Source organism: Arthrobacter sp. 210 2 (assembly GCF_059093025.1).
Genome location: NZ_JBNHIE010000003.1, coordinates 279,853 through 337,523, shown reverse-complemented (window position 1 = coordinate 337,523; position 57,671 = coordinate 279,853). Strand labels below are relative to the sequence as shown.

The window sequence follows — 57,671 nt, the reverse complement described above, 5'->3', positions numbered from 1 at the left end:
ATCGTGTCCGCTGTTCAGCCCGACCACACCGACCTTCTTGCCGGCAAGATCTTCAATACCCTTAATTCCCGAGTTCGGGAGTGCCTCGACAGTCAGAGAATCCGTCACTTCGCGGTAATCCTCGCCCACAATCCGGATGTCCATACCTTGCTGGATTGCGTTGACGACCCCCCAGAGACTCGATGTACCAACCTGCGCATTGCCCGAGACCACTTGAGTAAGCATCGCCGGGCTGCTTTCTGCCCACTCGTACTTCAATGTCAGCCCGTGCTCGGCAGCAACCCCACTGTCCATCGCGGCAAGAAATGGTGACGCGGAAGTCTGCCTGTATTGAGCTCCCGTTATCGTAGCCACTTCCGGCGAAAAGGGGTCCCCTGTCTGGGCAGGCTTGGCCTGACTTTCCGTTGCCGCTCCAGGTGCCCCGCATCCGGCGAGACCCAGGGCGGCGACGGCGGTGAGGGATAGGAGCGTCCTGCCCAATCGGCTATCACCGCGGTTATTACTGGACTTAATCGTCATAGCGCTTCCTTAACTCGGGTATGCGGCACCAATGATCGCACCATCAGGAGAGTCCGCTGGGGCTGGGTGCACTGTAGACAGCACGTGCATCAGCAGTGACAAAAGGTGGATTCCACGGCCGCCCCACGCCCCACAGATTGTCGGACATTCCACCGAGTATCACACCCCGTGTCGCCCTTGTAAACCCCCATCAAGGGTCGAGTGTGATGGCTTTCAAGGGCTACTGCGGCCGACTTCCCTTCGTTCATACCCGGAAAACTCGTCGGCAGTAAAAACATTGACCTGCTCATGCTCGCCGCGATACGCTTCCTCAGACGCGTATGACTGTCGTACAAAACTTTCAACGGTGAGAGAAGTGAGAATGACGTCCTTGCAAAAGGCCCCGGCGGCGCCGCCGCAGAGTGGCGACCAACGAACTGCCAGCCGCGGGCGGGAAGCGCTTCGGGCAACCACAGGTTCCTCAAGGGGGTTGTGGCGAGGTGTGGCCGGAGTTGCCGTTCTGGTGCTGATTTTCGAAGTCGTGTCGCGCCTTGGCCTGGTCAGCCCCGAATTTTTGCCGCCGTTCCTCCAAGTGCTGGCTGAATCTTTCCTGATCTTCGGCGATCCCCAATTCCTCGCCGATCTCCTGTCCACCGCATTGACATGGGCCTTCGCCCTCGTGCTGTCCGTCGCGGTCGCGGTGCCCTTGGGGGTGGTGCTTGGGCTTTCCGAGGTGTCGTACCGGGCATCCCGAACGGTAATTGAGCTGGTGCGTCCGATGCCGGCCGTGGCCCTAATCCCGCTGGTGATGCTGGTTGTCGGGCAAGGGCTGGAGATGAAGATCATCGTCGGTGTATATGCGGCAATGTGGCCAATCCTGTTCAACACAATTTACGGAGTACACGGCGATGACCCCAATGCCAAGGAGATGGCCAGGAGCTTCGGCCTGTCCCGGCCAGCGGTTACATGGAGAGTGGTAATTCCTGGCGCAGCACCATTCGTTGCAACTGGCATCCGCCTCTCATCCTCGATCGTTTTGATCGTCGTGATCACTGTGGAACTGATAGCTGGCGGTGCCGATGGCTTGGGGTCCTACATCGCGGAGAACCGGGCTATGGGCAACCAAGTAACACGCGTCTACGCGGGCACCCTCGTAGCAGGGTTCCTTGGTTTGGCAATCAACTTGTTGATGGGTGCCTTTGAGCGGCGATGGTTTAGCTGGAATGCAACGAAGGGCTAGGAATCGATGAGCGCAGTAGTACCATCCCGGAATACGACTGATACGAGCACTGTTCGCGCCTTTGGCAGCCGCGCACGGGCTCTTGGCCTGAAGGTTCTTAACTTAAGCGGTGCGCTTGTGGTGCTGGTGGGCCTCTGGCAGTGGGCCGCGTCAGGCGCAAGCTCGGTGTTCTTCCCCACCCCCCTGGACATCGCCAAACAGGCGCACCGGATGTTTCTGACGGGTCCGGCCTCGGAGCTGTACATGACCAGCGCCGTGACCCTTGACATATCGCAAACCCTCTGGCGCCTAATGCTGGGATTCGCCATCGGCTCACTCGTGGGTGTCGTTATTGGTATTGCTGTTGGCCGCTCCCGGTCAACGCGTGAATTTGCTGACCCCATCATCGAGTTCCTACGTTCGGTTCCCGCCACGGCAACGTTGCCCTTGTTCATCATTCTGCTCGGAGGAGATGACGCAATGCGAGTAGCGTTCATCGCCTACGGCGTCTCCTGGTTTGTGCTTATCAATACGGCAGCTGGCGTATCAGCAATTCACGCAACCCCATTGGCCTTGGGGCAGGTTTTCAGAATGCCCGCATGGAAAGTCCTTTACCGGATTATTCTGCCCGCGGCATCACCAAAAATATTTGCCGGGCTAAGGATCTCGTTGACTGGCGCGCTGCTACTGGCTGTGGTCTCCGAGTTCATGCTGGCCACCAATGGCATCGGGTACCAGCTCATCCAGTCGCAAACAAGGTTCGCAATCAAGGACATGTGGGCGTGGATGCTTGTCCTCGCTTTGCTCGGGTTTGCACTCAACGCGGTCCTCGAAGCAGTGGAGCACCGTTTTCTGGCGTGGGACAAGCTGGCTCGAACCAGAGGCTGATTCGCATGAGCTGCGCTAAAAATTTCCGGCGGGCCGCCGGTACCTTGCATTCGTTATCTAAGGTTTAGAGGTCCTTGAATCATGACTACTTATTCTTCCCCCTCCCCCACAGCCGATCCCCAGCACAACTCCCCGGGTTCCGGTGACGTCATACTGCACGCAGAGTCTGTCGGCCACGTATACGGCTCAGGTGCTTCTGAGTACAGAGCGATCGGAGGCCTGTCGTTTTCCGTGCGCATCGGTGAATTGGTATCCATCGTGGGTCCCTCAGGTGCCGGAAAGACGACCTTGCTGAGAATCCTGGCGGGACTGATGTTGCCCAGCGAGGGCTCCGTTTCGCTCTTGGGAAAAAGAATCACAGGGGTGCCGGAAGGAATGGCCATGGTCTTCCAGGATTACAGCCGCTCGTTGCTGCCTTGGCTGACAGTTGAGCGGAACGTCGCGTTCCCGCTGACCAAGAGCGCTGGATCAGCAGAGGATCGACGAAGAATCGTAGATGAATCCTTGGCAGCGGTAGGGCTTTCAGGACACAAAAAGAAGTTTCCGTGGCAACTATCAGGTGGAATGCAACAACGGGTAGCCATCGCCCGTGCCCTTGCCTACCGGCCTCGGCTTCTGCTCATGGATGAGCCTTTTGCCTCTGTGGACGCACAAACACGCTCCGAATTGGAGGATCTCGTGTTACAGATCCGGCGGGATTTCGGCATGACCATTCTCTTCGTCACCCATGACATTGATGAGAGCGTCTATCTGGCGGATCGTGTGCTTGTTTTATCGAAGCCCCCAGCCCATCTTGTGGAAGACCTCCGCGTGAATCTGCCCGAACCCCGCGATCAGATCTCCACAAAGGAAACGGAGGAGTTCGTCACCTTGCGCGGCCACGTGGCACGCCTGATCCGGTCGGGCGGCGACGAGGGCTGAGGTATGACGTGTTATTGCGGGACGATCCATCCTGCAACGACAGCAGCGGCAGGAAAGCGCGTTGATGACCGCACCCCCGAAGTAGCCCCATTTGGGCTGCAATTGCCCGGCTGATCCTCGTCACCGGGGGGTTTCAGGGGGATACAGGACGATGTTTCCCGCTGGAAACGTGTGAATCAACATCCCGATGTATGCCGTGAAGGGTGACGGACTCTCGCCCCGGCCCGCCGACTTCCCAGTGCTCATGCCAATAGACAGGAAACAATGGATACCGCTCCCTACACCGCCCAGCTGGCTACATGGAGCCAGAGCTTTGATTACTCAGACTTACCGGACGATGTGGTAGCTGCTACAAAGCTTCGCGTCCTGGACGTGATCGGGTTGGTTCTCGCCGGACATGACACTGCCTTCGGGGTGGCGGTGCGAAAAGCCGCAAAGACGCTGCACCCCGTCGGTGACGCTCACATTTTCGGTTCGGGCAGTACAACTTCGGTTACCGGTGCCGCATTCACCAACGGTGCGCTGTCGCAGGCACTGGAATTTGACGACACACATAACCGTTCTGTGGTGCATATGAGTAGCCCCGCTGTTGCGGCCGGTCTCGCCATTTTCGAGAGCAAAAACGTCAGCGGACGAGACCTGATCACCGCCGTTGCAGTCGGCAATGAGGTCTCCTGCCGAGTGGGAAGCATCGCCCCCCAACAGTTTCACAAGCGCGGGTTTCATCCCACAGCCATGTTCGCCACGTTCGGAACCACCTACCTATCCGGAATGCTGCTTGGTCTTAGCATTCCGGAAATGAGTAATGCGGCAGGGATATGCGGCAGTTTCGCCTCCGGGCTGCTCGAGTGCTGGGTCGACGGAACCCAATCCAAGTTCCTGCATCCGGGCTGGGCGGCACAATCGGGCATCACAGCAGCCACTTTGGCCGCCTCGGGTGTGACCGGGCCCGGGAGCGTCATAGAGGGTCGCTGGGGACTGATTAATTCACACCTGCAGACTCCGGACAATCCCGAAAACTACGAACAGCTAACCAAAGACCTCGGCCAGTACTGGGAGAGCCGATATGCCTCCTTCAAGCCCTATCCAGTCGCTCATGTCATTCACCCTTATATTGATGCCCTGCTTCACCTGCGTAAGACACACGACATAAAAGCTTCCGACGTCGTGGATATTTTGTGCCCAATCGCCGGATATCAAGTCGGGATAGTCTGTGAGCCGCTATGCGAAAGGACTGATCCTCTTAGTGACTCCCACGGACGAGTGAGTCTTCAATTCACCCTCGCCGAAGCACTTATATCCGGCAGAATCGATAGAGGCTCCTATTCCCCTGCTGCACTGGCGGACCCCACGATCCGCTCCATTGCCAGGCTCGTACGGTACGAAGTGGACCCCGCTTACCCTGGTCCTGAGCAATTCAAGGGCGCGGTCCGGGTCACCCTCAAAGATGGGCGCGTACTGGAAGCCGTGGAAGAACACAACCGCGGCTCATTCGCCAACCCGATGAGTGAAGCGGACGTCCTCAACAAGTTCGAAGACAACGCTTCGAATCTATTGGACTCTTCGCAGCGAAACCGGCTAATTGAGTCGGTGCTGAATCTTGGCGACCTGGAAGACGCAGCCGAAGTGGTCAGGCTGTCGATTGCCGCCCCTCCGGCTCCTGGCCGGCAGATGCACCAGGCATCCGCGGTTCTCTGACATTGACGGCTGCTACTGGCCCTGCTTAGATACAAAAGGTACTATTGTATGACAGTCATAAATTGTCCTTCACCTTATACATTGGCTCAACGACGAGATCGGATTCAACAGTCATGACTAGCCAACCCCAAACGACGGATTCAGCGCGGACCGCCCACGCTTATGTCCCCTCCGTTGTCACGGACTTTCCCTCCGAGTACTCAAGGCTTCGCCGGGATAGTCCCGTCGTTCACAGCGACGACTTTGGTGGCTTTTGGACCCTGACTAAATACGATGATGTTTCCCGTGCCAGCCGAGACTGGAAGAGGTTCCGGAGCGGTCAACCGTTTGTGGAGTACGCCAGTTTCGCAAAAGCGATACCGATCAGTACCAATCCCCCTGAGCATGGCTATTTCCGCAAATTCCTAAACCAGTACTTCACAGAGAGCCGCGTTGCCGCCTTGGTCCCCAGGATCGAAGAATGCATCGCAGAACTGCTGGATCCCTTCATTCAGGCGGGGGGCGGCGATATGTACCGGGACGTTATCCGACATATTCCCGCACGTGTGCTTGCAGACCTTTTGGGGCTGACGGACTCCGGGCGGCAGGTACTTAGTGACCGGCTTGACGAAGCTGACGCAGCCCGCCATGACCTCAAGGCCTTCGGAGCGCTCCAAGCCAATCTATGGACTGCTTCCGTTGAGGACCTCATAGCCGACCGCGAGGCCAATCCGCGCGACCCCGCTGAGGACATCATGTCGGGAATCCTTCAACTACAGCCCGGTGGTCACCCCATTACTCATGAGGAAGCGCTGAATATGGGGACACAACTCTTTGCTGCCGGCGCCGACACCACTATTTCTGCCCTGGCCTCGCTCTCTGTGCACTTTGGCGCTGATGAACAGCTTCAGGCCGCAGTCAGGTCGAGGCCGGAGTTGATTCAACCTGCAATCGAAGAGACACTCCGCATGGGCCCACCGATACACCAGACCACGCGCAAAGCGGCCACTTCCATTGATTTGAGGGGCCAGACGATCCAGGCGGACGAACTGGTCGCTCTCAATGTAGCTGCAGCGAACAGGGATGAAGAGAAGTTTGACCGGCCCGAAGAGTTTCTGTTGGACCGCGAATCGAACCCTCACCTGACCTTTGGTTTCGGCCCGCACATGTGCGTGGGGGCTCCAGTGGCGCGGCAGGAGCTGCGAATTTTCGCCGAGCAGCTGCTGAGTAAGACCCGTTCTTACCGCATCGAAGATGCTCCGGAACCTGGTGGCCGGCCGTTGCGGACCGGGTGGGCAAGCATCAAAGTCCTTGTTGAGCCGAATCACCGATAGAGGCCTGACGCCGGAATCGCAGCAAGAACTCTTTGGTTCTGTGTTGTCTGCATTCCAGCAGGGACTATCCGAGAACGCCTACAGGCCATGCACGGCGGCGGCATATGTTCCGAGACGGGCCGGCCTCTGCCCTCGGCCCCCTGGCCACCCCATTTACGAAACAAAGGATGAATACCATTGTCTGGCATTGCCATATCCGCCTTGGAACAAACTGCGACCTCCCTTGCTCAGAACATTTCCCTGATCAGGGATGAGATCGCCGGAACGGTCGCGGGGATTGATAGCAAACAATTGGCCGCAGTGACCGCGCATATCGGGCAGGCTGACCGGATTTTCGTTGCGGGGGCTGGGCGCAGCGGCTTGGTACTACGCATGGCGGCCATGAGGCTGATGCACCTGGGCCACACGGTGCATGTTGCAGGGGACACCACAACTCCGGCGATCTCCTCAGGGGACTTGCTGCTGGTTGCGTCCGGGTCGGGAACGACCTCGGGAATCGTTAAAGCGGCCGAAACTGCCGCCAAAGCCGGGGCGCTCGTAGCTGCATTAACGACCAACCAGGCATCTCCACTCGCCGCCCTGTCCGATGCACTGGTGATCATTCCTGCTGCGCAGAAGACAGACCACGGATCCGCTCTTTCCCGACAATATTCGGGAAGCCTTTTCGAACAGGTCCTGTTCCTCGCAACGGAATCGGTCTTCCAGACACTCTGGGACAGTACGCAAGAACCAGCCGAACAGCTCTGGCTGAGGCACGCAAACCTCGAATAACAGCTGCTCAAACCTCACACACACCAACATCTCCCTATAGAAAGAAAAAACATCATGAAACTTCAGGTTGCAATGGATCTCCTCACCGTCGAAGACGCACTCGAGCTGGCCGGTAAGGTGGCCGAGCATGTGGACATCATCGAGCTTGGTACGCCGTTGATCAAAGCTGCCGGACTCTCCGCTGTCACGGCTGTGAAGGAAGCTCACCCGGACAAGATCGTCTTCGCCGACATGAAGACCATGGACGCCGGTGAACTGGAAGCCGACATCGCCTTTAAAGCCGGCGCGGACCTCGTATCGGTGCTCGGAAGCGCCGACGATTCCACGATTGCCGGAGCTGTGAAGGCCGCAAAGGCGCACAACAAGGGCATCGTCGTGGACCTCATCGGCGTTCCCAACAAGGTCGCCCGTGCCAAGGAAGCCCGCGCACTCGGTGCCGAATTCGTCGAAATGCACGCCGGCTTGGATGAGCAGGCGCAGCCGGGCTTCGACCTGAACGGCCTGCTTCAGGCAGGTGAAGAGGCGAACGTTCCATTCTCTGTGGCCGGCGGCGTCAACGCTTCAACCATTCAGGCCGTCCAGCAGGCAGGCGCTGATGTGGCTGTCGCCGGTGGGGCCATCTACGGTGCAACCGATCCGGCGCTGGCTGCCAAGGAGCTCAAGGCAGCCATCGCCTGATACCAGCTCCGAGCGAGGCGGTGGCCGTACCTCAGGGTGCCGGCCGCCGCCTTTTTGGCCTTTGAACAAGACACTGGGAAATGGGCGCAAAGAAGTGCCTTGATAACGCTGAACGAGCGTGCAGGAGCCCAGAGAACCTACCCGCTGAAGTCCTGCTTCGACAGCCGCACGAGCGAGGACTGAAGCTCATCTACACAGAAAGCTGAGATGCACACTCTTGAACGTCGCCAACACCGGGGGCGGAATCCGCTTCGGGATCCGCGTGACCGCCGTTTGAACCGGATTGCGGGTCCGTCGTCGTTGGTGCTCTTTGGGGTTACCGGTGATTTGGCGCGCAAGAAGTTGATGCCGGCTGTGTATGACCTGGCGAACCGGGGGTTGTTGCCGCCGAGTTTCGCGTTGGTGGGTTTTGGGCGCCGGGAGTGGAGTGATGAGGATTTCGCCGGGCAGGTGAAGGCCTCGGTCCAGTCCTACGCCAGGACTCCTTTTGATGAGGCGGTGTGGAACCAGCTGGCTGAGGGTATCCGGTTTGTCCAGGGCGAGTTTGACGACGACGGCGCGTTCGAGCGGCTTGGCGAGACCATCAAGGAACTCGACGATCTCCGCGGCACCCGGGGGAACCACGCGTTCTACCTTTCGATCCCGCCGAAGGCGTTTGAGCAGGTCTGCCGGCAGCTGTCCAAGCACGGCCTGGCGCAGGCCGAGGGTGATAAGTGGCGCCGCGTGGTGATCGAGAAGCCGTTCGGGCATGACCTTGAGTCGGCCCGGAAGCTGAACGACATTGTGGAGTCGGTGTTCCCGGCGGACGCGGTGTTCCGGATTGACCATTACCTGGGTAAGGAAACGGTCCAGAACATCCTGGCGCTGCGGTTCGCGAACCAGTTGTTCGAGCCGTTGTGGAACGCGAATTATGTGGACCATGTCCAGATCACCATGGCCGAGGACATCGGCACCGGCGGCCGGGCAGGGTATTACGACGGCGTGGGCGCCGCGAGGGATGTGATCCAGAACCACCTGCTGCAGCTGTTGGCGCTGACGGCGATGGAGGAGCCGATTTCGTTTAATGCCGATGATTTGCGGGCGGAGAAGGAAAAGGTCCTCGCCGCGGTGAAGCTGCCGGAGGACCTGTCCACGCATTCAGCGCGGGGCCAGTTCACCGGCGGCTGGCAGGGCGGCGAGCAGGTCCAGGGCTACCTGGAGGAAGAGGGCATCCCGGCCGATTCCACCACCGAGACGTTCGCCGCGATCCGGGTGGACATCCATACCCGCCGCTGGTCCGGTGTGCCGTTCTACCTGCGCGCCGGCAAACGCCTTGGCCGCCGCGTCACCGAAATCGCGGTGGTGTTCAAACGTGCACCGAACCTGTTGTTCCGTGACCATGGCGAGGATGACTTCGGGCAGAACGCGGTGGTGATCCGGGTCCAGCCTGACGAGGGCGTGACCATCCGGTTCGGGTCCAAGGTCCCGGGCACGCAGATGGAAGTCCGTGACGTGACGATGGACTTCGGTTACGGGCACTCGTTCACCGAGTCGTCCCCGGAGGCGTATGAGCGGCTGATCCTGGACGTGCTCCTGGGCGAGCCGCCGCTGTTCCCGCGGCACGAGGAAGTGGAACTGTCCTGGAAGATCCTTGACCCGTTCGAGGAATACTGGGCCACCCTGGACGAACAGCCCGAACCCTACGCCCCAGGCTCCTGGGGCCCGGCCTCCGCTGATGAGCTGCTGGCCCGTGACGGACGAACCTGGAGAAGGCCATGATTGTAGACCTGCCGGACACCACCACCTCGAACGTTTCCAAAAAGATCATGGCCCTGCGCGAGCAGGGCGGCGTGATCGCCCTGGGCCGGGTCCTGACCCTGGTGGTGGTCACCAAGTCCGGGCTTGAGGAAGAAGCGATCGAGGCAGCCAACGAGGCCAGCCGGGAACACCCCTGCCGGATCATCGTCCTGGCCGACGCCGGCAAGAACCAAGCGGACCGGCTCGACGCGCAGATCCGGGTGGGCGGGGACGCCGGCGCCTCGGAAGTGATCGTGCTGCGCGGCTACGGCCAGCTCGCCCACGAATCCGAGTCCCTGGTCGCCGCGCTGCTGCTCCCGGACGCCCCGATCGTCGCCTGGTGGCCGCACGGCGCCCCGGAAAGCGCCTGCGAAACCTCCATCGGCCGCATCGCCCACCGCAGGATCACCGACTCCGCCAACGAACCGGACCCCCAGGCCGCCCTGGAAAACATCCGGTCCACCTACAAAGCCGGCGACACCGACCTCGCCTGGACCCGCCTGACCAACTGGCGGATCCAGCTCGCCGCAGCCCTGGACCAAACCAGCTCAACCTCAGTACTTGCCGCCGAAGTCGAAGGGGCCCCGGATTCCCCGAGCCCGCGGCTGATGGCCGCCTGGCTGAACACCGCGCTGGGCGTCCCCGTGACCATCGTGCCGGGAACCCCCGGAACGGGACTACGCCGGGTCCGCCTCACACTTCCCGACGGCGACATCCAGCTCCTCCGCCCCGGACAAACCGTCGCTGAACTCACCCAACCGGGCCAACCCGCCCAGCGGATCTCCCTGCCACGCCGCAGCCTCCGCGACTGCCTCGCCGAAGAACTCCGCCGCCTCGACCCAGACCAGGTTTTCGGGGAAACTATGCAAGCCTTCACGACTTCGGGCCTTGCACGGACCACCCGGCTCTCACGCTTGAACCCATTGGATGACTTACTCCCGACGTCCTGAAACAGCGACAGTGCGGCTATGTAGGGAATTAGGGGAGCTACGTAAAGGCGCAGCAGTGCCTCAGGCTGTGACAACCGCTTCCTACAAAGCCGCAGGCATCCGCAGGCTTATCTGCCGCTTATACGTCCGGTACCGGGCTGAGAGCAATTTTGTCCGTCTCCTCAATCTTGCCCAGATGGGCGATCGCAGATTCAGCAGCCTTACGAATATGTTGTGCGTAGCGCTCTGCGGCAAGCTGGCCGTCGCGTGCACGTACGGCCTCAACGATCAGACGCAGTTCCTTCACGGATTCTTCGAGTCGCCCAGATCCAGACATGGAAGTCGCTCTGAGGATGCGAACGCGTGCCTGTATCCCCTCGACAATCTGGCGAAGGGCAGGGCTTCCCGCTCCTTCAATGAGAACCTCAAATATCTTGTCCTTTGTATTCAGCAGGGTCTGAATATCGGACTCGGCCTGGCCTACTTCTGCAAACCTTTCAACGGCGGCATCCAGTGTGATGACCTGGGATTGACTCGCCCGCTGCACGAAGCGCTCTACGATGAGCGCCTCGAGCGTTGCCCTTACGTCATAGAGATCCATCGCCTCATCAACAGAAGGAGCACTGACGATTGCCCCTTTCTGGGGCACTACCGTAACGAGGCCCTCCGAACTCAACTCCCTGATAGCCTCGCGGACTGTCGTTCGGGAGACTCCCAACATCTCGATGAGCTCCCGTTCCACCAACCGCTGTCCTGGCTTGAACCTGAAGTTGAGGATCGCCTGCCGCAGGGCAGCGATCACTTGTTCCCGCAGTGGTGCGGCGACCCGAACCATCGGGACATCCATCCGGAAACTGTCAGTTTTAGCCGCGGTCGTCATATGCCCATCATACGGGACCGAAAAGCGTGCCGTCCGGGACAGAAGGGACAACTTTTCAACAAAGCGCCACCACGTATTATTAGCATACAAAACATGGGTGGGCCGAAAATCGACTTTGCGTTCCCCTCCCGCAAGGCGTGCAGATGCTGTACTCTGTCATACAAGTCTTCACTGCGACGATTGTCATACAAAATAAATAAACCGTCTGCGAAAGATTTTCTCACCTAGGAACGGGAGCGTCGGCTTAAGGCGCACCACAACCCATGGCCCATCAAAGGAGATACCTGTGGCATATGTACAAGGCTCACACCACGTCACGCTGTCCGTCGGCACCGCTCAGGAAGACGTCGATTTTCACGTCAAGACCCTGGGAATGAAGTTCATCAAGCGCACCGTTCTATTCGATGGCTCCAAGCCCGTCTACCACCTCTACTACGCGAATGCAGCGGGCGACCCCTCCTCGGTTATCACAACTTTTCCTTGGGCACAGGCCGGGCTCAAGGGAAAGCGCGGCACTAACCAAGCCCGGGAAGTCCTGCTTTCAGTTCCCCAAACATCACTGGATTTCTGGGCAAAGCGGCTGACGGAACACAAGGTGGATGTGGAGAACATTGAGGTCTTCGATCAGCGCCGTCTGGCATTCCGCCACCCCTCAGGCATCGAATACGTCTTCGTTGGCAATGAGAATGACCCCCGGGAAGGATTCGCTGGAAATGGCGTGCCCGAGGAGCATGCCATTCACGGCATCCACGGAGTTGGCATCCACGTAACAACCCCTGAAAGGATGGTCGATTTTGCTAACGACACCTTCTTCTCGCAGGGGCAGCTCTCCGAAGAGGGAGACCGCGCAGTTTTCCAGGTTGGGAATGAAAAGTACGGAAACCACATCGAGCTGACCGCCAACCGCAAGGACGACCAGGGAACCTGGACGTATGGGGCCGGCACGTACCACCACTTTGCATGGAACCTGGACACCCTCAAAAACCAGGACGAGGTGAAGTTCGAGATTGAAGGCGCGGGCTACACCGACATTTCCGAACTGAAGGATCGCAAGTACTTCAAGAGCGTCTACGTGCGCACACCGGGAGGAGCTCTCTTCGAGCTGGCGGTTACGGACGAAGACGGCGGCTGGACCTGCGATGAATCCCCTGAGGAGTTGGGCACGAAGTTCCAGCTCCCCAACCAGTTTGAGCACCGCCGTGCCGAGATCTTCGAACAGCTCGAGCACATCGACGTCTAGCAGACGAACGAGACTGGGGTGTGTCGGCCTTCGCCGACGCACCCCAATCTCATGTCCTTCGGGCACCATGTGAGTCGCGTGAACGTCAGCAACGCTATGGTCCGCCCCTCTCTTCCATATTCAGTAAGGGCCTTACGGCCACGTAGGCAGGACACATCAGATGACTTGGACCTTTAATCACGTAACCCTCGGCCAACGGGTTCTGTTCGGCTCGACGAAAGCTGCGGAGAATGTAGCCCTCGAGGTGAAACGACTGGGCCCCCGCCGGATAATGTTGATTGCCTCTGAAAGCGAGGCCGAAATTGCCACAGCGGTCGCTTCAGACATCGACGTGGCGCTCAATTACCACAACGTAGTTCCCCATGTGCCGATCGAAGTGGCGGACCATGCCCGGGCGGCAGCACGGGAGAACGACATCGACCTTATCGTCAGCGTCGGAGGCGGCTCCACCACTGGACTAGCCAAGGCCGTAGCAATGACAACCGGCCTGCCCATAATCGCAGTTCCGACAACCTATGCGGGCTCAGAGGCCACGAACGTCTGGGGGCTAACTGAGTCCTCGAAAAAAACCACGGGCGTAAGTGACTTGGTGCTGCCACGTACGGTGGTTTACGACGCGGCGCTGACTCTTTCCCTGCCAGTTGACTTATCTGTTGCTTCTGGGCTTAACGCTTTAGCCCACTGCGTCGACTCGATGTGGGCACCCCGTACGGACCCAATCAATCAAGCGCTAGCGGCCGAAGGTATTCGAGCCCTCAACGCTGGTTTGCCCCTCGTACGAACGAACCCTGCGGGACTCGAAGGACGAGAGCAGGTCCTTTACGGTGCTTACCTTTCGGCTGTTGCCTTCGCTTCGGCAGGATCGGGCATGCACCACAAGATCTGCCATGTGCTCGGTGGTGCATACAACTTGCCGCACGCCCAGACCCATGCGACTGTCCTGCCCTACGTCCTGGCCTTCAACGCCAAGGCAGCGCCTGAAGCGTCAGCAACCATCGCCAGTGCCTTCGGCAGCGTCGATCCCGTGGCCGGTCTGAACAGGCTTCGGGAGACCCTTGAAGCACCCAGGGCTCTTAAGGATTACGGTCTTGTCGAGGAAAACATACCCGAAGCAGTCAACCTAATTTTGCCTGTCATCCCGGCTTCCAACCCCCGGGAAGTAACGAAGGAAAATCTTCACCAGTTGTTGAGCGAAGCGTTCGCGGGCACCACGCCCGGACTGTAGGCGACAACCACAACGGAATCGGCTAAAGCAGTATTGGTGCCTCGCTGTGGGCACCAATACTGCTCGTCCTTGGAAAAACGGACTGTGATCAGCGCGACAGGGCTAGACCCGATCAAAGCCTGAGTGAGTTCTCGCCATCTTGTAGACGGGCTTCTTAGGTCCGGAGAACTTGCTTGCCGGGGGTAGTTAGTCCAACTGAGGTACACCTAAATCTGACGTTAGGGCTTCTGAAAAGGGGAAATGCGGCCTCGTACCCGTGTTGTCGTAGCCCGTCGAGCCACAGGACGTGACGTTGCCGCTTCTCTGCCTCGAGCGCATGACATCAAGTCCAGATTCTTTGAACTATCTCGACCATTCTCGAGCTCCGGATGTCGCTTTCCTCGCCTTGCGATTGTCAGGGTGGGTTCTGAGATCATCATCAGCGACTGTCAATTAAACGGAAAATTCACCTTATTCTGACGCTAAACACGGCTCTCCTCAGCACTTACGCGACGGCCTGAAAGGACGCCTTTCGCTTGTGATTCGGGGTGTGATTTGGCCGTTGAAACAGACTGCTTTTCGTGCCACCATGGAGTTATGACAGCAGTTGCAGGGGCCCGTGGTGGCCTGAAAGCACACCAGGACTCCATCCGGCTGCCCGAAGCGGAGCTGGTCCGGGATCTGCGGGACATCCTCGGCGCGAAGCTCGTTGCTTACATCGGCTCGGTGAAGGAAACCCGTGCGGTACGCCAGTGGGCAGACGGCGAAAGGAAACCGTCGGGCGAGATCATGACCCGGCTGCGCCATGCCTACCACGTGGCCGCGTTGCTGGCCGAGCGGGACTCTCGGTCCGTGGTTCAGGCCTGGTTCCAGGGCATGAACCCCCAGCTGGACGACGTCCCGCCGGCGCGCTTGTTGCGTGAAGGCCAGGTCGACGACGCGGCACAGGCGGTCCTCGCCGCTGCCCGAGCCTTCGCGGCGGCAGGCTGACGGGTGAATTCTGAACAACAACTTGCCATAGCTGCTGCCAACACGCGGGTCTGGCGGATTGGTTTTCGACCCGAAACCTGGGCGTGGAGCGGCTGGGAATGGGCGACCGACGGTAGGTTTCCAGGACGCTGGGACGACCTGCACGGGAACTTTCGGACCGTGTACGCCGGCTCCAGCATGCGGGCGTGCCTGCTCGAGGTGCTGGCCGGCTTCCGCGTCGATTCCAGGCTCGTTGCGGAGATGAACGATATCGTCGAGGACAACGAAGATGCTGTGCTGCACCCGACGCTGGCATCGGGGCAAGTGCCCCGGGAATGGCTTGACGCCCGTGCAGCGACGTCAGCCGAACTGACCGGCAGCTACTGCGCTGTCACGGACTCCCGGTCCATCGCGGTCCTTCATCCACGCTTCATCGGCACGGCCCTGAGCGTCGGACTCTTAGACCTGGACGCCGCAGCCCTAAAGGATGCCCGGCCGCGCCGGTTGACCCAGGCAATCGCCGCTTGGCTCTACGAGACAACAGACCTCGACGGGGTTACCTTCGCATCCCGCCATGGCGACGACCTGAAGCTCTGGGCAATCTTCGAGCGACCAGGCGACCCTTACGTCAGCCCGAATCTAACGCACGCCAGGCCCGAGGAACTGCACCACAACAGCGATGCGATCAAGGACGTCTTCCAGATGCTCAACCTGACTTGGAGAGAGTGAGTGGGACGCTCCCCCGACCCCCGAAGGCTTGACGGAATATCCATTATCGGCTCTTTGGTTTGGCCTTCTGGAAGGGGGCTCGGCACGCCCTTGCTGTCCCTTGTTTAGTCGGTGACATCCCTAGCGAACTTCAAGGGCGGGAGTGTATCTTTTGGACACGGAACTCCGGCCTACCGCTCTTGGCCGGGGTTCCGCTACTTGGACCATCGGGGAACCGTAGGCGTGTTCCGTGCAGGTTGACGGAATTTCAGCCAGGTGATTGCTTCATCCGTTGAGGTGAAGAACCGGGTGGGGCACGCGTGGTGGTGCCGTGAGGTGTAGAAGCTGGCTATGACGTCGTCGACGGGGCTGGTGCCGATGAGGGCCATCCGCGCGAGAGGCCACGGGTCTGAGAAAATCTCCGTGGCACGGCGATCGATCCATTTCATGCTGGCCATTTCGACCAGCCTTGGAAGGGTGCGCCCTGAGCTTAGCTCAGCTGCACGGCTCTTCAGCGCGTACGCTTCTGTTTCGGTGACCACTGCCCCGGGTTCCCACCGCACATGGCAAATACCCTGACCGGAAAGTTCAACAGTCACGATGTCGCTTTCTCGCCCCATCAGTTCCACCGTCTCCTCAGCACCCCGTACGCAAACCGCATCAGTGAAATCAGCGCGCCAAGAGCCTCATCGTACGTTTTTCTGAGCCACTTTTCATGACTGCCGGCAACGCTTCACTTGTCATGTCGCCCCCTGTAGGGGCTTGCAATTTGCAGGCTGTTCTAGGAACGAATCGATAGTTCAGTGCGGCAACCCCTGGCCCTTGGTGGCCGGTTGAACGTGCGGAATTATAAGCGAGGATGGCTTTGAAGCCTACTGGCAGTAGTTGGGGGAATTTGTGTCTGGTTCGAAGCAGCTGTCCTTGCCTCGCTACACGCTGAAGGATGCCGGAGACTTCCTGCGCCTGCAATGGACGCCCGGGGTGACGATAGAAGCGGAGGACATCCACTCGACAATTGCCGCTGTCACTGCTGCATCCCCCCGGGGCAAGCGACCGTTACTGGTACATATCGGACCGCTGGAGAGGATTACCCCGGACGCCAGGCAGTTACTCCTCGATGACACCTGTTCCGCTCGCACCGCCGTCGTCGGGGTCGATGATGTGGGGAGGGTGATCACTGCTTTCAACTACAAATCCGCCACCCTCAGCCGATACTTTGCGGAGGAATCCGACGCCATCGCCTGGCTCACGGAGGCCACCCATCCAAGTGAGGTCTTCAGCCGCAGTTGAGCGGCACGGTATGACTCGGCCAACTTATCGCTCGCTGGAGGTCCCCAACTGGAGCACCAGGACGTTCCATATCCTTCTCACCGACTGCACGGCCGCGACGGCGGCGACTTTTCGAAGTGAGCGACCAGCGGCAGACGGTCACATGTCACTTCGTAGGGTGGCTGTCATGACCAAAACTTCCAAAACACCGCATCAGCAGGCAGGCCATTACGGCTGGGGGCTGGCGGCCTTCATCACTGCCGCTGCGGGCGCATCAGGGTTTGGTGTCGGGGTCTGGATGTTGGCGGAGTCATTCTGCATCTTCGAGTGCACTGCTGCCCAGCACCAACAGGCCGGGACCGGTCTGATCGTCACGGCCTTCTCCTGCCCGGTCCTGGTGGCAGCCAGTGTCGCAGGCATCTGGGCGAACCGCCGGCATGCCGGCCGTCCGTGGGCCCAGGCTGCACTCTGCTTATCCGCGATACCTGTCATCCTCGGTCTGATGGCAGTACTTTTGATAGTCCCAATGCTTTAAGTGCGAAACCGGCCGCGGAGAGTCTGCGCCTCGCCGTAAATCGGCCGGTACGTGCTCCACCCTGCCGTGTTCGGGGTCCTGGAAAACACCGCACCCGGCCGCGGAAACGAGATGCAGCTGACCGATGCGCTGCAGCCCGTGGCCGCTGGCGGAGGCGCAGGCGTATACAGGGTCGACTTCAAAGGCCGCAGCTTCGACACCGGCGACAAACTCAGCTACCTGAAGCCGCCGTCACTGGCCTCCGACCGCGTCGAATTCGGCGAAGACCTCAAACCTGGCTAAAGGTTTCGTAAACTGAACCGATGTTTGCCTTCGGGGTTTCATCTAAATGATGAGGCCCGAAGACCTGCAACAGAAGCGTCTGCTGCTTATTGAATCCGTAGCGTTCGGGGTTTGCCTCGGTTATGGCCGGATCATCGCAGAGTGCGGAAATGCTCATCGTGGCCCGTCTGCTTCTGGGCATAACCGCCACATCATTCCCTCGTCCCCCTAAGTAAAGCAACCAGCAGATGCCGGCCACCATTAGGGTATTGCGTTGCCCCAGGGATGCTACAAGCTAGTGAAGTGAACCTTCCCCCCGCCGCTCAACGGCGCCTGTGCGCACTCCGCCTTGCGCCTACGACCTCGTGTTGCAATCGCCGACGCTAGTATGCCCCGCCCAAAGGGAGCTGAACGCCAGCCATAATGGAAGCCGTCACCGTCGACGGCGCAGCACGCTGCCGCATAAAGGAGCATCATGAAGATTCCCCAACCCAGAGGTCCCGTCAGCACAGCCCTTTTTGCGGCCCTGGCAACTACGGCTGGAACCAACGATGCCACCGCCGCCGTCGAGACGCTACGCCGGTTCGTCACCGCTCAACTTGGTGCTACCACCGACATCATCGGGGACGACGAGGTTCAGCTCGCACTCTTCTGCCTGTACGAGCTTCACTACTCCGGCCTTGAAGGCGTTAGCGACGAGTGGGAATGGGAGCCGAGCCTCATCCAGGTCCGCCGCCTGATCGAAAGGCCCTTCGAGAAAGCACTGCGGGCCGCTGCCCAGGCGGCAGCCGGGGAGCTGGACCTGCCGCCGGCAGCGGACATGAACAGCGACGGCGTCGCCGATGTCCTGTTCGGCCTTGCCGCCACCGACACCGGACCCAGCGTGTCCCGGTATGTTGCCAAGAAAGCCAGCCTGGACCAGCTCAAGGAGTTCCTGGTCCACAAATCCGTCTACCAGCTCAAGGAAGCGGACCCGCACACCTGGGCCATCCCCCGGCTCGCCGGCAGGCCCAAGGCTGCGCTCGTGGAGATCCAGGCCGACGAGTACGGCGGAGGACGCCCCGAACGCATGCACAGCGCGCTCTTCGCCCGCACCATGCGGGGACTGGGAATGAACGACCACTACGGCGCCTACATCAACGCAGTACCCGCTATTTCCCTCGCGGCAGTGAACATGATGTCTCTCTTTGGGCTGAACCGCCGGCTTCGCGGCGCCATAACTGGACACCTGGCCATCTACGAAATGACCTCCTCCCAGCCCAACCGCCTGTACGGCAACGGCTTCCGGCGGCACGGCTTCGATACCGAGGTCACCCACTACTTCGACGAGCACGTCGAGGCTGACGCGGTTCACGAGCAGATCGCCGGCCGCGACCTCGCAGGAGGACTCGTGGAGGCCGAACCAGAACTGCTTGGGGATGTCCTGTTCGGGGCGACGGCAGTAATGGCGATAGATGGCAGGCTTTCTACACACCTCTTGGCCTGCTGGGAAAACGGCGAGACCTCGCTGAGGGCGGCAGCGCCGGCAGGAGCATGAGCAGTCCCCGCCACCAGGCAGCCTGCCCCAGTACATCCTTGACGGAATCACAATGCATCAGCTCTTTGGCTTGGCCTGCTGGACGGGGCGGACACCCCCTTGTTAGCCCTTTGCTTCGTTGGCCTGCTTGAGCTGTCGGTGGCGTCCCTGGCGAACTACAACGGTGGGGTGTAGCTTTTGGACACGGAACTCCGGCCTACCGCTCTTGGTCGGAGTTCCGCTACTCGTACCATCAACGAACTGTAGGCGCGTCCTGCGGCCCTACTCGCATCGGGGTTGCTAGCTCGACGGCGCCTTGAAGGTCATAGTGGGAGGATCCCTACAGGATTCTCTATAGTCTGGGACTGGAAGCCACCCTAGACGAGGGTCAGTGAGAACGTGATTGAAGCAGCCGCTGCGATCATCCGCCGGAACAATGTCACCATAACAGGCCGGGGTGATGGGCCTGTGATGATGTTTGCCCACGGTTTTGGTTGCGATCAGGAGATGTGGCGGAAGCTGCTGCCCTATTTCATTGATGATTACCGGCTGGTGCTTTTTGATCATGTCGGTGCAGGACACTCCGACGTCAGCGCCTATGACTGGGAGAAGTACGGATCCCTGGACGGGTACGCTTCGGACCTGCTGGAGATCTGCGCCGCCCTTGAACTTGAGGACGTCATCCTGGTGGGCCACAGCGTCAGCACGATGATCGCCGTGATCGCCGCCGTGCAGGACCCCAACCGCTTCTCCCACCTGATCCTGCTTGCTCCTTCACCCCGTCATACCGATGACCCGTACGACGACTACGTGGGCGGGTTCTCGCGGGAAGACATCGAGGGCCTGCTGGCAGCTCTGGACAGCAATTTTTTCGCTTGGGCCGCGGCCGTGGCGCCCTTGGTTATGGGCAACCCGCAGGAGCCGGAATTAGCGGAGGACCTGCGTGTCAGCTTCTGCCGGACAGATCCGTCCATCGCACGGCACTTCGCCGGGGTAACGTTCTTTTCCGACACCCGCCCTGAACTGAAAAAGGTGCACACCAACTGCCTGATAATGCAGTGCTCCAACGACCGGCTTGCCCCGCCGGAAGTGGGCGCCTACCTGCACCAGAACCTGGAACACAGCACCCTGATGCAGCTTCAGGCCACCGGGCATTGCCCTCACGTCAGCGCTCCGGAGGAAACGGCCCGGGCGATTCTGCGCTACCTTGCTACCGGCACGGCTGGAGGTGTCGGGGGCTGATCAGTGGGCGGGTTAGGCGATGCCGTCGTTGGGGTTTTGCCAGCCTTCACGTTTCTTCAGCAGTTCGATGTCTTCTTCCTCCAGTTGCCCCGGGTCGATGTCGGCGGTGCAGTATTTGCATTTGATGGCGTCGATGGCCACAAATTCCTTGCAGTAGGGGCATTCCTGTTGGCCCTGGGCACGGAAGTTGCCCATGCCAAAGCGCTTCAGGAGCTTGACGATCCCGAACAGCACCAGGGCCAGCAGCAGGAACCGGATCAGCACGGTGATGAAGCTGCCGTATCTGATTTCGGCGTCGTTCACCGTGAAGCTCATTTGACTGAAGTCCGGCGCCCCGAAAATGGCCGCGACGAACTGCAGCAGGATGTCGTTGGCGAGGCTGTCCACGAGTGCGGCGAAGGCCGTGCCGATGATGAAGCCCAGGGCAAGATCAAACATGTTGCCGCCCATGGCAAAGGCTTCGAATTCTTTCCACGAATTCGACATGGCACGATGCTAAACCCGATGGCCGCGGAATCCGAGTGTTCGCCGCCTCCGGGCGCTGGGCCAGGCCCCGGAGCCCTGGAGGGCAGAGGTTCAGGAGGCTACGTGCTCGCGCTTCCCGCGCCCTCCCGTTCGTTGCGCTGGAGTAGCGGCTCCTTCCCCACAGCTTTGAGATGACCGACACTTGTGCCTGGAGGCTCTCGTCCCCGGCATCAGTGGAAGGCAGCTCAGGTCATGGACTCTCTCATCTCATTGGCAGCGCTCCTTGAACCCCAGGTCCTCGATCCATTTGTCCGCGCTCCCCGTGCCATATCTGCCCCTGACCTTCCGGAACTCGCTGACCTCTATAGGGTTGCCTTTGCCGGGGAGGCCTTAGGCCTGGAGGCAGCAAAGGCCACAGCACGTATCAACGCCGTCCTGGACGGTGTTTTGGGCACCCCCGTCCCCCAGGGGTGCCTGGTGACCCTTGACGCCGAAGGTCGGATCACCGCCGCCATCGTCACGACCGAGCGGGCCTTCCGACGCGACAAGCCTGAAACTGCTTTTATTGCAGAACTGTTCACCCACCCTGCACATCGCAGACAGGGCCTGGCCAAGGCACTCCTCAACCACGCCATGCAGGCACTGTATGAAACCGGTCACAAGACCCTTGCTGTGACCGTGAACAGCTCAACACCCCCGCTATGGCCCTTTTCCTGTCCCGCGACTTTCGCCAATCGAGACCGCGCCCCCCTCCAGGTGCCTGCACAGGGGATACCTCCGCTCTCACGTGTCCCGCCGGGTACGTAATCCGTAGTCGTCGGATATCCCTCTACCTTCTAAGCGAGACGGGTGACTCCTATCCGTAACCCGGCCAAGGCCACCAATACCGATTTCCCCCTCTGGCCTCCCCTATTTAACGCCGCGCTATTTCAGGACGCGCCGCACCGAAGATAAAGTTCCCGGGTGGGAGGTATTGTTTTGAAGGCCTCCGTGTCGCCTGCCACTGACGGCACGCGCACCGCTAAGAGCTGGGATTCCGCGGATTTACTGGATAAAAACGAACTAGTTCAGCCCAAATGGAGGAAAATCATGTCATTTCGACGGATCACGGCAACTGCATTTGTTGCAACAGCGCTTGCGCTTGGAACCGGAGGGCCAGCCCAGGCCTTCAGCAACGGCTCAGGCAATTCTGCAAATGCCCCCGGACAGCAAAATGCAGTCGAAAATTGTATTAACAATATCGTGAAGCAATCGCAGAATGGTGTTTCTGCGGGCGGAGGTCCCAAAGAAGGTGTTCTTGCACCGACTAACTGCGACCATTTTTTTAACTGATAACCGGAAGCGACCAAGTCGTTAAACCGAAGCCAGGTCTGCTCGAAACGCTGACACCCCCGTCTTCGCGGGTGTCAGCGCTTCGAGGTGGAGTTGTTTTGGCTACTTTCCACCGCCGTGTAGGCAACCCAGAAAGGCGAAGCCAGATACCTAGCATGGTCTTTACCCGGGCAATGCCCGGCACCGTCGCGTGACTAGAGATCGTCCGGGCGCTGTCCCGACATGCTCTCTACGTCCTCCTCGATACTGCTGGAACGCTCCACGTCCTCCATGTACAGACGGCCCGAAGCAATTTTGCCGTCCCTGACTTTGAAAAGTGTCACCCCGCGGACCTGGACACCCTCGCCCTCAACCCGGTGCCCGGACCAGGACCACTCACTCCAGGTAGTGTCACCGTCGTCGACGGAGCGGACCAGTTCAGCGTGAAAATCAGGGATGCCCTCCAGAATGGCTTTCCAATTCGCGTGCATCTGCGCACGGCCAACAAAGGCTCTGCCGGGGTGGGCGGGGTGTTCGCTGTGGTAGTCCTCGTGCATGAGCGCCGCTGCCGCTTCGAGGTCTTGGGCATTCAGAGCCGTTATTAGCCCGTCGACGACTTCACTCATGGGTTCCTCCCGCCCTCAGTGCCGTCATCCGCCGCGCGCAACAAGTTACTGGCCGCGCGCTGCCGCAAGACCTTCGGGTCCGGATCGGGAGTCTCCACACTTAAACTATGGGCGCTGCTGCCCGCCGCGTCCATGGTCCCATAAGGCCGTCACGGGAACAGCTAACGTCAGTAGATCAAGATGTCGGTCCAGGCACGGCCGTCGTTGTCACCCTCAAAAGCTGTTGCATCTGCCCTGACAGCCGTTCTTAGCCGGCACATGACCACGCCGGACAAATGTTTCTTCGCCGTCTGGGCAGGCTTCTCCGACATCAGGGAGGAGCTCGCGGAGCCCCTGTGGTCATCCTTCGTCCCGAGTGGGTCATGTACTTCCGCGAAGGGCCCATCGAGGCTGCAACAGCTGCGTTCGATGAACATTCTTCTTCAGGCGCAGTGTCCGGTGGTGGTCGGCCGACCAAACCTGGTGCGTTGGAAATGATCATTACCCTGATTCTGTCTACGTCACTGGTAGCAAAGAATGCGTCTCGGCTTTGGTCGATGATTCCCGCGTAGCCGACCGCTCTGACGTTCATCCCGGAATCTACGCATAAGCGGCACTTAGAGGGCGAATCTATGCAGCGTGCATATGGGGAGAGCCCCATGCGGGCAGCAGGTGCCAAATAGCGCCATGAAAAAGCCGCCATTTATCGCCGAAAGTTACAGCCATCAATTTCGGAGGCTGGCGGGAGGTATGTCAGAAACGGTCGTTTTTGGCTATTCCCGATGTCACATGTTGTGCCAGCTGCGAAGAAGGCATCTGCAGGTGGTGGAACAGAAGGGCAACAAGCAGCAGAGCGGTGTGGGCCCTCGTCTGTAGGCGCTGCCGGTACCGTCGCTAGGGGCCGCATTGTGGCAGTTTCCGCCCTTCCGATAGACCCTGCCACGCCGGGACTGGAACGTCCCCGCAAGTGGCCACTGAGATAGGGGGTTTTGGTCATTGACCCTTTCTCCAGGGCCCGAGGATACTGAGATTAGCTCGCTTCGCTGGGACGCTGGCCTACTACAATCAGCCAATCAATTTAGGGAATCACCATGCGTCTCATTCGAGCCCTGACCCGTAAATTCCTCAACGGAGCCCCAGCCAAGCATGATGTTCGGCGTCTCACCAGGGCCTACAGCAGTCGGTGGAGTGATGCCACCATCAAGCATGATGTTCGGCGTCTGACCAGGCGGCGCAACTTCGTCAGGTAGTCAGCGGGCCCCGGGTTGCTAGGCGTCGACCCGTGCGATGCCCGGCAGCCCGCGATTACGTTTAGGGCAGCAAGTATCAAGCTGGCATTGGTGGGCGGCGTCGCTATGCTTTGGGCGAAGAAAATCCTAGCCGATAAAGCGTCCTCTGATGAGTGGATAGCAACGGACACGACTCGGTCACGCGCCCGCGCCAGAGCGGTGATAGGACATCCCCTCCAGGCCCTTTTTTCGCTTGTGCGGCACAAACGGGGGAACGCTCGCCTGTGCAGCGAAGAGCCCACCAGCGCCAACGACATCCTGCAAAGAGCTGCCGAGTTGCCCATCAGCGTGTGGACCTACGGGTTCGACCATTCTTCGGTGCGTCATTTAGGTCCAATGGCCCAGGACTTCGCCCGTGCGTTCGGTCTGGGTTCCTCTGACCGGCGCATCGACATGGTCGACGCCAACGGCGTGGCACTAGCATGCATCCAGGCGCTACAGCGAAGAGTAGTGGCGCTGGAACGGGAAGTTGCCGAACTGCGCGCAACTGCTGCCATACCCGACAAGAAAAGCGCAGAATCCACAGCTGAGAGCCCGCCACATGCCACCTAGCCGGAGCCCCCGGCTAGCGTCCGGGGTGCAGATGCGGAAGACCCACCGCGGGATAGTGCTTGCCGCCCCGGGTGGACGCGATTACTGCGAGATAGCACCCCGGGTGCTTCCCTGGCTGGAAGCACTGGACGGCACCCGCACACTTGAGGAACTAACAAACGAATTTGGGATCGAAGTCGCCCCCTTCGTCGAAGACCTACGATCCACGGGCTATCTGGACGACTCTCCCCCGCATGTGCCGGAAAAAGTGACGATCACCCGGCAGGGAGTGGAAATCGTCGGCGCTGACCGCCTCGTGGGTGCAATCTATCCAGCCCTCCGCCCCTTGATCACGCCGCTCGGAACAACACTCATCCTCGCAATGGGGCTGCTGGGCATACTGTCCCCAGTCCTCGGCCTGCTGGACTGGGATGCCCGACTGATTGCTTCACCCATCCTGACCGCACTCGCCCTGTTAGGAACGTCCTTCCTGCTCGGATTCATCCATGAACTCGCTCATGCGCTGGTCCTAAAGCACTACGGAGGAACAATCGGGCGGGTTGGGGCAGGCTTCTACTGGGGCGATTTATCCTTCTACGTCGACGCCTCGGCCGTGATGATGCTACCCAGGAAGGCACGCATATGGCAGGCTGCGGCGGGAGTCATCGTTGAAGCCGCCCTCGCGGGATTATGTGTAATTGCCAGCTGGATGATGCCAGCAGGAACAGCTCGGGAACTGGCCCTGCAGGCAGCCGCCCTGGCCATCATCGGCGTGCTGATCAACTCCACACCTCTGTTAAAGCTTGATGGCTACTGGTTGCTCGCCGACCTTTTGGACGTACCTGACATCTACCGGTACGCGCGCGACGTCCTCAGCACGGCAAAGACTTCGAGGCTGCGCCGCTGGCTCCTGGGCCTATACGTGATCGTGGCTGCGCTGTTTGGCCTAGGACTGCTGGCCGCAGCAGTTCTTGTATGGACAGAGCTATTCCTCGGCATCATTACCGCGTTGTGGGCTTCGGACTGGATCGGCCGCCTCCTGGCAATCTTCCTCCTGCTGCCACTGGCCGGCATCATCATCCAACCACTCGGACATCTAATAAATAAACAACGCAGGAAGGCTCAAGCGAGAAGCGCCTAACTCAAGCTTGTATACAATTCATTCCGAGCGGGGTCAACCTCTGTTGGTGGACACCTGAAGTAGCGGGACCCCGGGATTCCGCGGGCAGGTTTTCTTGTGAGCACGACACAACGTAAATGCACTCGGCAGTATCAGCGGGAAAACTGCACACCCTGCCACCGAGACGGGCTGGCCGGTCACCCTGGTGGCCCGGGTGTTGGGCCCCAAGGTGTCAGCAAGAGATTACCGGTCAGTGCGCAGATGATACGCGCGGGGTTTTACTCAGATCCCCCATTTGCGGCCACCGACACGGGTGAGACGCCGAACATCATGCTTGATGGCGGCGTCACTCCACCGGGCGCTGTATGCCCTGGTGAGCCGACGGGCATCGTGTTTGACAGGGGTTTCGAGTAGGAACTTGCGGGTCAGTGCGCGGATGATACGCATCGGAATTCCTAGTGTTGTTAATCGGTTATTGAGCCCACGTCCCAGCGCAGCAAGCTAAATTAATTATCCTCTGACCGCCTAAACGGGGCAATGGTCCAATCCCCCATTTGCCGATTGCCGGCTACCCTCGGCTCTATAACACCGAGGTAACTTTGACTAGCACACATGAGTTTTCCAGCCACGGTTTCCGCACAGCGTCATCACCAATGCGGACCACACTCTGTGCAGCATTTTCACCGGTCAGTTTTGGCTCTTGCGCAGCCACCCTGAGAAAGCTACCGGGGGCATTCATTCTAGGCAAAGGCTCTTGTTGGCGTCGATACCTCACTGTGCAGCTCATTCGCAGCGAAAACGGGCGTTATGGACCGGTACCGAGTCGGCATACGAGCAGGTTGAGAACCTCGCCTCAGTCCGCCGCTCCCCTATCACACCCAAGAGGATCCCAAAAAAGCGGTCATATTGATTCACCAGCTTCACTCGATGAGCTGTGTTTGCGAACATCCAAAACCTCGGCAGGCTCGCCCACTCGTCCGGAGCCTCAACGGGCTTGAAAGGCTTCTGTTTCCGAGACGCAGCATTTGCGTGAGTGAGGGCGCGGGCACCCTTTGGTGCGGGAACTAAGATAAGGCAATGTCCAGTCAGCCAGAAAACGAACCCGTAGCCCAGCTCCAGTCAATTTTGGTGAGCGCGGAGAATGCCGTTGAGTTCCTTTCCGGGCTTTCCGGGCTCGCTGCGGCGGCGGTTTCCGAAGCTGCTAAGCAGGAGATTGAGTGTGCAGTCACAGTCAAAGTCAGACGCAGACCTACAACTGCCGCAGGCAGCAGCAGACGCGCCATGGAGCTGGACCAGCTGGAGCAGGCTATTGGTGACGGCCCCTGCATCAGGGCGCTTCGGGACATGTCCCCGGTAGTCGTCGATGACGTCTCATCGGATCTCCGGTTCCCGGCATTGAACCAGAAATTCGCGCAGAAGGGCGTCTACAGCTCACTGGGAGTACCTTTGAGAATCAGCGGCGACGCCAGTGCGGCTCTTAACTTTTTCGCGTCCAAGCCCGCAGCGTTTACCCCGAATGTCTATGACAAGGCTCTGGGCTTTGCCGATGCGGCGCGAAACACGCTGCAACTCTCAGTCCGTATCGGCGCCGCGGTGAGCCGGGCTGAGGACTTGGACGCAGCCATGCAAAGCCGAACGGCTATCAACCTGGCATGCGGAGTGATCATAGCGCAGACCAGGTGCTCGCAAGCGGAAGCGATGGAGGTCCTAACCAAGGTCTCCAGCAACCGCAACCGCAAGCTTCGCGACGTAGCCACCGAACTTATCGAACAGCTCTCCCGTGGCGGCAGTATCCAGACTCACTTCGACGGGTAGCGAAGCCCGACGGAAGCACAGCAGACTAATCGTCGGCGGGGTCGCCATTTACCGCTGAGCTTCACAACTTTTTCGGAGGCGTGCCCGAGGCCTGTAGAAACAGTCGCTATTGACCTGTCCGGAACAGACTTTAAGCAGTCAAAGAACTGCGAATGGTCGTTATTGGCGGGACGAACCTGCAGAAAAGCCCATAATCGTTATCTGGTCTGTGTCCCTGGTGCTGCTTTGCCGCGCTATGTGATCCGGTCCCAAAGAGTCAACTAATTGGAAGCGGTGTTCACCTGGTCGAAGGGGGCAAACCAGCGGCGCGGCTATCTACCCCTATGAGGCCCCCATTTTACCCTGAGCTGCAAACTGGTTGATATAAGTGCTGACCCTCGCTCCACAGGTACGTACCCGTCCCTGAAGTGAGTAAGAATTACTCGTGACGGCAGAAAGACCCATTGCTACGGTGAGGAATCGACAGCGGCAGGGGAAACGAGCCATGTCGTGGCACGTGCCGCTCCACTTCTAGCTAGAAAGAGTGGATTGTGTTTAAACGATCAGCAATGAGCAATGAAGCCCATTCCGGCCGACGTTTGCGTAAGTTATCGGCCCTCTCCGCGGTAATCGCGGTGCTTTCCTGGCTTCCGGGCGCGGGACCGGCACAAGCAGAAACCACGGTGCAAAGCCTCACGGGCGAGATGCTCGTACAGCCAGGGGCCGGCTTGCCCAACGGGGTACCGGTCAGCACGTACGACTGTAATCCAACCGGCACATCGACCGTGACATTCACGGCCACAGGCGTGGCAACCGGCCCCTATCCGGGAACATTCACCGAGACAGGCACTGTGGTTTTCGGCCCGCAAGCCCCCTTCGGGACGGTTACATCGTTCGAGGCTACCTTCACCATCACCAGCGTCAATGGCACCGTAACGGGTACCAAGACCCTGCAACCGGACGCCTCGACCGCGGTAGCGTTCTGCAACCAAGTCGGAGGGCAGATCGTGGCTGATCTGAATTACACAGCTCAGATCACTACACCTTCTGGGACCGCCACTGATCAAGGGCAGTCCAATACGACGCAGTTCAACCTCTGCCCGGACACCAACACCTGCGGAACGATCGGTTCCGGAAACGCCTTCACGGAGTGGTTCGTTTCGCAGACGTTCACGCCGGGTCCGCCACCGCCGCCAGCAGCTCCCACCACCACCGATCAGTGCAAGAACGGCGGATGGAAAAACTATCCGGCGCTTGGATTCAAGAACCAAGGTGACTGCGTCAGCTACGTTGCGACCAAGAGCAAGAACCAGCCGGCCGGCAGCTAGTAATAAGGTAGCCAACAAGCGCATAAACTCGAGGAGCACCCCAGCTGCAGCTGAGGTGCTCCTCGCCTGCGTCTCGAGCACCGAAATATGCAGCGCCGCCGCCCGCGGCTACGATGCCGGATCCGGGGCTGGATCCTGTTGGGTGCCGGCACGTCCCTTGCCGCAGTGGGTCGCTTTCAAGGCCGGCCTCCGGGGCATTATGACTTTCCCGATTAGTTTAGGCTCAGGTTGATGGCGAAGGCGGTCATCACCAGCCCAGTGGCCACGTCGACTGCCCGCCAGGTACTGGTGTTGCTAAGCAGCCCGGCCAGGGCCCGGGCGCCGTACCCCAGAGCGCAAAACCACACGACGCTTCCTGCCACCGCCCCGGCCGCGAAGACCCAACGGTCATCAGGGCCGTGCTGGTTCGCCAGGCCGCCCAGGACCACCACGGTGTCAAGATACGCGTGCGGGTTCAGGTACGTCACGGCGAGGGTCGTGGCGATTATTGGTCCGCGGGATCGGGGAGCCACAGCTGTCAACGATGCCGCTTTCAGTGCCGCTGCGAAGGACCGGGCCGCCCACCACAAAAGATAGGCAACTCCGCACCACTTCAGCATCACCAGGGCTGCAGGAACATTAGAGGTCAACAAGCCGATTCCGAAGGTGCCACTAAAAATCAGTATGGCGTCGCTGGCAATGCAGAGCAGGACCACGGTGCCGACGTGCTCTTGGCGGAGGCCTTGGCGCAGCACGAAGGCGTTTTGTACTCCAATGGCGAGAATCAGCGCCAGGCCGGTCAGCAAGCCGGCACTCCAAATACTCCACATTTGTCTTGACCGTTTCCGCATCAGAGCTTGGCGTCGAAAACAACGCCGGAACAACCTAGTCCAGCCACCGTCACCGTGGCGTTACTGCTAGCGACACCACTTTCTCAAGGTCTATGCCTGGCCGGGAACGGGACTGCCCCCGGTTTTGTTGACTCCTTGACCTAGCGAGCTTGTGCTCGTGGAAGGATGTTGACCATGCCCACGCCTTATGGGGCGGAGTTCCGCCAGGATGTTATTGATGTGGCCCGCAGGGGCGAGGCGCCGCTGGCGCAGATTGCGAAGGATTTCGGGCTTTCGGTCACGACGTTGAAGCGCTGGATTGCCATCGCGGACCGTAAGGAATCCGGTGCCGGCCCGGCGGCGACGGAGTCGGCCGAGCTGCGGGAGCTGAAGAAGCGGAACCGGCTGTTGGAGCAGGAGAATGAGATTCTGCGCCGGGCTGCTGCCTATCTGGCCAGGGACATCAACCCAAGATTTACCCGCTGGTCACGGATCTTGCCGCCGATGGTGTTCCCGTGGCGGTGACCTGCAGGGTGTTGGGATTCAGCAAGCAAGGCTATTACCGGTGGAGAGCCGGTCCGGTGACGGAACGCGATTGGATCGATGCGCACCTGGTCAACGCCGCCCTGGACATCCACGCGGATGACCCGGCCTTCGGGTACCGGTTCATCGCCGATGAGCTCCCGGGGATGGGCATCGCGGCGGGTGAGAACAGGGTCCAGCGCTTATGCAGGGACCACGGCATCTGGTCGGTGTTCTCGAAGAAACGGGGCCTGAACCGGAAGCCGGGGCCACCGGTTCACGACGACCTGGTCGAGCGGGACTTCACCGCCGCCGCACCGAATGAGCTATGGCTGACGGACATCACCGAACACCCCACTGCCGAGGGGAAGCTCTACATCTGCGCAGTGAAGGACGTCTACTCCGGAAGGATCGTAGGCTACTCGATGGACTCGCGGATGAAGTCCTCGCTTGCCGTCGCCGCCTTGGAGAACGCGGTGCGGGCGCGACGCCCGGCGGGGACAGTGGTTCACTCGGATCGAGGGTCCCAGTTCCGCTCTCGTCGCTTCGTCGAATCACTCCGGCACCACGGGCTCACCGGGTCGATGGGCAGGGTTGGTGCGTGCGCCGATAACGCCGCGATGGAATCGTTCTTCTCGCTGCTGCAAAAGAACGTCCTGGACCGTCAGCGGTGGCTCACCCGGAAGGACCTCAGGCTGGCCATCACGACCTGGATCGAGCGGACCTACCACCGCCGGCGACGGCAAAGACGGCTGGGCAAACTCACGCCCATCGAATATGAAACAATCAACCGGACCGCGCTCACAGCGGCCTAAGACCCCGAGTCAACAAAAGCCGGGGCAGTCCCAACTGCGGGGATCGGGACGTTTCGAACTTTATGTCCCTGCCGTGGGCGCTGACGCGGGTGACCTTGTGCCCGTGCGGCACGTAGTGGGAGGTGACGGGTGGATCCGTCACCTCCCATCCGTTTATTCTTCAGCGGCACCGGTCCTGCTTTTATTGGGTCAAAAGCAGGCCGTGAATGCAGCCTCAGCCGTATTTAGCCCAGGGAGTTGTATGCCTGTCCGGAATCAACGGCAGCGGGTCCGCGCTGATCGTGCGGTACACCTACTTTTACTGTTCCCGAGCAGGTTGCACCCTTGCTGTCGGTAGCGGTGAAGGCTATGGTGTAGACCCTGCCGTCGCCAGTTCCGCTGCGCTCGGCCCGGACCTGCACGGTGGACTTATCAGCACTGATGACAGCATCCGGAGCTGTGTCACCGTCACCCAGGCCGTTGATGGGCTCATCCTGGGTTACACCGGTGACCGTGAGCGCAACGGCGTCCCCGTCCGGGTCGGTGACGCCGCCAAGAGGGACGTTGACCAGTTTGTGGTTGGGTGGCCAAATGGCCTTCGGGGTCCCCGTGGCGCCGGTGCAGACAGGTGGTGCGTTCTTGGGCGGCACCGTGATCGTCAGCGTCTGGTGACCGATGTCGCCACCGTCAGCCAGCGCGACGATGTCGAAAACATGGTTGCCCTCAGTAGCGTCAGCCGGCACTGCGATGTTGACGGTGAAGGGGATGGTCGCCGGGGTACTGACTGGGCCGACGGCTGCAGGGCTGAAGCTGATCCACGAAGCATCGGGGTTGGGTCCAACAACTTCAAGATGAACATCGCTGACGGTCGCAGAAGCAGCTTCGATCAGTGCCAGAATTTGACCGGCCAGGTCCCCTCCCAGGGGCTGGTGGGCGCTTCCGGTCAGGCTTGCAGCGGCGATATCGCTGTAACAACCAGCCATCCCGGAGTTGGCGGTGACAGCAAAAAGGGTCCGCTGGGCTGCCTTAAGGCCGGCTACAACAGTGTTGGTGGCCAAACCGTGGGGATCCAGCGATACATCACCACAGGACGGGAAGCCGTTGGAAGCAGCACCATGCGGTGGGGCATCAGTAATGAGAACAACGAACTTGCGGCTGTCCGCCCGCCACAAAGCAGGGTCATCGGTTGTGGCCCTGGACAGAACCAGATTCTGGGCCTCTGGGAAGTCACCACCCCCGCTGGCCGTCATGGTATTAATGGCGGCCTGGACGGCAGCCGCATTGTTCGTAATCGGCGCCCTAATGACATACTCCAGCGCACCGTCCGAACTGTCCTTGAAGTCCACAACAGAGAAGTTGGCATCAGGCACAGCAGCGTGAATGGTGTTTACCAAATCGGTGGCCTGCGACTTTGCTTGGTTGATCGCACCAAACATACTTCCTGTGGTGTCGATGGCAATTTGAATGTCGGCTTTGGCCGGGAGGCGCGGCACGGTCACAGTTTTTTCTTCAGTGCCAGTGCCACCGGCATTGATCGTAATTGTGTTGGTGGCCGGTGATAGCTCAGCCTGCGCGGCAGGGATAACAAAACCCGCCGGAATAAGCGCCGCCGTACAGGCCAACGCCGTTCTCATTATCATTTTCATTGCATCCCACCATTTCTAATTACCCGCAGCACCACACCGTGCAGCGGCAGTCCGATGACTGTCCACAAAGCTTCGGGCTGCTCCTTCGATGACGGCAATGGGTGTGAGGCAAAAGGTGCAGGAGGGGTGGATGTGGCTAAATATTGCGGCGGATAATCCAGTTATTACACTAATTCGTAGCCCGCTCTCACCAGAGCAGCACCCTCACGCAGTGATCACAAATGCACCGAAACCCGCACCCTCCTGCCGGTAGACCAGGTCCGCACCTCCACCTCGAGGAACGACCTTGATCAGCGCCGCGGAGGTCGTGATGGAACGCGGGCGGCCTTCACTAGCCAGGTATCAACAGACAGCGTCCGCCACGGCAACCAGCCCTGCAAACCAAATCCCTCACATAAACCACACCGCGGATCAGCCGGAAATGCCCGGGTACATGAGCAAAGGAGCAGGTATCACGAAACCCGGAATTCCTTCACACGGTCCTATGTGGACCTAACCGTCCTCGACCGGTAAGTCGTGGAGACCTGAAGCGACAGCCACTGAACGAGACAAGTCCTCCTGGTCTCCCAGTCCTGTCGACTTCAGCATCGCCCCCAATCAGTGGGTCATCATCGACACGCACCGCAAACGGGACTGCCCTGGCTTGAGACGTTGTTGGCACGGTTCGCTCCGCCCCCCAAGACGCAGAGCGAACTTCACCGCCGCTGCAGATCCCTTACGGACGCTTCAACGACGAAGACGCCAGCTTACCTGGGGGACGTAAACGATAAGTAACAAATCAGTAGGTTTATGAAACAGTTGTTGGACAAAAGAAGCCACAAGTACTTTTGCTGTGGCAACCCCCCCCGTATTTCCCCCAATATTGCGGGGGGTTGCTTTCAGAACCAAAAAAGCCCTGACTTCAAACACAGCTGGTGCGGTCCTCTTTCAGCTCTGCAGTCCGCAAGAAGTCCGCGAATAGTCGGTTTGAGCAAGTGACCGCCCACCACCAGGACCTCCAGAACGCAACGGAAACATCACATCTCAATGCTGTTCGGCAATGTCAGGCATGTTCCCCCCAAATGTCGATGTGCCGGGTGACATTGCTGTTTTGACAGTAAATCACCGACCTGATGCGCCACATGCCCCGGCCTCCGACCTTGATGGCCCTGGCCGGTCTTGGAGCCCGGGGGTGACGCTGATCGAGCCGTTGCCACCCCACTTCAGCCACCTCCGCCCTAAGCCGATCCTGCCGGATCTTTATGCACCAGTGGTTGACCGGACATCCTGAGTCTTCCTGCGTCGCAGGCGCCAGTACACAACTGCCGCCACAGCGGCCAGAACGCCGAGGCTACCGGCGATGAACCCGGCACCTGTCAGGTGGGCTTCGCTGTCCGCGGCAGCAACGCCGGTTATGTTGCCGGCGGATGCAGCTGACGGGCTGGCCTCACCAGTGGGTGGGACCGCTATGGGCGCTGGAGATGCCCAAGCCGCATCCGTGGGGGTTGCGGGGCCGTGGCTTTCAGAAGTGGCAGGTTCGGCTGGTGCAGCCGCCCGCTCAGCTACTGCTTGGTCAACGGTCACCGGCCCGGCCGGCAAGGCCTCGGGCACGCTCTGAACCTGGTTGTTCTGCGGGGCGAGGTACTGGCTTTGAGCTGGTACTGCCGGCGCCGGAGGGACATAAACGGGCAAAGGAGGAGCTGGTGCAGGTGGAATATGAGCAGGAGCAGGAGCAGGAGCAGGAGCAGGAGCAGGTGCTGGGGGCGCAGGCGGCATTGCCGGGGCTCCTCCCCCGCCAGCGATTGGTTCCGCCTGGCCTGGGACCGTGCTGCCTCCGCCATTTCCAACTGTTCCGGAGCCTCCACCCCCAACTCCACCGGTCTGGTCAGGAACGCAGATGGTGGTGTTGTTAACTATGGTGGCAGCATGTCCGGGCGGACAGGCATAGGCCGGGCTGGCGCTCATCACTATCGAGGCGGCGAGCAGCGCAGTTGCGGCCAGAGCAGACAAGGGACCCTTAGGCACGATGTCCCCCCAGTGCCCATTGGACCAGCCTCCGAGGGCGGTACCGGAAACTATAAGCGGCAAGCCCGGCAAGCAGGACTCCGGCCACCAACACGATGAACCACGCCGGGGCGTCCGGTGACGCCGATGCAGTCTCTGCATCAAAAGCACCAGCTCCCCCAAATTCGGTGGCCGTGGGACCGGGCGACGAAGAGATCACGGCAGCAGGTTCCGTGATCGCACCTTCAGCGCTGGCCTCGGGAACGGCGTTAGCCAGAGCGGGTGCAGCGTCCCCGCCTTCGAGCGGCTGAGCATCCCCAGGCCCGGCAACAGCCCGCACATCAACATTGCCACCCGGTCCCGGCACAGAGTCGCTGCCGGGAGCCTGAGCCTGCGTCCCATGGGGAACAGGCTGGATATGCAGCTGAACCTGTCCGGAGACCGGTGCTGGCGGGGCCACGGCTTGTGCTGGCGGAACGTAGGGAACCGGGACTGGAACCGGTTGGGCAGGACCAGTCGCTGGCGGCGCGGGAACTGGAATGGCCGGCTGCGCAGGGGCTGGTGGTGGCGGTGGGGGTGGCACAACCCCTGGTATTCCTCCCCCACCAACGTTCCCGCCGCCAGCGTGACCGTTACCTCCGCCGCCACCGCCGGCGCCGTTGTCGTAGCAATACTGGGCACCGTTCGGCGCATTCTGGCATACCTGGTCGGCGTGGGCAGGCGAGCCGGACAGCAGGCTTCCGGACAGGAATGCCAGGCACAGGCCAGCCCGGATAGCGATGCGCATATCTTCCCCCAATATTCGCCGATCGTCCGCTAGGCAAAGCCTATCTGCAGTCGGTGGCTGGGTGTGGGCCGACTCGAAAATCAAGCAGAACCCTCATACTGACCTTTACAGGCCCGCTCTTCGCATACGAAAAAAGGATCATCCTTTTCAGTTGGATGGGTGAGTTCCTACATATCCTCGATCGGAGATTTCGCAGTAAGCAGTGACGCCGAGTCTGTAGAGGACCGCTGGTCAGCCGGCGACCACATAATTCCTTCAATCAGCCACTCGCCGCTGGGACCCGTTACGAAATAGTACTGACGAAAAGCGTATGTGCTCATTACGCCCTTATTGATGCTGTTGAAGGCGAACCGGACGGGAATCTTGACCTCGACGTATTCCACGCCGTTGGATTCAACAAACTTCTTGGCGACGGCCTTCTCGTTCTCCCACTGCCACACCGTGCCGTTGTCATCAGGAAGGACTGCCCCGTAGGCCAACGTCTTGAATCCGGCGCCATCGAAGTTGGAGAAGTTCGGGATGATGCCGGTCCAGGCCTGCTCCAGGTACTGCGCCTTCAACACCTCGAACATCGACGGGGTCAGCATGGACGGAGGTTCTCAAAAAGGGCAAAATCAGCCTCTGAGTTCACGTGGCTGCCCTTTTGCAGTTCGGGGTAGTTGGACGCGGCAACAAAGGCTTCCATTGCCCCGGCACCTCCGGCGCCCCCGTCAGGGAAGGCGGACTTCACTTCTTCGGGCATGACCAAACTGCTCAGGTCTAGGTCCCTGACCATCCGTCTTGCCCTCGCCTCCTGGACCGCGGAAGCAGGGGAGACAAAGGGCGGTAGGCCAAATGGGCGGGCTTAGGCGCCTGTTGACCCTGCATTCTTAGGAATCACAGCCGCGAACCGTGGCGCCGGCTGAACAGTTCCCACTCCGGCAGTCGTGGCAATCGCCACGAGAGCAGCCCCGTTGCCGGGCACTCCCTCGTCCACCGCAAAGCGCCAGATAACAGCGATTATGTAAGGTAGTTGCCTAAGGCAATAGAAACGGATTCCGCTGATGGTCCTTCAGAGCGGCGCACCTGAGCGCCCCCTGTGAACGGGTCCAATGATCATGAGCAACAAAACGTTTCGTCTAGCGGTCTTGACGTGACCGGCGTAGATCCGGATGACCTGGCATTGTGGGTCGCTGCCCCTCAACTTCGCGTCGTCACCGACCGTCGGCTGGGCAAAACGACTCCGAGTTGGGTGGTTCAGCTCGCGAAATAGAATGATGACACCTGTTCGTCGTCATGAGCATCCCGGAGTTAGCGCGGCTCCTCCAAGGCATTGCATATGATGTCGCCGCCGGATCCGCCGCCGCTGGCGTCCGGAGAGCAAAAGCCCGTGTCGCCCCAGGAGTTCCAGTGTTGGCCTGCCGGGCATGTGGTCGCCGATGCGGCAGAAGCACCCAGTGCTAAGGCCGGGGCGAGGACGATGAGTGCCAGGGATGCTCGGCAGGAACCGACCTGTAAGCGCTTCATTCGCCGGCCTTTGGTGCAGATGCGTGTTGGCTTGGCCTTCTCTTCCGCCAGTACAGGATCGAGGCAGCAGCCACAAGCACCGCTAGGGCGCCTGCGATGAACCCGGCGACCGAGGTGCTGGCGTTAGATGTCTGTTCCCCTTCAAGAGGTGTCGTTGTTGGGGCAGAGGCAGGGCTTGGTTCGGTTGATGCTGTGGGTACTGCAGCGGTGCTGGGGATATCGGGGGCCACCGGTGTTGCTTCGACAGGCGCTTCCGCTACTGGTGCCTCGACCACCGCCCGAACGGGTTCTGCCTCTGCCGGGATCGCCTCGTCGTGGGCCGCCGGTACGGGAAGGGACACTTCGCTTTGAGGACCGGAGTAGTTCTGGGGGGCGACGTACTGGCCCTGGAATGGGGCAGCAGGGACGACCGCAGGAACTGGTGCTGCTGGTGCCGGTGCCTGAACGGGAGGGACATACGGCGCCGCGGGAGCGGGAGCCTGCGGTAGGGGCGCTGGCGCTCCGCCTCCCCCGGGCACAATGCCGCCTGCGCCACCAGGGACCGTGGATCCGCCGCCGCCAACCACGCCCGACCCACCGCCGGGAACACCCCCATCGCTGTTCGGTACACAGACAGTGGTGCCGTTGATCACCGTGTTTGTACAGGAAGCATGGGCAGGGCCGGCCGCCACGCCCAGGCTAAGGGCGGCCACGAGGACAGCTCCAAGGGCAGCCCCAGAAGCACGCTTATGCACGGTGACCCCCTGCCTTGCGCCCAATCTGGCGTGGACGGATGACGAACACGTAGGTAGCCCCAGCGGCCGCCACGATCAAGATGCCAGCGACAGAGAGCGCCAGGACGAGCCCCGTTGGGGCTTCCGCGGTGGCCGATGCGGCGTCCGCCTTGATCACGATCCGCTCAGCACTCTCTGAGGCCGTCGCTAGCGAGCTGCCTGATGCACTCGCAGTCGGGAAAGCAGATTCCGTAAGGTCCTGGGTCGCAGCTGGCTCCGATCCGGCACCTGCCGGCGGCTCCTGTTGCGGGGCCGCCTCATCCGGGAAAACATGCCCGGCCGGCGGCTGATCGACGGCGGGCGCTGCAGGTGCCGCAGGGGCATTGGCCGGGGCTGGTGCCCTCACGACACCCGGGGCCGGGGCCTGGGCAGCAGGAGCGACCGGCTGAATGTTCAGCTGCACGTTGGCTGGGGCAGGCGCGGGTGCAGGGGCTGCGGGAGCCGGGACGACAACGGGAGCAGGAGCGGGTGCCACAGCTGGCGGGGCGGCCGGAGCAGCAGGCGGGGTGTAGTTGCCGCCACCTCCCCCGACACTGCCTGTGCCAGGAGCCACGCCACCGGAGCCATCGTCGTAGCAGTCAGTGGCTCCGTTGGGCGCTGTGTAGCAGACCTGGGCGGCATGTGCAGGCGCGGCCGGAAGCAGTGGTCCGCTGAGGACCGCGAGCATGACGACCGATGCGCGGGCCTGCCTACGCACGTGAACCACCCATGCTCCGACGGCCGAGCTGTCGGGGGCGCAAAACAAAGATGTAGGCAGCCACCGCGGCACCCGCGACCAGGATGCCACCGACAACGACTCCAATGATGGCTGCTGGAGACAGTCTGCCGGAGGACGATGCACTCTCAGCACGAATGACGGTCGGAGCAGCGGACTCAGTGGCTTTCACCGAGGATGTGGCTGACGACGTAGCCGACGGGGTTGCCGTCGCGGTCTCAGTCCCGCCTTCGGCTGCCTGTGTGGCGACGTCTACCAGGGCGCCGACCTCAGGCGCTGTCGGGTTCTCAGCCTGGATTGGCTGGGCAACCCTTCCGGCCGGAGCCTGGGCTTGTGCTGCGGCGGGGACTGGTGCCTGGCCGGCAACCGGAGCCTGAGGCCGGGCGGCAGGGGCGTAAGGCTGAACGCTCTGCTGGGCGGCAGGGGCCGGAGCCGCCGGTGCTGGAGCGGGAGCTGCAGGCGCGGGGACATAAGCCGGAGGTGGAGCAGGCGCGATAACCGGTGGAGCTGGCGCAGGAGGTGGAGGAGGAATTGCACCAGGGGCCGTCCCCCCACCTCCGCCAACGTTGCCGACTCCTCCGTTGTTGCCTCCGCCGGTCCCGGGGCCGGTGCCGTCGTCATGGCAGACCACTTGGCCATTACCGGCAGTCCAGCACACCTCAGCGGCGTGGGCAGGCGCGGCCAGAAGCAGTGGCCCGGCAAGGATGGCGAGGCACAGTCCAGCCCCGGTTTTGATGCGCATTGTTCCCCCAACTACGTGCCGGAAACGGACCGGCTAGGGATAGCGTAGCCGAGCCCCGCCTGTTCAATATCTGCAGGTCAGACGGTTACGGTCACAGCAGGGCAGTCACGCTGCAGCCCGGGGTTTGGCCAGGGGTGGGTGGATCGGCCGGTCTGTGGCCGTGAACAGGGCTGCCGGCGCGCCGATTCCTGCTCCCCGAGTCTTCTTACCGGTGTCTTCCAGCTGGGGTGTCATCTTGCGGGTGAAATTCCCGGGGGCCAATGGGACATTCCAGACCGCCTCGTAGACCGTGCGCAGCTGCGTCATGGTGAACTCGTCGGGCAACAGCCGGGCGGCCACCATGGTGTATTCCATCTTGCCCGCTAGCCGGCCCAGGCCGTCGCGGAGGATGGTGGCGTGATCGAACGCCAGTTCATTGGTGCCGGCCAGGATGTCGTGGACAGGATGCCAGGCCGCAGCTGCGGCGTCCGTACCGGCAGAGATCTCGGGCAGTTCCTGGCCGTCAGTGGCGAGCAAGACCAGGTGGGCGACGGAGGCAACCCGCATGCGGGGGGCCCGGTCCGGGGCGCTGTACGTGGCGAGCTGTTCGACGTACACCGGCAGCTGCCCGAGATCCAGTCCCGTCTCCTCGGCAAGCTCCCGGTAGGCCGCCTGCTCGGCTGATTCCTGGGGCCCGACGAAGCCTCCGGGCAGGGCCAGGAAACCCTTGAACGGTGGCCGCCCCTGCGGACCAGGGCGGTGTGCAGCACTCCCCCGGTCACGGCGAAGACCACCAAGTCAGCGGTCAGAGCGATGGAAGGGTAGTCCTTGGGCTTGTAGGACTCGAGGAAGTCCTTCTCGGCCTTCGCTTCGTACCTCCCGCCCGATGGGTCATTGGTGTGGCAAAATTGGCAGATCCTGCGCTGATAGGGCTGACGGAACGTCCCCTGGCCCGGACAATTGGATGGGGGAAATCAGTATGTCCCCATAAACCATTCCCTGTGTTGCCGCGGCCATCAGATGTTGCGCCACGGGGGAAAGAGCTTCGGGGGTTTTATGAAATTGTTCCGGTACATGCTGTGCCTTGTCGTGCTGCTGACATGGGCACTGCCACTCAGCGCAGCACCGGCCCAGGCGGCCACGGCAGCGATCACCCTTAGCCCGGACACTGGACCGGCAGGGACGTCCGTGACAGTAACCGGGACGGGGTTCCCGAAAAAGACCTCAGGTACTGTCAGCGCCGGGGTGAACAGCGCCCCGTTCAGGACAAGCGCCTCCGGCTATTCAACGTCGAGCTGGTGATGCCCGAAACCGCCGATCCGACAGTTGCGGTGCCGCGCCGCCACGGCCACCGCCAGCGCTTCGGCACCGTTCACCCTCACCTTCAGCTCCCCCTCGGTCACAGAGGAGGAACCGGCAGCCGAACCGGCCCCTTCCACCGGATCCACCAATACAACGCAGAGCAGCGCCGCGCTGCGCTTCGGCATCGGGACCCCCGGCGGACCGTCGGCCGCGGCTGAACTGGATGAAGTCACCGCCCTGGCGGGCGAGGCACCCTCGATCATCCTGTCCTATAAGGACTTCAACCAGCCTGCACTGCTGACGGAACTGGAAGCCGTCCGGGCCCGTGGCGCCCTCACCCTTCTGACCTGGGAACCGTGGGTCTGGGGCGGTGGGACTGACCAGCCGGCCTTCGCCCTAGACCGGATCACCGCCGGGGACTTTGATCCCTACCTGCGCCAGTGGGGCCAGGAACTCGCTGGCTGGGGCCATCCGGTGCTGCTCCGGTTCGGGCACGAGATGAACGGCAACTGGTACCCGTGGTCCGAACAGGTCAACGGCAACAACGCGGGTGACTACGCGGCCGCGTGGCGGCACGTCCACGATTTCGTCACCGCTGCTGGTGCCAGCAACATCACCTGGGTCTGGAACCCCAACGTCCCCTACTGGGGATCAGCGCCTTTGACCGGCCTGTACCCGGGGGACGGGTACGTGGACGCTGTCGCGTTAGACGGCTACAGCTGGGGCACCTCCGCTTCCTGGAGCACCTGGCTCACACCGTCCCAGCTCTTTGGCGAGGGCCTGTCCCAACTCCGCACCCTCGCCCCGGGCAAGCAGATCCTCATCGCTGAAACCTCCTCGGCTGAAGAAGGCGGTTCCAAAGCTGACTGGAACACCGCCCTGATCAGCTACCTCGCATCCCAAGGTGATGTCACAGCGGTGACGTGGTTCCACTTCAACAAAGAGACTAACTGGCGCATCAACAGCAGCACCCTCTCGGCTGAGGCCCTCAAGCAGGCACTGGCCGCCCGCAAATAGCAATTCCCATAGGACACGAGCCCTGCCGCTGAAGCCCTTTGTGGCTGTACGGCGCCGCAGAATCCGAGCGGGCTTGGGTGGCAACAACTGGTGATCGTGGGCCCTTCTTCTTAGCGCCTACTCTGTAAGGGCATGCATCGGCCGCGGAATCTGTGGTTATGGAAAAGGAGTCCTGGTGGAATTCAGTTATGAGGTACGGGGTACGTACGCGGAGGTTACGGCTGACGGGCGGCTTAACATGGTCTCCGCCCCCAAGCTGCGCGAGTTTGTCACCGACGTTATCGCCCGCGGATCAAACCGGATTGTGGTCAACCTGGAAAAGGCCACGTTCATGGATTCGTCCGGTCTGGGCGCGCTCATCGGCTGCCTCAAGGCCGCCCGCCAGGCCGGCGGGGACCTCCGGATCGCGGCCGTTCAGCCGCAGGTGAAGATGGTCCTGCAGCTGACCAGCATGGACAAAGTCCTTACCTCATACTCCTCGACCGACGAGGCGTTCAGCAATGACTGATGTCCTGGCCTCGCGCAGCTTCCGTGGCCCTGCTGCCGCAGATGCCATCGAATCCGTCCACAATGGCATGGACAGCCTCTGGCTGGACGTCCCTTTCGTTGAGGACTTGGACCAGATGACGTTCACCACGGCGGTCATCGAGTCCGCGTCCAACATCGTCCAGCACGCAGAGCCGGCCGGTGAGGAACCCGTGGAGCTGGGCGTGGACATCACGGTCCAGCCCACGCTGCTGCAGGCCCGGGTCAGCGCGTACCACGCCAAACCCCCGTTCGGCCCGATGGAACCGGCGGTCCCCGGGGAGGACGCCGAGTCCGGTCGGGGCCTGGCGCTGATCGAGGCGCTGGTCACCACCGTCACGTTCGAGCGCCAGTACGGGAACAACACCTGGGTCCTGTCCCGCACATCGTCTAACAATGAGGATTCCTGGCCCTGCTTCCGCCCCAGCCGAAAGCACTTAAGGCAGCAGGAACATAAGAGGTAAGAGACTTACTCCCACACCGCACAGTATGGGACATAAACTCTTGCCCCGATACGATCAGGGGCGAGGGGCGGAACGATGAAACTCCGCCGTTCCTTCACGGCACGGGGATGTTCAAGGCGCCCAGGGCCAAGTTGCTTTTGCAGGGCATCTCAGGCGGTTCCGCCCGGGAGTGGGTGTGTTCCTTTGCCGCTGCGAATTGACGTGGTTTAGTGGGGGCCATGAGTGGAAACAACTATGGCAGGGTGCGCAAGGCGGTCATTCCTGCTGCAGGCCTGGGTACCCGGTTCCTTCCGGCCACCAAGGCGATGCCCAAGGAGATGCTCCCGGTTGTGGACCGCCCGGCCATCCAGTATGTGGTGCAAGAAGCGGTCGACGCTGGCCTCGATGACGTCCTGATGATCACCGGCAGGTCAAAACGTGCCCTTGAGGACCATTTCGACCGCGTGCCGGCCGCTTGAACATCAGCTCCTGGAGTCCGGCAAGATAGAGCTGCTGGAGGACGTCCAGCACGCCTCCGATCTCGGCGAAATTCACTACCTTCGCCAGGCCGATCCCAAGGGCCTGGGCCACGCTGTCCTGCGTGCCAAGATACACGTGGGAGACGAGCCCTTTGCCGTGTTGCTGGGCGATGACCTTATCGACGCCCGCGACGAGCTGCTGACTACGATGATCGCGGTTCAGGAGCGCACCGGCGGTTCCGTCGTGGCGCTCATGGAAGTACCCCGGGAACAAATCAGTGCTTACGGCTGCGCTGATATCACGATACTGGACGGGGAGGACTACGTACGCGTCAACAGGCTGGTGGAAAAACCCTCGCCGGAAGAAGCCCCCTCCAACCTGGCCGTCATCGGCCGCTACGTGCTGCATTCTGACGTCTTTGGAGTCCTCGAGAACACACCTCCGGGCCGGGGCGGGGAAATCCAGCTGACGGATGCCCTGCAAACGCTGGCGGAGCGCGACGGCGGTCCCGGCGGCGGTGTTTATGGTGTGGTGTTTAGGGGCCGCCGTTACGACACCGGCGACAAGCTCAGCTATCTCAAGGCCAATGTCATCCTGGCCGCCGAGCGCGATGACCTTGGCCCTGAACTGCGCGTGTGGCTCAAGGATTACGCAGCGTCCCTTCCCGTGGAGTGACTTGCACTCCCGGGGGTGCGGGCACGGACACGCCTTTGGTCGAGTTTTATTGTTCTGCGGGCATGGCCGTTTCCTCTTCCGGGACGTATCCGTCGTAGCGGACGGCTTTGAAGAGCACGCTGAAGACCACAAGGTCGTAGATGACCCAGGCAACGTTCACCAGTGTTCCCAGCGGTTCGTTCAGTCCCATGGCAAGCCGGATCATGCCGATGAGGCCGGCGCCGGCGAGCAGTCCCATGGCGATAAGTTGGGGTCGGATGAGGTGCCAGTCGCGGCTGTTCCCTTCCTTCACCTTGGGTGTGACGGCGAATCCGAGGGGCCGGCCGAACCATACGTTGCGGGCGGCGGTGGTGCAGGCTTTGATCCAGGTGGGGAACAGGGCCAGGGAGTACTGCTGGCCCCGCCAGGTTTTGGCGCCGCGGCCGGCGTAGGCGAAGAGGATCTGGTTGGCCACCATGAAGGGGATGAACCGGATGAAGAAGTCGGTGCTGAGGCTGGTGACCGGCAGGATGCCCAGGACCAGGTAGATAATCGGGGCCGCTATGTAGACGACGGCGGCGTACCCGGACAGGTAGCTCCACATCGTGGCGAAGTACATCAGCCGTTGGGTTCCGTTCATGCCCCGCTTGGCGAGCGGGTTTTCGCGCAGGAGTACCTGGATGGTGCCCTGGGCCCAGCGCAGCCGCTGGGTGAGCATGGTTTTGAGGTCTTCCGGGGCCAGGCCGAGGGCCAGGATTTCGTGGTGGTAGACGCTTTTCCAGCCAAGGGCATGCAGGCGCATGGAGGTGGCCATGTCTTCGGTGACGGAGATGGTGGCCAGGGGCATGAGCGGCTGTGCTTCGTCGCCGCGTTCCACGGAGATGGCTTCCAGTACCGCCTGAACGGATTCCAGCGCGCCCAGCGGTGACCATTCCCGGGAGGACAGCTGCGCCACTGCGCTGTCGACTTCTTCGGGTGTGAGCTGGCCCTGTCCGGCATCCAGGTCCATGGCCTGGATTTCGGCGAGGTCTGCCTGCAGGGCGGAGAAGTCCGCTGCCACGAGCTCCTCGACGGCAGCGTCCACGGTGCGGCGCAACTCGTAGGTGATCTCGCTGTAGGACCGCCCGGCCTTCAGGTCATCTGCGGCTTTCGTGGTCGCCCGCTCCACTTCATCAAGCAACCTGGCGACCGTTGGGTCCGCTGCCTGGGTGGATTTGCGTGCGTGGCGGAGCGCTTTTCGGGACCCTTTCAGGGCGGCACGGATGTTCCGTTCAACCTCGGCGACGTAGCCGGCCAGGCCCAGCTGCATGAGTGCCTCCCGGCGCAGCAGGGCGTTCGAGCCGCAGAAGAACGCAGCGTTCCACCCGTCTTTACCCTGCTGCAGGGGCCCGTAGAACAGCGGCGCCTGACTGCCCAGTGGATCATCTTCGGGGACATTGATGAACCATTGCGGGGTTTGGACCAGGGCGACCTTGCGGTTGTTGAAGTAGCCCAACGTCCTGTCGAGGATCTCCGGCTTCGGGATCTGGTCGGCGTCAAGGATCATCATGAATTCGCCCTGGGTCATCATCAGGGCGTTGTTGAGGTTCCCTGCCTTCGCGTGCCGGGGCAGGCTGGAAGTCCAGTCGGCGCTGCGGGTCAGATACCCGATGCCGTGCTCCTCTGCCGCTTCCCGCATCTCCGGCCGCGCCCCGTCATCCAAGATCCAGGTCTTGTGGGGGTAGCGGATCTTTTGTGCCGCCAGCGCGGTTTCCATCACCATCTCGATCGGCTCGTTGTAGGTGGTAATGAAAACGTCCACCGTCAGTCCCGGCGGAGCTTCCGGAGGTGTCCTCTCCCTCAGCCTCCACATCGTCAGCCCGAACAGGCACACATCGATGAGACTGTACGTCTCGGCCAGCACCAGCGGCACAGCGATCCACCAAGCAGACCAGTTCAGCGACTCCAGCCACCGCCAGGCCACGTAGTTGACCCCAAGGATTACCGTGAGCACCACCAGCAGGCGAAGCACGAAACGGTGCATGCTGTCCCTCCCTTTTCATGACCGGGCTACTAATTCCCGTACGCACCCCCGCGCGTCGTTATACCGCGCCGTGGACCGGGGCGGTAGGGCCACCAGCCTAGTAGTCCAATCTGCGGATTTGTAGGCAGGGGCAACGGGTAAGGGCAGGATAGTACCTACCCACGAGCGATCCTGAGGGAGAACATGACATCCAACCCGCGGCGGCTCCCGCCCTTGCCGATGCTCACTGCACTCCTTCTCCTTCCGCTGTTCACGGCGCTGCTTCTGCTCAGCGCAGTCCCCGCCTGGGCTGCCAGCCCGTCCCCCACTCCCCCGCCGACCGGTGGGCCTTACCTGGGTGCGCTGCTGGACTGGTCCACGGACTCCCCCGCCGCATACGAAGAGCGGCTTGGGACGGCCGCTGCGCTGTACGGCCGGCCGGTGCAACTGCCGATGAGTGAGCAGGAACAAGGCTTCCTGCGCTCATACTTTGGCCAGGTGGCAGCCCAGGGAGCCCAGGCACTGCTCACGGTCCGGCCCGACGTCCCCCTGGCCGATGTCGACGATCCCCTGGCGTCGGCGTTCGCCGCGCAGGTCGCTGACGCGGCACAGGGCTACAAGGGCACGGCGTTCATCCGCTTCGCCCCGCAGATGAATGCTCCCTGGGTGCCGTGGGGGCAGCAGCCCGAGGCCTACCGGGAGGCGTTCCGCGTCCTTGGGGCGGCCATGGATGAGGAGCTGGGAGACCCCTTGATGGTGTGGTCCCCTACCGCGGCTGAGGATTATCCCTTCCGGGACCCGTCCGCAACGTCACCCTCGGGTGGACCGCTTGGGGCACTGGATACCGACGGGAACGGGGAGTGGAACTTCGATGACGACGCGTACGCTCCCTACTATCCCGGCGACGACGTCGTCGACTGGATGGGCCTGTCCGCGTATCACGACAAAACTGATGGGACGCTGGAGCCCAACACCGTACCGGCACCCGGACAATTCGAGGCACTGCTCGGCCCCACGTCCCGGGACGGGCCTGCCGCGGAGGACTTCTACGGCGCCTACGCTTCTGCCCGGGACAAACCTTTGATGGTGGAGACAGCAGCTTTCTACAGCCCCGGCACCAACGGCGGGCCCTCGGAGACGGACATCAAGAGGTCCTGGTGGGACCAAGTGATGGCCGCACCCGCCAACGGATATGACCGGATCAAAGCCGTGGTCTGGAACGAAACGGCCGAGCCACGCCAGCAGGGAACTGCCGGAGTGGACTGGCGCTCGACGCACAGGCCGGACCTTGCCGCCGCTTTCGCCCAACGCATCAAGGACACCGGCATGGTCACCGGACCGGTGTTCGAGCAGACACCCTTGGACGGGGCCGCGCCGGCTGCCACCGGCGCCGTCCTTGACGGAACCGCCGCATGGACGGCAGCTGCTGCCGGCATGACAACGGCCCTCGCATTGTGCCTGCTGCCCCTGTGGAGCCCGGTGCGCCGGTGGGCTTACCCGGGCAATTCCTCCCGCGATGCCAGGATCGATATGCTGCGCGGGGCAGCCATCATCTTCGTCGTCGTGAACCATGTAGGGCTCACCTCGTTCTTCCAGCTGCTGACCCAAGAAACCATTGGTGTGGTCTCCGGGGCCGAACTGTTCGTGCTCCTCTCCGGAGCCGTCCTGGGCATGGTGTACGGGCCCCGGATCAAAGACAACCTCGGCGACGTTGTGGACCGCACCAGCAAGCGGGCCTGGAAACTTTACGTCACTGCGCTGGTGGTGGTGCTGCTCATCTACGCACTGAGCCGCCTGCCGTTCCTCAACGCCACCGCCGTTACCACCTTCACCGATCAGGGCACGGGCGCAACCGGCGCAGGGGGTGTCGGTTCCACCTACGACCTGTACGCCGGCATGGAGTCACTGTTCCAGTTCCCCGTCCCTGACTACCTCATCCCGTCACTGTTGCTGCTTCAGCTCGGACCCTGGCAATTCAACGTCATGGGCCTGTACGTGATCCTGCTGGCCATCAGCCCACCGGTGCTTGTGGTGCTCAGCCGTGGACGGGCATGGCTGGTCCTCACCATCAGCCTGGGACTCTATGCAGTGGGCACCACAACCCGGTTTCGGCTGCTGCCCTCACAGTTTGAGGATTCTTTCCCCCTGCTGGTCTGGCAGGTGCTGTTCGTCCTGGGAATGGTGGCAGGCTACTACCGCCGCCAGATAGTGACCTGGTTCTCCCGCCCGCGCCAAAGAGCGCTGCTCTGGGCGTGCATCCTCCTGGCGACCGCCCTGGCCTTGTTCTCCTGGACCAGCACCTACTTCTCCAACGCCTACGACGTCAGGCTGGCCCTGATACCGGAACAAACCTTCCGCACCGTCTACGACGGCTTCTTCGGGCGCACCTACCTCGGCCCGGGCCGACTGCTGAACGTGCTGCTGGTCATTATCACCGGGTACGCCCTGCTCAGCGCCTACTGGAAACCCCTGGCACGGGCACTGGGCTGGTTCCTCATCCCCCTGGGCCAGGCAGCCCTCTACGTCTTCATCCTCCACGTATTCCTGATCCTCGCCGCCGCCAACGTCCCGGCACTGCGGCAAGGGGACATCTGGATCAACACCGCCGCGTACATAGTGATCCTCGCCCTGCTCTGGACCATGGTCAGGACCCGGTTCCTGTTCCAGATCATCCCCCGCTGAAATGACAGAACCGGCGGGGCCAAACATCTTCTTCTCTTACGTTCGTTAGAACTCTGAACCAGCAGTAATGAAGTGCCACAGCAACAACACCGGCTGCCTCTTGGCAGTTAGCCATGGATTTAGGATGGCGTGACAACAGTGCCCGGGCAGCCGGCACAAGGAGGCGGACAGATGATTGAGCAGATAACCGAGACGATTTCTGGAGAGGACGAGCAGCAACGGTTGGCGTCGCTGGCATCCACCGAGCTTCTCAACAGCCCCTCGGAAGAACGGTTCGACCGGATCACGCGACTGGCCCAACAGCTCTTCGGGGTCAGCACCGCAACAGTGGCCCTCGTCGCTGACGACCGTCAGTTCCTGAAGTCGCTGGCCGGGAGCCTTGAACAAGTTATTCCTAGGGCAGACGCTTTTTGCACCCACACCATCAAGACCCCAAACACCATGGTCGTTGAAGACGCCCGCGAAGACGAGCGCTTCAGCACCAACCCGCTCGTTCTGGGCCAACCGAACATCCGCTTCTACGCGGGACAGCCGTTACAGGGGCCAGGAGGCTGGAACATCGGGACCCTATGCCTTATCGATCAGCAGCCACGAAGCTTTTCCGTGGAGCAGGAGCAGATATTCCGTGACCTCGCGGCAATCGTCCAACGCGAAATCAATGTCACCGTCGAAATGAAAAACGCCGCCAAAATACAACGGGCCCTGCTGCCCGCTGCCCCGCCCGAGGTGGACGGATATGAAGTCCAGGCCTTCTCCCGGCCCGCCGGCGACGTCTCCGGAGACTTCTACGACTGGCAGCTCAACGACCAAACGCTGACCTTCACCCTGGCCGATGTGATGGGAAAAGGAGCAGGGCCCGCAATCCTGGCCGCCGCCGTCCAGTCCCGGCTGCGGGCAAACAACCTTTCCGAACCAGGACGCTCCCTTACCGCGCTTTCCGACCAGCTGGACACCGACCTGGCACTCGATGACGTGTTCGTCACCGCTTTCCATGCCAACCTTGACTTCGAAACAGGTTCAGTCCGCTACTCCGATGCCGGACACGGCATCGCCCACCACATCACAGCCGACGACAAAATCACTCAACTGGGCGCCAGCGGGCCGCCTCTTGGCATCATGCCTGACTACCACTGGACTACAGAAACATTCGTCCTCAAGCCAGGTGACTGGCTCATCATCCCCAGCGACGGCATCCTTGAACTCGCCAACGATGACATCCAGCAGCTTCAGGCCGAACTGAGGAATCTAACAACCCAAGGCTTAGACGCAAAGTCGTCCATGAAAGCACTTATCAACGCCCCGCTGCACCCCACCGACGACCTCACACTACTCGCGATCCGACGATTGGCTTAGGCACACCCTTGTTTAAGCAAGCCGCGGACGGCTGTGATCGCCCCTAGCGATGTCTGTCCTCGAATGACGCCGTTTCTCTTAGCGGCTGAACCAGGGCTGACTTCGGTCGTGCTGAGACCGGAAACGGCCCCGTTTTACTGAGGCATGGGAGCGGGGCAGAGCCGTAAATATCCTTCCGTGGAACCGGAACGCCGCTGTTGCACACTCCCCCAACGGCAACCGATGTCCGAAAGAAGCAAGTACATCCCAAGGGCCAGCACCACCAGCCGCTCGTGGAGTCAACGCGCCGTGCTGCCCGCTCTTGTTACCCGGCCCTTCGTGGCCAGTGGGCATGAGGACGTTATAGGCTGCCGTGGGTGATTTGATAGCGGCTGGTTTTCCGTCAGCAGGTTCTACGGAAGGCAAGAATTGGTGAACGATGCTTCAGTCTTTTGGCGCACTGACCCTGCCACGCTCCGCGATGTGGCAGTCGACCCGAAGGCGCTCGAGAATGCCCTCGCCAGCGGCTGCCCTCCAGTAGACCGTATCCGGTTTCTGACGCTGCTCAACCGCGAGGACGAGGCCCTGCAGGAAGGCTTCGACCTCCTGAACGGTGCCCCTGACAGGGCGGAATTGTTGCTGATACTCGCCCAGGCCTTTCAACACCAGTACCGCTGGCATGAAGCTGCTCAACTGCACGAAGAAGCACTCCAACTCGCCTCCACCCGCGTGGGAGAAGCCTACGTGCGGCACCACATTGGCCGCCGGCTCTTCGACGAAGCCCGCTACCGCGATGCGGCCGCGGAGTTCCAATGGGCAGCCGACCTCTACCGCGTCGCCGGCGAACAACAGCTCGCCCAACAATCCACGCTGGCAATGAAGCGGGCCCAGCAAGTACACGCCAAAGACCCACATGGCCTGCGGATCACGCCTCAAAACCCCTTGCCGGAATTATAGGATGCTCCACTCGATGACTAAACCCGCAGCCTGTAGCGTCGGACGCGGAAAGCCCACCGATCCCCCATCGGTGGGCTTTCTTGTCCTCACTTACAGAGACCAGGGCTGAAAATGGGTACACCCCAACCTGACGTCAGGGAACCACCAAAAACCCGTCAGAATAGGGCCGAAACCACCATTTCCCGACAAACCCGCGGGAAGGTCATAGCCCTCACCCTGACAAAGCCACGGAGCAACAACCCTTAGTCGAACCGCACAGCGTCCCACTCCAGCACCCGCGGCTGGGCCAGGCCCTCCACCACAAACGGATCCCCGCCAATAAACCGCTCCGCTTCCGCCCGCGAAGAAAAGATCCCCATCGAGGCGCCGGCCGGATCGTCCGCCTGGAACGGGCCCAGTGCGATCAGCCCGCCGCCGTCGGCATGGAACGCTTCGAAGTAGGCCTGATGGCGCGGGTACGTCTCGAAAACGCGCGAGCGGTCAATGCCCTCGGCCAGGCTGTACAGGACAACGCACTCCATCCGCCGGTCCTAGGAGCCTGTCTTCCGGCCGGTGAGCTTGTCCAGCAGCCGGTCCACCATGCCCACACCCGCTCCCACCGTCTTGTGGAAAAGCTCCGAATGCGGCGCGCTGGGGTGCGGCCGGGTGGGCGCCAGCTTTTTCGCCTTCTCCACCTTCTCGCCCATCTCCACGAGCTTCTCCCGGGGAATGTGCTGGCGCAGCTTCGGGAACTGTTCGGACTCCTCGTCACCCGCGTGATGCGTCAGCTGTCCCTCGAGCTCACGCACCAGGTCCATAAAAGAGGAATCCGAAGGCTCGGCTTTCTCCAGCTGCTTCATCAGCTTGACGATGTCGTCGTGCTCTTTCTTGTCGTGCTCCACTTCCTCTTTACCGTTGGGCACGTGGTCCTCGATGGCGGGGTACACGAACATCTCCTCCGCCACGGCGTGACGCATCACCTCCGCGATCAGGGTGTCCGCCAGATCCCGGCGCTGGCTTCCATCGGGCGCGGCGTGGATCTGCGCGATCAGTCCGATCATTTCCCGGTGATCAGCGGTCAGGATGTCCACGACGTCCACGTTCGCACCGGCAGAATGGGTATCACTCATGACTTGGCCTCCTCCTTGGATCGCTTCCTTATAAGCGGGGTGAGACGGTCAAATTACCACGCGCAAACAGCGGGATAAAGAGGCCAACAGTGCCCTGCATCTGGACATCTTCCCGGCCAGGTAGCACGATCTGAGGTGTGACCCCCACAGACCCCTACCTGCGCGAACTGACCCAGCTCCGCCGCGTCAAGGACAGGATGGACCGGGAGTACGCGCAGCCCCTGGACGTCGAATCCCTCGCCAAGGACATCCACATGTCCGCGGGCCACTTCAGCCGCCGCTTCAAGCTCGCCTACGGCGAATCGCCCTACAGCTACCTCATGACCCGGCGGATCGAGCGGGCCATGGCACTGCTCCGCAAAGGCGACCTTTCCGTCACGGAGGTGTGCTTCGCCGTCGGCTGTTCCTCGCTGGGAACCTTCAGCACCCGCTTCAGCGAACTGGTGGGCATGCCGCCCAGCGCCTATAAACAGGAGGCGGAACGCCAGACGGCGGGAATCCCCGCGTGCGTCGAAAAGCAGGTTTCAAGACCGGTCAGGAATCGAGAAGCACCCGCCGCGGAGCCGCAACTAGCATGACTGCCATGGACATCACCATCAGCTCAAGCTTCCTTCCGCACACCGATCCGGACGCCTCCATGGCGTTCTACCGCGACGCCCTCGGCTTCGAAGTCCGCAACGACGTGGGCCGCGGCACCATGCGTTGGATCACCGTAGGCCCGGCCGGCCAGAAGGACGTCTCCATCGTCCTGTACCCGCCCGCCGCGGACCCCGGCGTCACCGATGAAGAACGCCGCACCATCGCCGAAATGATGGCCAAGGGCACCTACGCAACGGTGGTCCTCTCCTCCCCCAACGTCGACGCCGCCTTCGCCCAGGTTGAGGCGAGCGGGGCCGACGTCGTCCAGGAACCCATCGACCAGCCCTACGGAATCCGCGACTGCGCCTTCCGGGACCCTGCCGGCAACACCGTCCGCATCAACCAGCAGCCGTAGGCTGATAACCAGCGACGCCGAAGGAGGCTGCGAGCGCAGCCTCCCCTTCGCGCCGCACGACAGATGGAGACCCGATGAGCACGGACACGGATACGGCCACCAGCACCAGCAGGTCCCCGGACGGCACACATGTCGCCGACACCCACGACCTGATCCGCGTGCAGGGTGCGCGGGAAAACAATCTCAAGGACATCAGCGTCGAACTGCCCAAACGCCGGCTGACCGTGTTCACGGGTGTCTCCGGGTCCGGGAAGAGTTCCCTGGTGTTCGCCACCATCGCCGCGGAATCGCAGCGGATGATCAACGAAACCTACAGCGCCTTCGTGCAGGGCTTCATGCCGAGCCTCGCCCGGCCCGAGGTGGACTTCCTCGAAGGCCTGACGACGGCCATCATCGTTGACCAGGAACGGATGGGCGCCAACCCGCGGTCCACCGTGGGCACAGCCACCGATGCCAACGCCATGCTGCGCATCCTCTTCAGCCGCCTCGGCACCCCCTACGTCGGGCCGCCCACGGCCTACTCCTTCAACGTGCCCACCCGCAAAGCCAGCGGCGTGATGTCCACGGACAAGGGCGGCCGCGTGGAAAAGGCCGTGGTCAGCCAGGCGGTCTACCTCGGCGGCATGTGCCCGCGGTGCGAGGGCATGGGCAACGTCAGTGACATCGACCGCACGGCACTGTACGACGACGGCAAGTCACTGAACGAGGGCGCGCTGACAGTTCCGGGCTACTCCATGGACGGCTGGTACGGCCGGCTGTTCGAGGGGATGGGCCTGCCGATGGACAAGCCGATCGCCAAATTCACCCCGAAGCAGCTGGACACGATGCTCTACGCCGAGCCCACCAAGATCAAGGTGGAGGGCGTCAACCTCACCTTCGAGGGAATCATCCCCAAGATCCAGAAGTCCATGCTGTCCAAGGACGTGGAGGCCATGCAGCCGCACGTCCGCCGCTTCGTGGAGCGGGCCGTCACGTTCCAGCTGTGCCCCGAATGCGAGGGGACGCGGCTGACCAAGGAAGCACTGTCCTCGAAAATCAACGGCAAGAACATCGCTGAGCTGTGCCAGATGCAGATCAGCGACCTCGCCGAATGGGTCCGCGGGCTCAAGGACGCCTCGGTGGCTCCCCTGCTTAAAGGACTCCAGCACCTGCTCGACTCGTTCTCCGACATCGGCCTGGGCTACCTCAGCCTGGACCGGCCGGCCGGCACCCTCTCCGGCGGCGAGGCGCAGCGCACCAAGATGATCCGGCACCTCGGATCCTCGCTCACCGATGTCACCTACGTTTTCGACGAACCCACCATCGGGCTCCACCCGCACGACATCGAGCGGATGAACCAGCTGCTGCTGCAGCTGCGGGACAAGGGCAACACCGTCCTGGTGGTGGAGCACAAGCCCGAGACCATCGCCATCGCCGACCACGTCGTCGACCTCGGGCCGGGTGCCGGCAGCGCCGGCGGCACGGTCTGCTTCGAGGGCAGCGTGGAGGACCTCCGGGCCAGCGACACCATCACCGGCCGGCACCTGGGGGACCGCGCCTCCCTGAAGGAGACCGTCCGGAAGGCGACCGGGGCACTCGAGGTGCGCGGGGCCTCCATGCACAACCTCCAGGGCGTCGACGTCGACATTCCGCTGGGCGTCCTCTGCGTGGTGACAGGGGTGGCCGGCTCGGGAAAGAGCTCGCTGATCCACGGTTCGGTGGCCAAGCGCGAGGGCGTGGTGGTGATCGACCAGGGCGCCATCAAGGGGTCCCGGCGCAGCAACCCTGCGACTTACACCGGCCTGCTTGAGCCTATCCGCAAGGCGTTTGCCAAGGCCAACGGCGTGAAGCCGGCCCTGTTCAGCTCCAACTCCGAGGGCGCCTGCCCCACCTGCAACGGCGCCGGCGTCATCTTCACCGAGCTGGGCGTGATGGCAACAGTCGAATCCCCGTGCGAGGACTGCGAGGGCCGCCGCTTCCAGGCCGCCGTGCTGGAATACACGCTCGGCGGACGCAACATCGCCGAAGTGCTGGACATGTCCGTGACGGAGGCCGCCGGTTTCTTCGCCGAGGGCGAGGCCAAGACCCCTCCGGCGCGGACCATCCTCAAGCGGCTGGACGACGTCGGCCTGGGCTACCTGAGCCTGGGGCAGCCGCTGACCACACTGTCAGGCGGCGAGCGCCAGCGGCTCAAGCTCGCCACCCAGATGGCGGAGAAGGGCGACGTCTACGTCCTGGATGAGCCCACCACCGGCCTGCACCTGGCCGACGTGGAGAACCTGCTGGGCCTGCTGGACCGGCTGGTGGAGTCCGGGAAGTCGGTGATCGTCATCGAACACCACCAGGCGGTCATGGCCCATGCCGACTGGCTGATCGACCTGGGGCCGGGAGCAGGTCACGACGGCGGCCGGATCGTTTTCGAGGGAACGCCGGCTGAGCTTGTGGCGGCACGGCCCACACTGACCGGCGAGCATTTGGCAGCCTATGTCGGTGGTTGAGCCAGGGCAAACCTACCGGTACGGCGTCGAGATCCTGCACCTGCTGGTGTCACCGTCGCACGCCTACTTCGGCCGGGCGAAGGACGGGCCCGCGGATGTTCCCACCATTGACGCCGCCCAGGCTGAGGTGGTGGCGGGCAAGGGGATTGTGGGCGACCGGTTCTTCGGCAAGGCCGCCCACATGGACGCGGCGGTGACCCTGTTCGCCGTCGAATCCCTCGAAGCCATCGCCGCTGAACTGGGCGCCGGACCCTTTGACCCGCTGGCCACCCGGCGGAACGTCATACTCCGGGGCGTCCAGCTGGCTCCGCTCGTGGGTGCGGACTTCGCACTGGAGTCCAACGGGTCGGTGGTCCATTTCCACGGTGGCCGTCCCGCGCACCCGTGCGCGTGGATGAATGAGGTGCTGGCACCGGGCGCCCATGCAGCGATGCGGGGCCGGGGCGGCATCCGCTGCCGGGCACTGTCCAGTGGCCTGCTGCACCGGGGACCTGCCGTACTCGTCAGCCCCGTTCCGCTGGACCGCGCTCAGGCCGGCGTTCCGAGCCTCCTGCGGCCTACCCGGCTGCCGTAGCGGCGTAGCGAAGCACCCGGAACCTGCCGGGGCAGGACACAGCTGCATGTGCAGTTCAAACTGTCGGTGGCCCAGCCTAGACTTTCTGGCATGAGCGAAAACAAGGAAACCATCGGCAGCTCTACGCCTGAACCGGACGCAGGCCTCACCCGGGACCCGGAAGATTGGGTGACGGGAGATGAACCCATGACCGCGGCGCAGCGGAGCTACCTGGACACCCTGGCACGGGAGGCCGGGGAAGAGCTCCCGGCAGACCTCAGCAAAGCGGAAGCGTCCAAGCACATCGACAGGCTGCAGCAGCGCAGCGGCCGTGTAACCGGAAACGGGCCCGGCAGCTAGCAGCGCCGGACCCGTCTCAAAGAAAAGGTGGCTACCAGGCCTGGTGTTCGCGCGTCAGGCCGAAGGGGACCGTCTCGCTCAGGGCCACCGTGAACTTGTCCGCGCCGTGCCGCGTTACAAGGATGCCGTGGCGCTTCTCAGCGAGGGCGTGGGCCTTGGCAGCGGTGACAGCGGCGTCGAGCTCGCTGTCCATGCTTGCGCGGTCTGCGACGGTCAAGGTCAGAGGAAAATTGGCGGTCATGGGTCTAGCCTTAGTGTTTTAGGGGTGGGACAAACGCCGTTCCGCTCCCCCAAGCTACCGACGCGGCAGGGCATCTTACTGCCCAGTTCATAATGCCCTAGCATGGCCCCGCCAGCAACTTGAAAAATCAAGTAATAAAGAAGCGCAGGTCAGCGGCGTGCGCTCCTGTCAGCAGGCACAGCAATTACGGGCCCCGAGGGGTGGTCACTTAGAGTTGATGGGGAGTGGAAGCTGTTTTTAAACGCCTCCAATGCCCCGGAGAAGCCTCCCGGCATGACCCGTGCACCACTGCGCAACGACCTGTCTGTGCAACGACCTGACAAGGATTCCGCCATTTCCACCGACGCTTTCTTCGGCAATCTCACCCGGATCCGCAACGTCATCCTCCCGGCACCGGTGCGCGATCGGCTGAACACCGGCCGCGGCCTCCTGGGCGGGTTCATCGTGGTGCACCTTGTTTTCCTGGTCTTCGCCGCCTCGCACTCCCTCCGCGGTGAGGCGTTCAGCGATACCTTCATCTACCGCGACTGGGCCATGGCCGGCTTCGACGACGCCAACCTCACCGGCGGCCCCAGCCCCTGGGTCTACCCCATCCTCGCGCTCATCCCCATGGCCATCGCCGGCATCGCCGGGCCCGGACCATTCTTCTTCCTCTGGGTCCTGATGACCACCCTCCTCAACGGCTGGGCCCTCCTCAAACTCACCGAACGCGGCCGCACCAAAGAGGCCATCCCCGCCGGCTGGTGGTGGCTTGTCTTCACCTTCATGATGGGCTGGCTGGGCTTCGCCCGCGTGGACGGCCTCACCGCCCCGCTGGTGCTGGTGGCCCTCGCCTACGGCGTGCAACGCCCCTTCATCGCGTCCGTCCTGCTGGCCATCGGCACCTGGGTGAAGGTCTGGCCGGCCGCCGTGATGCTGGCCCTGTTCGCCGTGCTGAAGAACAGGCTCCAGGTGGTGCTGGCAGGAGTCGCGACGACGGCGGGCGTTGTTGCGCTTGCCGCCGCGGTTGGCAGTGTCCCCAAGCTGCTGAACTTCCTCACCCAGCAGGGTGACCGCGGCATGCAGCTCGAAGCCACCTTCACCACCCCGTGGCTTTGGCTGTCCGTCCTGAACATCGGTGATTCGCGGATGTACATGAACACGGACATCAACTCCATGCAGGTGGACGGCCCCGGTACCGCGGTGATGTCCGTCCTCATGCAGCCCCTCCTGGTCCTCGCCGCACTCCTGGTGGCCGGCCTGACGTTCTGGGCCCTGCATAACGGAAAAGCCAGCGGCGGCGTGGACCGCACCGAACTCCTCCTGGCCGGCGCCCTCACGCTTGCCACG

49 protein-coding genes and 3 pseudogenes (2 of these 52 only partly in view) are annotated in these 57,671 nt (G+C 61.8%); 38 read left to right on the top strand and 14 right to left on the bottom strand.

Features of this window, described 5'->3' with window-relative positions; all coding sequences use genetic code 11:
* A protein-coding gene (locus tag AC5RWA_RS08860) for an ABC transporter substrate-binding protein (protein ID WP_494057302.1) crosses the window boundary here: on the bottom strand, positions 1–519 show its 5' portion. 525 nt of this gene lie to the left of the window's left edge; the window shows 519 of its 1,044 coding nt (coding positions 1–519); its start codon is at positions 517–519; the stop codon falls past the left edge of the window.
* Between the two features lie 481 nt (positions 520–1,000).
* Here AC5RWA_RS08860 and AC5RWA_RS08855 point away from each other — a divergent pair, with 481 nt between their 5' ends.
* The 9 genes from AC5RWA_RS08855 to AC5RWA_RS08815 all read left to right on the top strand — a co-directional run bounded on the left by AC5RWA_RS08855 (position 1,001) and on the right by AC5RWA_RS08815 (position 10,712).
* Positions 1,001–1,738, top strand: a complete 738-nt coding sequence (locus AC5RWA_RS08855; protein WP_494057301.1) for an ABC transporter permease — start codon at positions 1,001–1,003, stop codon at positions 1,736–1,738.
* A 6-nt stretch (positions 1,739–1,744) separates the two neighbouring features.
* Complete coding sequence (locus AC5RWA_RS08850) at positions 1,745–2,605, top strand: ABC transporter permease (RefSeq protein ID WP_494057300.1); 861 nt, start codon at positions 1,745–1,747, stop codon at positions 2,603–2,605.
* 81 nt (positions 2,606–2,686) lie between these two features.
* Positions 2,687–3,526 (top strand): ABC transporter ATP-binding protein, encoded by an 840-nt coding sequence (locus tag AC5RWA_RS08845; protein WP_494057299.1) that lies wholly within the window; start codon positions 2,687–2,689, stop codon positions 3,524–3,526.
* Positions 3,527–3,790: 264 nt separating this feature from the next.
* Complete coding sequence (locus AC5RWA_RS08840) at positions 3,791–5,224, top strand: MmgE/PrpD family protein (protein ID WP_494057298.1); 1,434 nt, start codon at positions 3,791–3,793, stop codon at positions 5,222–5,224.
* A gap of 113 nt (positions 5,225–5,337) precedes the next feature.
* On the top strand, positions 5,338–6,537 hold the full coding sequence (locus AC5RWA_RS08835; protein WP_494057297.1) for a cytochrome P450: 1,200 nt from the start codon (positions 5,338–5,340) through the stop codon (positions 6,535–6,537).
* Between the two features lie 177 nt (positions 6,538–6,714).
* A complete protein-coding gene (gene hxlB, locus AC5RWA_RS08830) occupies positions 6,715–7,308 on the top strand; it encodes a 6-phospho-3-hexuloisomerase (protein ID WP_494057296.1) in 594 nt (197 codons plus the stop codon).
* Positions 7,309–7,362: 54 nt separating this feature from the next.
* On the top strand, positions 7,363–7,986 hold the full coding sequence (gene hxlA / locus AC5RWA_RS08825) for a 3-hexulose-6-phosphate synthase (protein WP_494057295.1): 624 nt from the start codon (positions 7,363–7,365) through the stop codon (positions 7,984–7,986).
* A 207-nt stretch (positions 7,987–8,193) separates the two neighbouring features.
* Positions 8,194–9,744 (top strand): glucose-6-phosphate dehydrogenase, encoded by a 1,551-nt coding sequence (gene zwf / locus AC5RWA_RS08820; protein ID WP_494057294.1) that lies wholly within the window; start codon positions 8,194–8,196, stop codon positions 9,742–9,744.
* Positions 9,741–10,712, top strand: coding sequence for a glucose-6-phosphate dehydrogenase assembly protein OpcA (locus AC5RWA_RS08815; protein ID WP_494057293.1), 972 nt, complete (start codon positions 9,741–9,743; stop codon positions 10,710–10,712). The genes zwf and AC5RWA_RS08815 overlap by 4 nt, the downstream gene beginning before the upstream one ends.
* 118 nt (positions 10,713–10,830) lie before the next feature.
* Here AC5RWA_RS08815 and AC5RWA_RS08810 read toward each other — a convergent pair whose 3' ends face one another.
* A complete protein-coding gene (locus AC5RWA_RS08810) occupies positions 10,831–11,571 on the bottom strand; it encodes a GntR family transcriptional regulator (protein WP_494057292.1) in 741 nt (246 codons plus the stop codon).
* Positions 11,572–11,857: 286 nt separating this feature from the next.
* Here AC5RWA_RS08810 and AC5RWA_RS08805 point away from each other — a divergent pair, with 286 nt between their 5' ends.
* From AC5RWA_RS08805 to AC5RWA_RS08790, 4 genes are all read left to right on the top strand, one after another.
* Positions 11,858–12,811, top strand: coding sequence for a VOC family protein (locus AC5RWA_RS08805; RefSeq protein ID WP_494057291.1), 954 nt, complete (start codon positions 11,858–11,860; stop codon positions 12,809–12,811).
* 160 nt (positions 12,812–12,971) lie between these two features.
* Positions 12,972–14,036 carry a maleylacetate reductase gene (locus AC5RWA_RS08800; RefSeq protein WP_494057290.1) on the top strand — a complete coding sequence of 355 codons (1,065 nt, stop codon included), beginning with the start codon at positions 12,972–12,974 and terminating at the stop codon, positions 14,034–14,036.
* 576 nt (positions 14,037–14,612) lie between these two features.
* The gene (locus AC5RWA_RS08795) at positions 14,613–15,005 is read left to right on the top strand and encodes a hypothetical protein (protein WP_494057289.1); all 393 of its coding nucleotides are present in this window, start codon (positions 14,613–14,615) and stop codon (positions 15,003–15,005) included.
* A gap of 3 nt (positions 15,006–15,008) precedes the next feature.
* Positions 15,009–15,713, top strand: coding sequence for an RES domain-containing protein (locus AC5RWA_RS08790; protein WP_494057288.1), 705 nt, complete (start codon positions 15,009–15,011; stop codon positions 15,711–15,713).
* A 194-nt stretch (positions 15,714–15,907) separates the two neighbouring features.
* On the opposite strand, the gene AC5RWA_RS08785 is transcribed toward AC5RWA_RS08790, so the two are convergent.
* Positions 15,908–16,312, bottom strand: a complete 405-nt coding sequence (locus AC5RWA_RS08785; RefSeq protein ID WP_494057287.1) for a DUF7793 family protein — start codon at positions 16,310–16,312, stop codon at positions 15,908–15,910.
* 301 nt (positions 16,313–16,613) lie between these two features.
* Here AC5RWA_RS08785 and AC5RWA_RS08780 point away from each other — a divergent pair, with 301 nt between their 5' ends.
* The 5 genes and pseudogenes from AC5RWA_RS08780 to AC5RWA_RS08760 all read left to right on the top strand — a co-directional run bounded on the left by AC5RWA_RS08780 (position 16,614) and on the right by AC5RWA_RS08760 (position 20,515).
* Complete coding sequence (locus tag AC5RWA_RS08780; RefSeq protein WP_494057286.1) at positions 16,614–16,982, top strand: hypothetical protein; 369 nt, start codon at positions 16,614–16,616, stop codon at positions 16,980–16,982.
* 166 nt (positions 16,983–17,148) lie between these two features.
* Positions 17,149–17,496, top strand: coding sequence for a hypothetical protein (locus tag AC5RWA_RS08775; RefSeq protein ID WP_494057414.1), 348 nt, complete (start codon positions 17,149–17,151; stop codon positions 17,494–17,496).
* Positions 17,493–17,794, top strand: a pseudogene (locus AC5RWA_RS08770) (UTP--glucose-1-phosphate uridylyltransferase); the annotation flags it as partial. The gene AC5RWA_RS08775 and the pseudogene AC5RWA_RS08770, both read left to right, overlap by 4 nt.
* 438 nt (positions 17,795–18,232) lie before the next feature.
* Positions 18,233–19,294 (top strand): iron-containing redox enzyme family protein, encoded by a 1,062-nt coding sequence (locus AC5RWA_RS08765; protein WP_494057285.1) that lies wholly within the window; start codon positions 18,233–18,235, stop codon positions 19,292–19,294.
* A gap of 378 nt (positions 19,295–19,672) precedes the next feature.
* Positions 19,673–20,515, top strand: a complete 843-nt coding sequence (locus AC5RWA_RS08760; protein ID WP_494057284.1) for an alpha/beta fold hydrolase — start codon at positions 19,673–19,675, stop codon at positions 20,513–20,515.
* A 12-nt stretch (positions 20,516–20,527) separates the two neighbouring features.
* Here the strand turns inward: AC5RWA_RS08760 and mscL are convergent, their stop codons facing one another.
* Positions 20,528–21,001, bottom strand: coding sequence for a large conductance mechanosensitive channel protein MscL (gene mscL, locus AC5RWA_RS08755; protein ID WP_494057283.1), 474 nt, complete (start codon positions 20,999–21,001; stop codon positions 20,528–20,530).
* Between the two features lie 231 nt (positions 21,002–21,232).
* Here mscL and AC5RWA_RS08750 point away from each other — a divergent pair, with 231 nt between their 5' ends.
* Together AC5RWA_RS08750 and AC5RWA_RS08745 are read left to right on the top strand one after the other, a co-directional pair.
* A complete protein-coding gene (locus AC5RWA_RS08750) occupies positions 21,233–21,787 on the top strand; it encodes a GNAT family N-acetyltransferase (RefSeq protein WP_494057282.1) in 555 nt (184 codons plus the stop codon).
* 156 nt (positions 21,788–21,943) lie between these two features.
* On the top strand, positions 21,944–22,312 hold the full coding sequence (locus tag AC5RWA_RS08745; RefSeq protein ID WP_494057281.1) for a hypothetical protein: 369 nt from the start codon (positions 21,944–21,946) through the stop codon (positions 22,310–22,312).
* Between the two features lie 194 nt (positions 22,313–22,506).
* Here AC5RWA_RS08745 and AC5RWA_RS08740 read toward each other — a convergent pair whose 3' ends face one another.
* The gene (locus AC5RWA_RS08740; RefSeq protein ID WP_494057280.1) at positions 22,507–22,917 is read right to left on the bottom strand and encodes a nuclear transport factor 2 family protein; all 411 of its coding nucleotides are present in this window, start codon (positions 22,915–22,917) and stop codon (positions 22,507–22,509) included.
* Positions 22,918–24,461: 1,544 nt separating this feature from the next.
* On the opposite strand from AC5RWA_RS08740, the gene AC5RWA_RS08735 reads away from it, so the two are divergent.
* The 4 genes from AC5RWA_RS08735 to AC5RWA_RS08720 all read left to right on the top strand — a co-directional run bounded on the left by AC5RWA_RS08735 (position 24,462) and on the right by AC5RWA_RS08720 (position 28,958).
* Positions 24,462–24,737, top strand: a complete 276-nt coding sequence (locus tag AC5RWA_RS08735; protein ID WP_494057279.1) for a hypothetical protein — start codon at positions 24,462–24,464, stop codon at positions 24,735–24,737.
* A gap of 103 nt (positions 24,738–24,840) precedes the next feature.
* Positions 24,841–25,857, top strand: coding sequence for a zinc metalloprotease (locus AC5RWA_RS08730; RefSeq protein ID WP_494057278.1), 1,017 nt, complete (start codon positions 24,841–24,843; stop codon positions 25,855–25,857).
* 1,056 nt (positions 25,858–26,913) lie between these two features.
* A complete protein-coding gene (locus tag AC5RWA_RS08725; protein ID WP_494057277.1) occupies positions 26,914–27,651 on the top strand; it encodes a GAF and ANTAR domain-containing protein in 738 nt (245 codons plus the stop codon).
* 548 nt (positions 27,652–28,199) lie between these two features.
* A complete protein-coding gene (locus AC5RWA_RS08720) occupies positions 28,200–28,958 on the top strand; it encodes a hypothetical protein (protein ID WP_494057276.1) in 759 nt (252 codons plus the stop codon).
* A 212-nt stretch (positions 28,959–29,170) separates the two neighbouring features.
* Here the strand turns inward: AC5RWA_RS08720 and AC5RWA_RS08715 are convergent, their stop codons facing one another.
* Complete coding sequence (locus AC5RWA_RS08715) at positions 29,171–29,767, bottom strand: LysE/ArgO family amino acid transporter (RefSeq protein WP_494057275.1); 597 nt, start codon at positions 29,765–29,767, stop codon at positions 29,171–29,173.
* Positions 29,768–29,962: 195 nt separating this feature from the next.
* Here AC5RWA_RS08715 and AC5RWA_RS08710 point away from each other — a divergent pair.
* Positions 29,963–31,104: pseudogene (locus AC5RWA_RS08710) on the top strand (IS3 family transposase).
* 224 nt (positions 31,105–31,328) lie between these two features.
* Here the strand turns inward: AC5RWA_RS08710 and AC5RWA_RS08705 are convergent.
* The 4 genes from AC5RWA_RS08705 to AC5RWA_RS08690 all read right to left on the bottom strand — a co-directional run bounded on the left by AC5RWA_RS08705 (position 31,329) and on the right by AC5RWA_RS08690 (position 39,928).
* Positions 31,329–32,717 carry a VWA domain-containing protein gene (locus AC5RWA_RS08705; RefSeq protein WP_494057274.1) on the bottom strand — a complete coding sequence of 463 codons (1,389 nt, stop codon included), beginning with the start codon at positions 32,715–32,717 and terminating at the stop codon, positions 31,329–31,331.
* A gap of 2,211 nt (positions 32,718–34,928) precedes the next feature.
* A complete protein-coding gene (locus AC5RWA_RS08700; protein WP_494057273.1) occupies positions 34,929–35,393 on the bottom strand; it encodes a hypothetical protein in 465 nt (154 codons plus the stop codon).
* Between the two features lie 273 nt (positions 35,394–35,666).
* The gene (locus AC5RWA_RS08695; RefSeq protein WP_494057272.1) at positions 35,667–36,086 is read right to left on the bottom strand and encodes a hypothetical protein; all 420 of its coding nucleotides are present in this window, start codon (positions 36,084–36,086) and stop codon (positions 35,667–35,669) included.
* Between the two features lie 3,254 nt (positions 36,087–39,340).
* Positions 39,341–39,928 (bottom strand): NUDIX hydrolase, encoded by a 588-nt coding sequence (locus AC5RWA_RS08690; RefSeq protein WP_494057409.1) that lies wholly within the window; start codon positions 39,926–39,928, stop codon positions 39,341–39,343.
* A gap of 612 nt (positions 39,929–40,540) precedes the next feature.
* Here AC5RWA_RS08690 and AC5RWA_RS08685 point away from each other — a divergent pair.
* From AC5RWA_RS08685 to galU, 4 genes and pseudogenes are all read left to right on the top strand, one after another.
* Positions 40,541–41,533 carry a glycoside hydrolase family 26 protein gene (locus AC5RWA_RS08685; RefSeq protein ID WP_494057271.1) on the top strand — a complete coding sequence of 331 codons (993 nt, stop codon included), beginning with the start codon at positions 40,541–40,543 and terminating at the stop codon, positions 41,531–41,533.
* Between the two features lie 175 nt (positions 41,534–41,708).
* Entirely contained in the window at positions 41,709–42,041 is a 333-nt protein-coding gene (locus tag AC5RWA_RS08680) for an STAS domain-containing protein (protein ID WP_494057270.1), read from the top strand.
* The gene (locus AC5RWA_RS08675; protein WP_494057269.1) at positions 42,034–42,522 is read left to right on the top strand and encodes an ATP-binding protein; all 489 of its coding nucleotides are present in this window, start codon (positions 42,034–42,036) and stop codon (positions 42,520–42,522) included. Before AC5RWA_RS08680 ends, AC5RWA_RS08675 begins: the two co-directional genes overlap by 8 nt.
* A gap of 218 nt (positions 42,523–42,740) precedes the next feature.
* Positions 42,741–43,656, top strand: a pseudogene (galU, locus tag AC5RWA_RS08670) (UTP--glucose-1-phosphate uridylyltransferase GalU).
* Positions 43,657–43,702: 46 nt separating this feature from the next.
* On the opposite strand, the gene AC5RWA_RS08665 reads toward galU, so the two are convergent.
* Complete coding sequence (locus AC5RWA_RS08665; RefSeq protein ID WP_494057268.1) at positions 43,703–45,658, bottom strand: glycosyltransferase; 1,956 nt, start codon at positions 45,656–45,658, stop codon at positions 43,703–43,705.
* 183 nt (positions 45,659–45,841) lie between these two features.
* On the opposite strand from AC5RWA_RS08665, the gene opgC reads away from it, so the two are divergent.
* The 3 genes from opgC (at position 45,842) to AC5RWA_RS08650 (ending at position 50,608) form a co-directional block, all read left to right on the top strand.
* The gene (gene opgC, locus AC5RWA_RS08660; RefSeq protein WP_494057267.1) at positions 45,842–48,319 is read left to right on the top strand and encodes an OpgC domain-containing protein; all 2,478 of its coding nucleotides are present in this window, start codon (positions 45,842–45,844) and stop codon (positions 48,317–48,319) included.
* A 138-nt stretch (positions 48,320–48,457) separates the two neighbouring features.
* Positions 48,458–49,672: a PP2C family protein-serine/threonine phosphatase gene (locus AC5RWA_RS08655; protein WP_494057266.1), complete on the top strand. Its 1,215-nt coding sequence runs from the start codon at positions 48,458–48,460 to the stop codon at positions 49,670–49,672.
* Positions 49,673–50,083: 411 nt separating this feature from the next.
* Positions 50,084–50,608: a hypothetical protein gene (locus tag AC5RWA_RS08650; protein WP_494057265.1), complete on the top strand. Its 525-nt coding sequence runs from the start codon at positions 50,084–50,086 to the stop codon at positions 50,606–50,608.
* A 242-nt stretch (positions 50,609–50,850) separates the two neighbouring features.
* Here AC5RWA_RS08650 and AC5RWA_RS08645 read toward each other — a convergent pair whose 3' ends face one another.
* Together AC5RWA_RS08645 and AC5RWA_RS08640 are read right to left on the bottom strand one after the other, a co-directional pair.
* Entirely contained in the window at positions 50,851–51,129 is a 279-nt protein-coding gene (locus tag AC5RWA_RS08645) for a YciI family protein (protein ID WP_115524911.1), read from the bottom strand.
* Positions 51,130–51,138: 9 nt separating this feature from the next.
* Entirely contained in the window at positions 51,139–51,717 is a 579-nt protein-coding gene (locus tag AC5RWA_RS08640) for a hemerythrin domain-containing protein (RefSeq protein ID WP_494057264.1), read from the bottom strand.
* 197 nt (positions 51,718–51,914) lie between these two features.
* On the opposite strand from AC5RWA_RS08640, the gene AC5RWA_RS08635 reads away from it, so the two are divergent.
* From AC5RWA_RS08635 to AC5RWA_RS08615, 5 genes are all read left to right on the top strand, one after another.
* Entirely contained in the window at positions 51,915–52,295 is a 381-nt protein-coding gene (locus AC5RWA_RS08635) for a helix-turn-helix transcriptional regulator (RefSeq protein ID WP_494057408.1), read from the top strand.
* Entirely contained in the window at positions 52,292–52,711 is a 420-nt protein-coding gene (locus AC5RWA_RS08630) for a VOC family protein (protein WP_494057263.1), read from the top strand. The genes AC5RWA_RS08635 and AC5RWA_RS08630 overlap by 4 nt, the downstream gene beginning before the upstream one ends.
* A 74-nt stretch (positions 52,712–52,785) precedes the next feature.
* The gene (locus AC5RWA_RS08625) at positions 52,786–55,188 is read left to right on the top strand and encodes an ATP-binding cassette domain-containing protein (protein WP_494057262.1); all 2,403 of its coding nucleotides are present in this window, start codon (positions 52,786–52,788) and stop codon (positions 55,186–55,188) included.
* On the top strand, positions 55,181–55,762 hold the full coding sequence (locus AC5RWA_RS08620) for an MOSC domain-containing protein (protein ID WP_494057261.1): 582 nt from the start codon (positions 55,181–55,183) through the stop codon (positions 55,760–55,762). Before AC5RWA_RS08625 ends, AC5RWA_RS08620 begins: the two co-directional genes overlap by 8 nt.
* A 90-nt stretch (positions 55,763–55,852) precedes the next feature.
* Positions 55,853–56,101 (top strand): DUF3072 domain-containing protein, encoded by a 249-nt coding sequence (locus tag AC5RWA_RS08615; protein WP_494057260.1) that lies wholly within the window; start codon positions 55,853–55,855, stop codon positions 56,099–56,101.
* Between the two features lie 31 nt (positions 56,102–56,132).
* Here AC5RWA_RS08615 and AC5RWA_RS08610 read toward each other — a convergent pair whose 3' ends face one another.
* A complete protein-coding gene (locus tag AC5RWA_RS08610) occupies positions 56,133–56,342 on the bottom strand; it encodes a hypothetical protein (protein WP_079599040.1) in 210 nt (69 codons plus the stop codon).
* A gap of 273 nt (positions 56,343–56,615) precedes the next feature.
* Between AC5RWA_RS08610 and AC5RWA_RS08605 the strand changes: the two genes are divergently transcribed.
* Positions 56,616–57,671 carry the 5' portion of a glycosyltransferase family 87 protein gene (locus tag AC5RWA_RS08605; protein ID WP_494057259.1) on the top strand. The gene runs 312 nt beyond the window's last position, so only the first 1,056 of its 1,368 coding nucleotides appear in the window; it begins with the start codon at positions 56,616–56,618; its stop codon lies off the right edge, out of view.

Coding starts and splice junctions, on each gene's coding strand:
- AC5RWA_RS08850 (WP_494057300.1), top strand. CDS start 1,745: ATGAGCGCAGTAGTACCATCCCGGAATACGACTGATACGAGCACTGTT.
- AC5RWA_RS08845 (WP_494057299.1), top strand. CDS start 2,687: ATGACTACTTATTCTTCCCCCTCCCCCACAGCCGATCCCCAGCACAAC.
- AC5RWA_RS08840 (WP_494057298.1), top strand. CDS start 3,791: ATGGATACCGCTCCCTACACCGCCCAGCTGGCTACATGGAGCCAGAGC.
- AC5RWA_RS08835 (WP_494057297.1), top strand. CDS start 5,338: ATGACTAGCCAACCCCAAACGACGGATTCAGCGCGGACCGCCCACGCT.
- hxlA (WP_494057295.1), top strand. CDS start 7,363: ATGAAACTTCAGGTTGCAATGGATCTCCTCACCGTCGAAGACGCACTC.
- zwf (WP_494057294.1), top strand. CDS start 8,194: ATGCACACTCTTGAACGTCGCCAACACCGGGGGCGGAATCCGCTTCGG.
- AC5RWA_RS08815 (WP_494057293.1), top strand. CDS start 9,741: ATGATTGTAGACCTGCCGGACACCACCACCTCGAACGTTTCCAAAAAG.
- AC5RWA_RS08810 (WP_494057292.1), bottom strand. CDS start 11,571: ATGACGACCGCGGCTAAAACTGACAGTTTCCGGATGGATGTCCCGATG.
- AC5RWA_RS08800 (WP_494057290.1), top strand. CDS start 12,972: ATGACTTGGACCTTTAATCACGTAACCCTCGGCCAACGGGTTCTGTTC.
- AC5RWA_RS08795 (WP_494057289.1), top strand. CDS start 14,613: ATGACAGCAGTTGCAGGGGCCCGTGGTGGCCTGAAAGCACACCAGGAC.
- AC5RWA_RS08785 (WP_494057287.1), bottom strand. CDS start 16,312: ATGGGGCGAGAAAGCGACATCGTGACTGTTGAACTTTCCGGTCAGGGT.
- AC5RWA_RS08775 (WP_494057414.1), top strand. CDS start 17,149: ATGACCAAAACTTCCAAAACACCGCATCAGCAGGCAGGCCATTACGGC.
- AC5RWA_RS08765 (WP_494057285.1), top strand. CDS start 18,233: ATGAAGATTCCCCAACCCAGAGGTCCCGTCAGCACAGCCCTTTTTGCG.
- mscL (WP_494057283.1), bottom strand. CDS start 21,001: ATGTCGAATTCGTGGAAAGAATTCGAAGCCTTTGCCATGGGCGGCAAC.
- AC5RWA_RS08750 (WP_494057282.1), top strand. CDS start 21,233: ATGGACTCTCTCATCTCATTGGCAGCGCTCCTTGAACCCCAGGTCCTC.
- AC5RWA_RS08740 (WP_494057280.1), bottom strand. CDS start 22,917: ATGAGTGAAGTCGTCGACGGGCTAATAACGGCTCTGAATGCCCAAGAC.
- AC5RWA_RS08725 (WP_494057277.1), top strand. CDS start 26,914: ATGTCCAGTCAGCCAGAAAACGAACCCGTAGCCCAGCTCCAGTCAATT.
- AC5RWA_RS08720 (WP_494057276.1), top strand. CDS start 28,200: ATGAGCAATGAAGCCCATTCCGGCCGACGTTTGCGTAAGTTATCGGCC.
- AC5RWA_RS08715 (WP_494057275.1), bottom strand. CDS start 29,767: ATGTGGAGTATTTGGAGTGCCGGCTTGCTGACCGGCCTGGCGCTGATT.
- AC5RWA_RS08705 (WP_494057274.1), bottom strand. CDS start 32,717: ATGAGAACGGCGTTGGCCTGTACGGCGGCGCTTATTCCGGCGGGTTTT.
- AC5RWA_RS08695 (WP_494057272.1), bottom strand. CDS start 36,086: ATGCTGACCCCGTCGATGTTCGAGGTGTTGAAGGCGCAGTACCTGGAG.
- AC5RWA_RS08675 (WP_494057269.1), top strand. CDS start 42,034: ATGACTGATGTCCTGGCCTCGCGCAGCTTCCGTGGCCCTGCTGCCGCA.
- AC5RWA_RS08665 (WP_494057268.1), bottom strand. CDS start 45,658: ATGCACCGTTTCGTGCTTCGCCTGCTGGTGGTGCTCACGGTAATCCTT.
- opgC (WP_494057267.1), top strand. CDS start 45,842: ATGACATCCAACCCGCGGCGGCTCCCGCCCTTGCCGATGCTCACTGCA.
- AC5RWA_RS08645 (WP_115524911.1), bottom strand. CDS start 51,129: ATGGAGTGCGTTGTCCTGTACAGCCTGGCCGAGGGCATTGACCGCTCG.
- AC5RWA_RS08640 (WP_494057264.1), bottom strand. CDS start 51,717: ATGAGTGATACCCATTCTGCCGGTGCGAACGTGGACGTCGTGGACATC.
- AC5RWA_RS08635 (WP_494057408.1), top strand. CDS start 51,915: ATGGACCGGGAGTACGCGCAGCCCCTGGACGTCGAATCCCTCGCCAAG.
- AC5RWA_RS08630 (WP_494057263.1), top strand. CDS start 52,292: ATGACTGCCATGGACATCACCATCAGCTCAAGCTTCCTTCCGCACACC.
- AC5RWA_RS08625 (WP_494057262.1), top strand. CDS start 52,786: ATGAGCACGGACACGGATACGGCCACCAGCACCAGCAGGTCCCCGGAC.
- AC5RWA_RS08615 (WP_494057260.1), top strand. CDS start 55,853: ATGAGCGAAAACAAGGAAACCATCGGCAGCTCTACGCCTGAACCGGAC.
- AC5RWA_RS08610 (WP_079599040.1), bottom strand. CDS start 56,342: ATGACCGCCAATTTTCCTCTGACCTTGACCGTCGCAGACCGCGCAAGC.